At 65.4% G+C, this 48,818-nt stretch carries 40 protein-coding genes (1 of these 40 only partly in view); 29 read left to right on the top strand and 11 right to left on the bottom strand.

Annotated elements, in window-relative coordinates; translation table 11 throughout:
• Nucleotides 1-84: 84 nt before the first annotated feature.
• Nucleotides 85-495, bottom strand: coding sequence for a PA2817 family protein (locus tag PA6_RS14080; protein ID WP_021701602.1), 411 nt, complete (start codon nt 493-495; stop codon nt 85-87).
• A 138-nt stretch (nt 496-633) separates the two neighbouring features.
• On the opposite strand from PA6_RS14080, the gene PA6_RS14075 reads away from it, so the two are divergent.
• The 5 genes from PA6_RS14075 to PA6_RS14055 all read left to right on the top strand — a co-directional run bounded on the left by PA6_RS14075 (nt 634) and on the right by PA6_RS14055 (nt 7,313).
• A complete protein-coding gene (locus PA6_RS14075; protein ID WP_021701601.1) occupies nt 634-1,308 on the top strand; it encodes a transglutaminase-like domain-containing protein in 675 nt (224 codons plus the stop codon).
• A 121-nt stretch (nt 1,309-1,429) separates the two neighbouring features.
• Nucleotides 1,430-2,362, top strand: a complete 933-nt coding sequence (locus PA6_RS14070) for an ABC transporter ATP-binding protein (protein ID WP_021701600.1) — start codon at nt 1,430-1,432, stop codon at nt 2,360-2,362.
• Entirely contained in the window at nt 2,359-3,138 is a 780-nt protein-coding gene (locus PA6_RS14065) for an ABC transporter permease (RefSeq protein WP_021701599.1), read from the top strand. The genes PA6_RS14070 and PA6_RS14065 overlap by 4 nt, the downstream gene beginning before the upstream one ends.
• Nucleotides 3,139-3,219: 81 nt before the next feature.
• A complete protein-coding gene (locus PA6_RS14060) occupies nt 3,220-4,248 on the top strand; it encodes an efflux RND transporter periplasmic adaptor subunit (RefSeq protein ID WP_021701598.1) in 1,029 nt (342 codons plus the stop codon).
• Entirely contained in the window at nt 4,245-7,313 is a 3,069-nt protein-coding gene (locus PA6_RS14055) for an efflux RND transporter permease subunit (protein ID WP_021701597.1), read from the top strand. The genes PA6_RS14060 and PA6_RS14055 overlap by 4 nt, the downstream gene beginning before the upstream one ends.
• Before the next feature lie 105 nt (nt 7,314-7,418).
• Here PA6_RS14055 and PA6_RS23425 read toward each other — a convergent pair whose 3' ends face one another.
• The 4 genes from PA6_RS23425 to PA6_RS14040 form a co-directional block, all read right to left on the bottom strand.
• Entirely contained in the window at nt 7,419-7,832 is a 414-nt protein-coding gene (locus PA6_RS23425) for a hypothetical protein (protein WP_021701596.1), read from the bottom strand.
• Nucleotides 7,833-8,399: 567 nt separating this feature from the next.
• On the bottom strand, nt 8,400-9,101 hold the full coding sequence (locus PA6_RS14050; protein ID WP_043216716.1) for a tRNA (adenine(22)-N(1))-methyltransferase: 702 nt from the start codon (nt 9,099-9,101) through the stop codon (nt 8,400-8,402).
• Between the two features lie 300 nt (nt 9,102-9,401).
• Entirely contained in the window at nt 9,402-10,721 is a 1,320-nt protein-coding gene (locus tag PA6_RS14045; RefSeq protein WP_021701593.1) for a heavy metal sensor histidine kinase, read from the bottom strand.
• A complete protein-coding gene (locus tag PA6_RS14040; RefSeq protein WP_021701592.1) occupies nt 10,721-11,398 on the bottom strand; it encodes a heavy metal response regulator transcription factor in 678 nt (225 codons plus the stop codon). Before PA6_RS14040 ends, PA6_RS14045 begins: the two co-directional genes overlap by 1 nt.
• Before the next feature lie 151 nt (nt 11,399-11,549).
• On the opposite strand from PA6_RS14040, the gene PA6_RS14035 reads away from it, so the two are divergent.
• The 4 genes from PA6_RS14035 (at nt 11,550) to queF (ending at nt 15,510) form a co-directional block, all read left to right on the top strand.
• Nucleotides 11,550-12,080, top strand: coding sequence for a cupredoxin domain-containing protein (locus tag PA6_RS14035; RefSeq protein WP_021701591.1), 531 nt, complete (start codon nt 11,550-11,552; stop codon nt 12,078-12,080).
• Nucleotides 12,077-13,825 carry a copper resistance system multicopper oxidase gene (locus tag PA6_RS14030; RefSeq protein WP_021701590.1) on the top strand — a complete coding sequence of 583 codons (1,749 nt, stop codon included), beginning with the start codon at nt 12,077-12,079 and terminating at the stop codon, nt 13,823-13,825. Before PA6_RS14035 ends, PA6_RS14030 begins: the two co-directional genes overlap by 4 nt.
• Entirely contained in the window at nt 13,812-14,516 is a 705-nt protein-coding gene (locus tag PA6_RS14025) for a copper resistance protein B (RefSeq protein WP_021701589.1), read from the top strand. The genes PA6_RS14030 and PA6_RS14025 overlap by 14 nt, the downstream gene beginning before the upstream one ends.
• A gap of 166 nt (nt 14,517-14,682) precedes the next feature.
• Entirely contained in the window at nt 14,683-15,510 is an 828-nt protein-coding gene (gene queF, locus PA6_RS14020; protein ID WP_021701588.1) for an NADPH-dependent 7-cyano-7-deazaguanine reductase QueF, read from the top strand.
• A 42-nt stretch (nt 15,511-15,552) separates the two neighbouring features.
• Here the strand turns inward: queF and PA6_RS14015 are convergent, their stop codons facing one another.
• From PA6_RS14015 to PA6_RS14005, 3 genes are all read right to left on the bottom strand, one after another.
• Nucleotides 15,553-15,816, bottom strand: coding sequence for a DUF4404 family protein (locus PA6_RS14015; protein ID WP_021701587.1), 264 nt, complete (start codon nt 15,814-15,816; stop codon nt 15,553-15,555).
• Between the two features lie 120 nt (nt 15,817-15,936).
• Nucleotides 15,937-16,587, bottom strand: coding sequence for a phosphonoacetaldehyde hydrolase (locus PA6_RS14010; protein ID WP_021701586.1), 651 nt, complete (start codon nt 16,585-16,587; stop codon nt 15,937-15,939).
• A 56-nt stretch (nt 16,588-16,643) separates the two neighbouring features.
• Nucleotides 16,644-17,051: an acyl-CoA thioesterase gene (locus PA6_RS14005; RefSeq protein ID WP_021701585.1), complete on the bottom strand. Its 408-nt coding sequence runs from the start codon at nt 17,049-17,051 to the stop codon at nt 16,644-16,646.
• A gap of 116 nt (nt 17,052-17,167) precedes the next feature.
• Here PA6_RS14005 and PA6_RS14000 point away from each other — a divergent pair, with 116 nt between their 5' ends.
• Nucleotides 17,168-17,869 (top strand): MlaA family lipoprotein, encoded by a 702-nt coding sequence (locus PA6_RS14000; protein ID WP_021701584.1) that lies wholly within the window; start codon nt 17,168-17,170, stop codon nt 17,867-17,869.
• Between the two features lie 49 nt (nt 17,870-17,918).
• On the opposite strand, the gene PA6_RS13995 is transcribed toward PA6_RS14000, so the two are convergent.
• The gene (locus PA6_RS13995; protein ID WP_021701583.1) at nt 17,919-18,218 is read right to left on the bottom strand and encodes a PilZ domain-containing protein; all 300 of its coding nucleotides are present in this window, start codon (nt 18,216-18,218) and stop codon (nt 17,919-17,921) included.
• 214 nt (nt 18,219-18,432) lie between these two features.
• Between PA6_RS13995 and rssB the strand changes: the two genes are divergently transcribed.
• On the top strand, nt 18,433-19,617 hold the full coding sequence (gene rssB, locus PA6_RS13990) for a two-component system response regulator RssB (RefSeq protein WP_021701582.1): 1,185 nt from the start codon (nt 18,433-18,435) through the stop codon (nt 19,615-19,617).
• Entirely contained in the window at nt 19,614-20,108 is a 495-nt protein-coding gene (rssC, locus tag PA6_RS13985) for an anti-sigma factor antagonist RssC (RefSeq protein WP_021701581.1), read from the top strand. The genes rssB and rssC overlap by 4 nt, the downstream gene beginning before the upstream one ends.
• Before the next feature lie 67 nt (nt 20,109-20,175).
• On the opposite strand, the gene tal is transcribed toward rssC, so the two are convergent.
• Together tal and dusA are read right to left on the bottom strand one after the other, a co-directional pair.
• Entirely contained in the window at nt 20,176-21,099 is a 924-nt protein-coding gene (tal, locus tag PA6_RS13980; protein ID WP_021701580.1) for a transaldolase, read from the bottom strand.
• A gap of 124 nt (nt 21,100-21,223) precedes the next feature.
• Nucleotides 21,224-22,219 (bottom strand): tRNA dihydrouridine(20/20a) synthase DusA, encoded by a 996-nt coding sequence (gene dusA / locus PA6_RS13975; protein ID WP_081693987.1) that lies wholly within the window; start codon nt 22,217-22,219, stop codon nt 21,224-21,226.
• Between the two features lie 183 nt (nt 22,220-22,402).
• Between dusA and PA6_RS13970 the strand changes: the two genes are divergently transcribed.
• The 17 genes from PA6_RS13970 to PA6_RS13890 form a co-directional block, all read left to right on the top strand.
• A complete protein-coding gene (locus tag PA6_RS13970; RefSeq protein ID WP_370453119.1) occupies nt 22,403-23,137 on the top strand; it encodes an efflux RND transporter periplasmic adaptor subunit in 735 nt (244 codons plus the stop codon).
• Nucleotides 23,134-24,453: an efflux RND transporter periplasmic adaptor subunit gene (locus PA6_RS13965; RefSeq protein ID WP_021701577.1), complete on the top strand. Its 1,320-nt coding sequence runs from the start codon at nt 23,134-23,136 to the stop codon at nt 24,451-24,453. The genes PA6_RS13970 and PA6_RS13965 overlap by 4 nt, the downstream gene beginning before the upstream one ends.
• Nucleotides 24,450-26,546: an efflux RND transporter periplasmic adaptor subunit gene (locus tag PA6_RS13960; protein ID WP_172491636.1), complete on the top strand. Its 2,097-nt coding sequence runs from the start codon at nt 24,450-24,452 to the stop codon at nt 26,544-26,546. The genes PA6_RS13965 and PA6_RS13960 overlap by 4 nt, the downstream gene beginning before the upstream one ends.
• Nucleotides 26,547-27,478: 932 nt before the next feature.
• A complete protein-coding gene (locus PA6_RS13955) occupies nt 27,479-28,363 on the top strand; it encodes a sulfotransferase family protein (protein ID WP_021701575.1) in 885 nt (294 codons plus the stop codon).
• A 24-nt stretch (nt 28,364-28,387) separates the two neighbouring features.
• Nucleotides 28,388-36,610 (top strand): Ig-like domain-containing protein, encoded by an 8,223-nt coding sequence (locus tag PA6_RS13950; protein WP_021701574.1) that lies wholly within the window; start codon nt 28,388-28,390, stop codon nt 36,608-36,610.
• Between the two features lie 49 nt (nt 36,611-36,659).
• The gene (locus PA6_RS13945; RefSeq protein ID WP_043216712.1) at nt 36,660-38,150 is read left to right on the top strand and encodes a TolC family protein; all 1,491 of its coding nucleotides are present in this window, start codon (nt 36,660-36,662) and stop codon (nt 38,148-38,150) included.
• Nucleotides 38,151-38,352: 202 nt separating this feature from the next.
• Entirely contained in the window at nt 38,353-39,198 is an 846-nt protein-coding gene (locus tag PA6_RS13940; protein WP_021701572.1) for an IclR family transcriptional regulator domain-containing protein, read from the top strand.
• Between the two features lie 189 nt (nt 39,199-39,387).
• The gene (locus tag PA6_RS13935; RefSeq protein ID WP_021701571.1) at nt 39,388-40,344 is read left to right on the top strand and encodes an AraC family transcriptional regulator; all 957 of its coding nucleotides are present in this window, start codon (nt 39,388-39,390) and stop codon (nt 40,342-40,344) included.
• A 236-nt stretch (nt 40,345-40,580) separates the two neighbouring features.
• Nucleotides 40,581-41,942 carry a benzoate 1,2-dioxygenase large subunit gene (benA, locus tag PA6_RS13930; RefSeq protein WP_021701570.1) on the top strand — a complete coding sequence of 454 codons (1,362 nt, stop codon included), beginning with the start codon at nt 40,581-40,583 and terminating at the stop codon, nt 41,940-41,942.
• A complete protein-coding gene (gene benB, locus PA6_RS13925; RefSeq protein ID WP_021701569.1) occupies nt 41,943-42,431 on the top strand; it encodes a benzoate 1,2-dioxygenase small subunit in 489 nt (162 codons plus the stop codon).
• 82 nt (nt 42,432-42,513) lie between these two features.
• Complete coding sequence (gene benC / locus PA6_RS13920) at nt 42,514-43,524, top strand: benzoate 1,2-dioxygenase electron transfer component BenC (protein WP_021701568.1); 1,011 nt, start codon at nt 42,514-42,516, stop codon at nt 43,522-43,524.
• A gap of 18 nt (nt 43,525-43,542) precedes the next feature.
• Nucleotides 43,543-44,313, top strand: coding sequence for a 1,6-dihydroxycyclohexa-2,4-diene-1-carboxylate dehydrogenase (locus PA6_RS13915; protein WP_043216725.1), 771 nt, complete (start codon nt 43,543-43,545; stop codon nt 44,311-44,313).
• Between the two features lie 64 nt (nt 44,314-44,377).
• On the top strand, nt 44,378-45,718 hold the full coding sequence (locus tag PA6_RS13910; protein ID WP_021701566.1) for an MFS transporter: 1,341 nt from the start codon (nt 44,378-44,380) through the stop codon (nt 45,716-45,718).
• Between the two features lie 29 nt (nt 45,719-45,747).
• Entirely contained in the window at nt 45,748-46,869 is a 1,122-nt protein-coding gene (locus tag PA6_RS13905; protein ID WP_021701565.1) for a muconate cycloisomerase family protein, read from the top strand.
• Nucleotides 46,870-46,886: 17 nt separating this feature from the next.
• A complete protein-coding gene (gene catC, locus PA6_RS13900) occupies nt 46,887-47,177 on the top strand; it encodes a muconolactone Delta-isomerase (protein WP_021701564.1) in 291 nt (96 codons plus the stop codon).
• 30 nt (nt 47,178-47,207) lie between these two features.
• Nucleotides 47,208-48,149 (top strand): catechol 1,2-dioxygenase, encoded by a 942-nt coding sequence (catA, locus tag PA6_RS13895; RefSeq protein ID WP_021701563.1) that lies wholly within the window; start codon nt 47,208-47,210, stop codon nt 48,147-48,149.
• A gap of 240 nt (nt 48,150-48,389) precedes the next feature.
• A protein-coding gene (locus tag PA6_RS13890; RefSeq protein ID WP_021701562.1) for a benzoate/H(+) symporter BenE family transporter crosses the window boundary here: on the top strand, nt 48,390-48,818 show its 5' portion. 777 nt of this gene lie beyond the right edge of the window; only the first 429 of its 1,206 coding nucleotides appear in the window; its start codon is at nt 48,390-48,392; the stop codon falls past the right edge of the window.

The following is a 48,818-nucleotide window of genomic DNA, read 5'->3' as shown; positions in this document are numbered from 1 at the left end:
ACGAAACGCCACCCACTCGGGTGGCGTTTTCGTTTGTGGCCGCAAGGCCATGAAAAAGCCCCGCATCAGCGGGGCTTTTTCGTTTCAGTGCTGGGCGCTGTCGTCGGGCAGGGCCAGCAGCTGTTTTTCCCGGTTCCAGTCGAACGGCTCGTCGTTTTCCTCGGCCTCGAAGCGGCGCTCGTCGAGGCGCTGGTAGAGGGCGATTTCTTCATCCGGCATGAAGTGCAGGCAGTCGCCGCCGAAGAACCACAGCAGGTCGCGCGGCACCAGATGGGCGATCTGCGGGTAGCGATGGAACACCTGGCTGATGATGTCCTGGCCCAGGTACTGGCTGCTCTCCGGATCGCTGGGCAGCTGCGCGACCAGCTCGTCGAAGCGTTCGAGGAACAGCGCGTGGCTGTCGTCCTCCACCTGTTCGGCTTCGCCCAGGGCGACCAGGATGCCGCGCAGGTGGGCGAGCAGGGCGAGGTGATGGTCGAGGTAGTGGGTAGCCATGGTGCGAGTCCTGAAAACATGAACGGACGCGGATTATAGAGAGGCACACCGCGCGGCGACAGGGCCGCCATGCTTGGCCGGATTGCCGCTTTCGGCACGGGGTGGCGCCGTTAGACTGGGGCAAACAGGGAGACATGCATGCACGCCAGCCTCAGCCCCGCCCGCTTCATCGACAGCGATCACCCGCTGGTCATCGACTTCGCCGAGCGCTGGCGCGGTGCCAGCCGCGACCCGCGCGAACAGGCGGTCAATCTGTATCGGGCGGTGCGCGACGAGATCCGCTACAACCCCTACGTATTCAGCGCCGACCACGACACGCTCAAAGCCAGCCACGCGCTGGCGGCGGGGGAGTCCTACTGCGTGCCCAAGGCCCTGCTGCTGGCGGCCTGTGCGCGGCACTGCGGGATTCCCGCGCGCATCGGTCTGGCCGACGTGCGCAATCACCTGTCCACCCCGCGCCTGATCGAGATGCTGCGCAGCGAAGTGTTCGCCATGCATGGCTACACCGAGCTGTTCCTTGAGGGGCGCTGGGTCAAGGCCACGCCCGCCTTCAACCTGGCACTGTGCCGGATGTTCAAGGTGGCGCCGCTGGAGTTCGACGGGCGCGCGGACAGCGTATTCCATCCCTTCAACGCCAAAGGCGAGCGCTACATGGAGTACCTGGTCGACCACGGCCAGTTCGACGATCTGCCGGTGGAGCTGTTCTTCGCTCACCTGCGCCAGTGCTACCCGCACCTGTTCGAGGTGGATTCGGCCTTCCTGCGCGGCGACCTGCAGGCCGAAGTCGCCGCCATGAAGCGCGTCGATAGCTGACATCAGTTCGGCGGGCTTCTTTTCGCGGCGCCGAGCGGGCAGGCTAGTCTGTAACCAGAGGTTGCAAATAGCCGCGCGCGACCTTATCTAAGCCATCCCCTTGCCGAAGTAAGCGCACAACATGACCTCTGCACTGTCCATCCGGCAGCTGACCAAGACCTACGCTAATGGCTTCCAGGCCCTCAGGGGCATCGACCTGGAGGTGGAAGAGGGCGACTTCTTCGCCTTGCTGGGCCCCAACGGCGCCGGCAAGTCCACCACCATCGGCATCCTCTCCACCCTGGTGAACAAGAGCGGCGGCACGGTCGAGGTGTTCGGCCACGACCTCGATCGCGACCCCTCCGGCCTCAAGCGCTGCCTGGGCGTGGTGCCGCAGGAGTTCAACTTCAACCAGTTCGAGAAGTGCTTCGACATCCTCACCACCCAGGCCGGCTACTACGGCATCCCGCTCAAGCTGGCCAGGGAGCGCGCCGAGCAGTACCTGACCCAGCTCGGCCTGTGGGACAAGCGCAACAACGCCTCGCGCGAGCTGTCCGGCGGCATGAAGCGCCGCCTGATGATCGCCCGCGCGCTGATCCACCAGCCGCGCCTGCTGATCCTCGACGAGCCCACCGCCGGCGTGGACATCGAACTGCGCCGCTCGATGTGGAGCTTCCTCACCGAGCTAAACCAGCAGGGCATCACCATCATCCTCACCACCCACTACCTGGAGGAGGCCGAGCAGCTCTGCCGTAACATCGGCATCATCGACCACGGCCGCATCGTCGAGCGCTCCAGCATGAAGGACCTGCTGAAGACGCTGCACGTGGAAACCTTCCTCCTCGACCTCAAGGAAGCGACCCTGGTCATGCCGCAGCTGAGTGGCTACCCGGCGCAGCTGGTCGACGACCACACCCTGGAAGTGCAGGTGGAGAAGAGCCAGGGCATCAACGATCTGTTCCGCCAGCTGGCGGCGCAGAAGGTCGAGGTGCTCAGCCTGCGCAACAAGAGCAACCGCCTGGAGGAGCTGTTCGTCTCCCTGGTCGAGAAGAACCTGGAAAAGGTGGCCAAATGAGCCCGGAACTCGCCTCCAACTGGGTCGCCCTGCAGACCATCGTGCGCCGCGAAGTGCGGCGCTTCATGCGCATCTGGGCGCAGACCCTGCTGCCGCCGGCCATCACCATGGCCCTGTACTTCGTGATCTTCGGCCGCCTGATCGGCAGCCAGGTCGGCGGCGTGGGGCAGTACTCCTACATGGAGTTCATCGTGCCCGGCCTGATCATGATGTCGGTGATCACCAACTCCTACAGCAACGTGGTGTCGAGCTTCTTCTCCAGCAAGTTCCAGCGCAACGTCGAGGAGCTGCTGGTGTCGCCGGTATCGCCGCACACCATCCTCATCGGCTACACCATCGGCGGTGCGCTGCGCGGCCTGGCGGTGGCCTTCATCGTCACCCTGCTGTCGCTGTTCTTCACCCAGCTGCAGGTGCATCACCTGGGCGTGACGGTGCTGGTGATCCTGCTCACCGCCATCACCTTCTCCTTGGGCGGTTTCATCAACGCGGTGTATGCGCGCAACTTCGACGATATCTCGATCATCCCGACCTTCGTACTGACGCCGCTGACCTACCTGGGCGGGGTGTTCTACTCGATCAGCCTGCTGCCCGAGTTCTGGCAGACGGTGTCGTTGGCCAACCCGATCCTGCACATGGTCAACGCCTTCCGCTACGGCATCCTCGGCGTGTCCGACATCAATATCGGCATTGCCATCGGCATGATGCTGCTGGCCAGCACGGTGCTCTACGTCGTCTGCATTCGCCTGCTGAAGAGCGGCCGCGGCATGCGCCAGTAAGCATCGCGTAACATTTTCGGCGGTCGGCAAGCCCGGTCGGCATCGTTAGACTCGACCGCTTGGACAACAAGAGGTCGCTCGATGACTATCCGCCGCCGTCACGCCCTGTTCATCGCTTCCCTGCTCGCCATCGCCGCGCCTGCGGCCCTGGCCGAGCGACCTCCACTGGTGGAAGTGGTGCAGCCCGAGCGAGCGCTGGTGCGCGACGAGCTGGTGACCTTCGGCTCGCTGCGTTCGGACGAGTCGACCATGATCCGTCCGGAAGTCGACGGCCGCGTCGCCAGCCTGCAGTTCCGTGAGGGCCAGGCGGTCAAGGCCGGTGATCTGCTGGTCAGCCTGGATGACGCCATCGCCCGCGCCGAGCTGGCCCAGGCTCGCGCCAACCTGGACCTGGCCGAGAAGAGCTTCGAGCGCACGCAGATGCTGTTCAAGCGCGGCGCCAGTAATGCGCAGACCCTCGACGAGGCGCAGTCGCAGCTGCAGGCGGCGCGCGCCAGCCTGGCCCTGGCCCAGGCGCGCTTGGACAAGACGCAGATCCGCGCGCCCTACGACGGCGTGCTCGGCCTGCGCCTGGTCAGCGCTGGCGACTACCTCAGCGCCGGCGACAATATCGTCAACCTGGAAGTGCTCGACCCGCTCAAGGTGGACTTCCGCATCCCGCAGAAGGCGGTCAGCCAGGTGCGCCTGGGCCAGGCCATCGAGTTGAGCCTGGACGCCTATCCCGGCGAGCGTTTCCGTGGCGAGATCATCGCCCTCAACCCGCGCCTGGACGAAGTCGGCCGCAGCCAGGCGCTGCGCGCGCAGGTGGCCAATGCCGACCAGCGCCTCAAGCCCGGGCAGTTCGTCAAGGTCTCGGTGATCCTCGCCGAGCGCCCGCAGGCCCTGCTGATTCCGGAAGAGGCGGTGATGCCGCTGGGTCAGTTGCTGTTCGTCAACCTGGTGGTGGACGGCAAGGTCGAGCGCCGGCAGATCCGCCTGGGCCAGCGCCAGCGCGGCAAGGCCGAGGTGGTCGAGGGTCTGGACGGCAGCGAGACGCTGATCAGTGCCGGCTGGCAGAAGGTCGCGCCGGGCCGCGAGGTGCGCAGCGAACCGCGGGGTGAGTTGCAATGACCCTGTCCGACATCTGCATCCGCCGGCCGGTGTTCGCCACCGTGCTGTCGCTGATCATCGTGCTGCTCGGCCTGCTGGCCTACCAGCGCCTGGCGGTGCGCGAATACCCCAACATCGACGTGCCGATCGTCACGGTCAACGTCATGTACCCCGGCGCCAGCCCGGAGATCATGGAGTCGCAGGTCGCCCAGCCGGTCGAGGACGTGCTCTCCGGCATCGAGGGCCTGGACTTCGTCAGCTCCATCAGCCGCTCGGAGAACACCCAGATCACCGCGCAGTTCCGCCTCGGCACCGACTCCGACGAGGCGGCCAACGACGTGCGCGACCGCCTGGGCCGGGTGCGCAGCCTGCTGCCGGACGAGATCAACGAACCGATGGTGCAGAAGGTCGAGGCCGACGCCCAGCCGGTGATCTGGCTGGCCTTCTACAGCGAGCGTTTCTCCGCCATGGAGATCACCGACGTGATCGAGCGGGTGGTGCAGGATCGTCTGCAGACCATTCCCGGCGTGTCCGAGGTGCTGATCCGCGGGGCGCGCACCTATGCCATGCGCATCTGGCTGGATCCGGAGAAGCTGGCCGCGCATGACCTGACGGTGCAGGACGTGGAGGACGCCCTGCGCCGGCAGAACGTGGAGATTCCCGCCGGGCGCATCGAGTCGGTGCAGCGCGAGTTTTCCGTGCTGGCGGAGACCGACCTGCGGACCCCCGAGCAATTCAACCAGTTGATCCTCGACGACTCGCGCGGCTACCTGCTGCGCCTGGCCGACGTCGGCTACGCCGAGATCGGCGCCGCCGACGAACGCACCCTGGCGCGCTTCAATGGCCGCTCGGCGGTGGCCGTGGGGATGATCAAGCAGGCCACGGCCAACCCGCTGGACATCTCCGATGGCCTGGAGCAGGCGCTGCCGAGCATCCGCAAGCTACTGCCCGAGGGCATGGAGATGCAGGTGTCGAACGACAACTCGCAGTTCATTCGCGAGTCGATCGACAACGTCTACACCACCATCTGGGAAGCGGTGCTGCTGGTCATCCTGATCATCTTCCTGTTCCTCCGCTCGCTGCGCGCCACCCTGATCCCGCTGGTAACCATCCCGGTGTCGCTGATTGGCGCCTGCGCGCTGATGGCGCTGATGGGCTTCTCCATCAACACCCTGACCCTGCTGGCCATGGTGCTGGCTATCGGCCTGGTGGTGGACGACGCCATCGTGGTGCTGGAGAACATCCACCGGCACATCGAGCAGGGCATGCGCCCCCTGCAGGCGGCCTTTGTCGGCAGCCGCGAGATTGCTTTCCCGGTGATCGCCATGACCCTGACCCTGGCCGCGGTGTACGCGCCGATCGGCTTCATGCAGGGCACGACGGGAAAACTCTTTACCGAATTCGCCTGGACCCTGGCCGGTGCCGTGCTGGTGTCCGGCTTCGTCGCCCTGACCCTGTCGCCGGTGATGTGCGCCTACCTGCTCAAGGCGCATTCGCCGCAGCAGCACCACAGTCGCCTGTACAACCTCATCGAGCGCGGTCTGGAGGGGCTGAATCAGGGCTATGGGCGCCTGCTGCAGCGGGTGCTGCGCGCCTGGTGGCTGATGCTGGTGGTGCTGGCAGCGATGCTCGCCCTGTGCGCCTGGCTGTTCCTCGGCCTGCGCAGCGAGCTGGCGCCAACCGAGGACACCGGCACCATAGTCGGCTCGATCAACGGCCCGGACGGCGCCACCCTCGGCTACACCAGCCGCTACGCCAAACAGCTGGAGGAGGCCTACGCCTCCATCCCCGAGGCCAACCGCTACATGGTCATAGTCGGTTTCCCCACGGTGGCCCAGGGCCTGTCGTTCATGAAGCTGGAGGACTGGGACGAGCGTGAGCGCAGCCAGTTCGAGATCCGCGACGAGCTGCTGCCCAAGCTGCAGGACATCCCCGGCGTGCGCGCCTTCCCGATCAACCGGCCGCCGCTGGGGCAGAGCGCGCGTAACCAGCCGGTCAACTTCGTCATCCGCTCCTCGCTGGAATACGCCGAGCTGCAGCCCTACGTCGAGCAGTTGCTGGCCGAGGTGCGCGACTACCCGGGCCTGGAAAGCCTGGACAGCGACCTTAAGCTCAACACGCCGCAGCTCAAGGTCACGGTCAACCGCGAGCAGGCGGTGGCGGTGGGCACTGACGTGGCCACCATCGGTCGCAGCCTGGAGAGCCTGTTCGGCAGCCGCCAGGTGACCCGCTTCAAGCAGAACGGCGAGCAGTACGACGTGCTGGTGCAGTTGCAGGACGTCGACCGCAGCAACCCGGACGACCTCAACCGCGTCTACGTGCGCGGTCGCGACGGCAGCATGGTGCAGCTGTCCAACCTGATCGAGGTGCGCGAGACGGTGGCGCCGCGCGAGCTCAATCACTTCAACCAGCTGCGCGCGGTAACGGTCACCGCCAACGTCGGCTCCGGCTACACCCTGGGCCAAGCGCTCGATCACCTGGAGGAGCGGGCGCGGGCGATCTTCCCGCCTGACACCCAGTTCGACTACACCGGTACCTCGCGTGACTTCAAGGAGTCCGAGAGCGGGATGGCGCTTATCTTCGTGCTGGCCCTGGTGTTCATCTTCCTAGTGCTGGCGGCGCAGTTCGAGAGCTTCCTCGACCCGCTGATCATCCTGTTCAGCGTGCCGCTGTCGATGGCCGGCGCGCTGCTGGCGCTGACCCTGTTCGGCGGCACCCTGAACATCTACTCGCAGGTCGGCCTGGTGACCCTGATCGGGCTGATCACCAAGCACGGCATCCTTATCGTCGAGTTCGCCAACCACCTGCTGCGCGAAGGCCGCGATTTGGGCGAGGCGGTACTGGAGGCGGCGCTGCAGCGCCTGCGGCCGATCCTGATGACCACCGGCGCGATGGTCCTCGGCGCGGTACCCCTGGCTATCGCCAGCGGCGCCGGCGCCGAGAGCCGCCAGCAGATCGGCATGGTCATCGTCGGCGGCCTGCTGGTGGGCACCTTCTTCACCCTGTTCGTGGTGCCGACGCTGTACATGCTGCTGCGCCGCTGGCGGCCGATCAAGGTGGAGCGGGGCGAGGTTGGGTTGGCTTAGGTTGTTTGCAGGCTGGGGGTGGTTGCTAATGGCCAGGAGGGGCTGTTTGGCTTGTAAATAGATCTGTGCCTCATTGCCTAACTACCCCGCTCTTTACCATATTAGTCAGCCAGCTCTGTTAAGGGGCGGAAGTTCCCCGTAAGTGGCGAAGTATTCCTCTAACGCCTGGCTTTCTGTGGCTCGGGGCGAATCTGAGCTAATCAATGAAATCACAAGCTGCTCATAGGGGAATGCTTCAGAAATTGCTTTGTGTTTTTTTATTCGTACACCACATTCATGCCCTCGGGATAGGTGCTGTGGCGAGAGACTTTTCTTGAGATCTATGACTCGATCAATGAAGGATGCAGCCATTCCAATGTAGAGCACACCTTCTGAGTCTGTGCCCAGAAGTCGCTGCACCGGAATGGTTTCATCTGAGTCCACTGCTTGAAGGCACGCTACCTTGTATACGCCACCGGATGTTCCAAAGGATGACTCGATACGTTCCCAGAAGTCTGATGATGCAATTCGTGCTTTCATTGGGTCTCCTACTAATGCTGCATCAGTGACAAAAAATAAGACTAAATGGCGCTTCGGTTTTCGCTTCCATCCAGCCAAGTGACACAGTTTTTAGATTGCCAAATACCGTCTCGCAAATATGGCCGTATCGACAGTAGTCATCAAGAGACCAATCCCCTCCATGGATGAATACTCCGCACAATGTTGAGTAAGCATTGTTTTGGATACGCCATGCTTGTTGCGGTGCCTCATTTTCGAGTCTGACATCTAGGTCCGCTCTCAGCCAATCCGTGAATCCACTTGCAGAATGGCATGGACAGTTGCCAGTCAGAATTGAGTTGCAAATCTCATTGGCCTGCTTACTTGATACTCTGGATTTCCAGATGATTACCTTCGCTTCTGAGTCGAAAGTCGTCACATACATAGATAGTGTGTAGTTGAAATTATTAACTTTCATTAAAAATAACCCATTAACCCACATCATTGTCTCCAGTTTGTAGTCAGCCGCGTAACAGGTTTCAGGTCGCCCTAAGCGCCCGGTGACGGCAATTGAAGTGCACTGGATTTGTGGTTGCTGCTCTGTTTAATTCAGGCTTGAACGAGCAGTTCGACGATCCACCCGACCTGTTGGGTGAGCTCTTGCACCTTGTCTTCAGGTACGGCCTGCCGAGCCTGGGCGAAGTGGGTCAGGGTTCGTCGCTTCAGATGCAATAGGCGCTGCCATTTGGCCAGAAAGGCTGGGCTGCGCTTCTGTAATTGCAGTGGGCCGAAGTACAGCTCCTGGGTGCTATAGCGCACCGGCCCGGTGCGTTCGGCGACGATGATTTCGTAGTTGAAGCGGTTTTCCCGCAGTACTTCCTCGTGGAGGATGCGGTAGCCATTGTCCATCAGCCATTGGCGCAGGGGTTGCTCGCCGCCGTTGGGCTGCAGGATCAGGCGCTCGTAGCCGGTAAGGCGTGCCTTGTCGCGGTCGAGGATGTCGCGGATCGTCTCGCCGCCCATGCCGCAGAGGCTGATGGCGCTGATTCGGTCTTCCGGCTCGATCGCCGCCAGGCCATTGGCCAGACGCACGGCGATTCGCTGGCTCAGGCCATTTTCACGCACGGTTCGTTGCGCCGCGTGAAAGGGCGTCAACGCCACCTCGCCGGCCACCGCCGCCGCGATGACGCCGCGCGTCATCAAGGCTACGAGCAGATAGCCGTGATCCGAGCCGATATCGGCCAGCCGCGCGCCTGCCGGGATATGCGCCGCCACGCGCTCCAGGCGCTCGGACAATCTTTGTTCGTTCAACTGCTGCCTCTGCTCACCACGATCATCCGGCACGTCGGGCCGGAACGGCGGGCGATTCTGTCGGGCAACAGTGGGCCTGGCAAATTTCTGCGACCAATGCCCTGGCTCGGCGTGCAGGGGCGATGCACGTACATCCCTGCTCATGGGGGGGTGTATCGATTTAGCCGAGTGGAGATACAGCGGCGGACTGCTTTTGCCTCCTCTGCCTTTCACGGGAGAGGGCGAGCTGACCAATACCCTCTCCCCCAGCCCCTCTCCCACAAGTGGGAGAGGGGAGTTTCCGCGATCCGAAGTAGGCTCTTAGGCGGGAAACTCCAGGATAAAGCGCGTCCAGCCCTCGGCCGACTCGCAGCGAATCGCGCCACCGTGGGCCTGGACGATGGAGCGGGCGATGGCTAGGCCCAGCCCGGCGTGTTCGGCGCCGCCCTCGCGGCGTGCCGGGTCGGCGCGGTAGAAGCGGTCGAACAGGCGCTCGCGAAGATCCAAGGGGATCTCGGGGCCCTGGTTGGCCACCTCGATGCGCACCTTGGCACCCTGTTGCGCGCTGCTCAGGTGCAGCTCGCCGCCGCGCGGGGTGAAGCGCAGGGCGTTGTCGATCAGGTTGCTCAGGGCGCGGTGCAGCAGGGCGCGGTCGGCGCTCAGCGCGGCCTGGCCGTCAACGTGTAGGTGCACCCCGGCTTCCTCGGCCAGCGGGGTGAAGTATTCGGCCAGCGCCGTCAGTTCCCGCTCCAGGGCGAGCGTCTCGCGGCGGGTCTGCAGCAGGCCGTTGTCGGCCTTGGCCAGCAGCAGCATGTCGCCGACCATCTGCGCCAGGTGCTGCAGCTCCTCCAGGTTGGAGTGCAGGGCTTCCTGGTAGTCCTCCAGAGCGCGCGGCTGGCTGAGGATGACCTGGGTCTGGGTCAGCAGGTTGGACAGCGGCGTGCGCAGCTCGTGGGCGATGTCGGCGGAGAAGGCCGAGAGGCGGGCGAAGGCGTCTTCCAGGCGAGCCAGCATGGCGTTGAACGACGCGGCCAGCTCGCCCAGTTCGGCCGGCAGGGCGTCCGCCGGCAGGCGCGCGGTCAGCGAGCTGGCGGAGACCTGCTGGGTCACCCGGGTCATCTGGCGTAGCGGGCGCAGGCCGCGGCGCGCGACCCAGGCACCGAGCAGGGCGGTGGCCAGGGCCGAGAGGCCGACGCACAGCCAGATCAGCCGCTGCATCTGTTCGAGGAAGTGCTGGTGGTGGGTGATGTCCAGCAGCAGGGTCAGGCGCAGGTCGCCCTGCTTCGTGCTCATCACCCGGTAGGCGGTGTCCTGGTGATTCCAGTGCTGCGTGTGCGGCAGGCTGTCCGGCAGCGCGCGGCTGCTGAACCAGACCTGGCCGTCCGGCCCCTCGATGCGCAGCGCCAGTTCAGGGTGGCGCTGCAGTTCCTGTTCCAGCGCCGGGCGCCGCGCAACCAGCGCCGTGGTGCTGGTCACGCCCTGCAGCAGCTCGGTGAATACCGCCAGCTTGCCCTGCAGCTGCTGCTGGTCGAGTTCGATGAAGTGCATTTCGCTGGCGCGGCTGAACAGCGCGCCGGCCAGCAGCGCCACGGCGGCGGTGCAGGCGGCGAACAGCAGGGCGAGGCGGTTGGCCAGTGACATCAGGCGCGCGCCTCCAGCACATAGCCCATGCCGCGCACGGTGTGGATTAGCGGCTGGGCGAAGCCGTCGTCGACCTTGGCGCGCAGGCGGCGGATGGCTACCTCGATGACGTTGGTGTCGCTGTCGAAGTTCATGTCCCACACCTGCGAGGCGATCAGCGACTTGGGCAGTACCTCGCCCTGGCGGCGCAGCAGCAGTTCCAGCAGGGCGAACTCCTTGGCGGTCAGCTCGATGCGCTGGCCGCCGCGCTCGGCACGGCGGCGCAGCAGGTCGAGGCTCAGGTCGGCCAGCTGCAGGGTGTTGTCCTGCGGTGCGCCATTGCTGCGCCGCAACAGCGTGCGCACCCGCGCCAGAAGCTCGGTGAAGGCAAAGGGCTTGACCAGGTAGTCGTCGGCGCCGGCCTCCAGGCCGCGTACGCGGTCTTCCACCGCGTCGCGGGCGGTGAGAAACAGCACCGGCACGTCCAGCCCGGCCGCGCGCACGCTGCGCAGGATCTGCCAGCCGTCGCGGCCGGGCAGCATCACGTCGAGGATCAGCAGGTCATGCTCGCCGGACAGCGCCAGCTGCTCGCCGCTGACGCCGTCGCCGGCCAGCTCCACGGCGAAGCCAGCCTCGGCCAGGCCCTGGCGCAGGTACTGGCCGGTCTTGGGTTCGTCTTCGACGATCAGCAGCTTCATCGGGGCATTCGCAAGGCAGGGGCGTTGCCGGCTTTATACGCCAGGCGCCGGGCTGAATGAACCCAGCTGACAAAGTTGTAATCTTCGCGTCAGCTTGACGCCAGTTGCTGCGGCCTAGAGTGGGGCATCTTCCATCCCCGGAGCCTTACTCATGTCCGCACGTTTTGTTCTGCCGCTGCTCTGCGCCCTCAGCCTGCCGGCGCTGGCCGACCAGAGCCATCACACTTTCGGCAAGCCGGCCAAGGCTGCCGATGCCGATCGTACCGTCGAGATCACCCTGGGCGACATGTACTACGAACCGGCTTCGGTGCAGGTCAAGGCCGGCGAGACCGTGCGTTTCGTGCTGAAGAACGAGGGCGCGCTGCTGCACGAGTTCAGCCTGGGCGACGCCGCCATGCATGCCGAGCACCAGAAGCACATGTTGATGATGCAGCAGATGGGCATGCTGACGCCGACCGCCATGCAGCACGACATGAGCAAGATGGACCATAGCCAGCACGACATGAGCGGCATGCAGTACGGCAAGATGACTCACGACGACCCCAACACGGTGATGCTCGAACCGGGGCAGAGCGCCGAGCTGACCTGGACCTTCGCCCAGGCTACCGGCCTGGAGTTCGCCTGCAACATCCCCGGCCATTACCAGGCCGGCATGGTCGGTAACGTCGAGGTGCAGCCGTGAAACGCCTGCTACTTGCCGCCGGACTGCTGGGCCTGAGCCTGGTTGCCCAAGCTGGTCGTTATGAACTGGTGATCGACGAGGGCCTGGTGCGCTTCTCCGACGGCGTGCGGCCGGCGCTGACCGTCAACGGGCAGAGTCCGGCGCCGGAGCTGCGCTTCCAGGAAGGCGAAGAAGTGGAGATCGCCGTCACCAATAAGCTGGATCGCATGACCGCGCTGCACTGGCACGGCATCATCCTGCCCTACACCCAGGATGGCGTGCCGGGCATCAGCTTCCCCGGCATCCAGCCCGGCGAGACCTTCACCTACCGCTTCACCCTCAACCAGTCCGGCACCTACTGGTACCACGCCCATGCAGACTTCCAGGAGCAGGAGGGCATCTACGGCCCGCTGATCATCGAGCCGAAAAAACGCGAGCCGTACCGCTACGACCGCGAATACACCGTGCTGCTGTTCGACTGGCAGGACGAGAGGCCGGAACGCACCCTGGCCAACCTGAAGAAGCAGGCCGACTACTACAACGACCAGCAGCCGACCCTTGGCGATCTGTTCCGTGACGCCAAACGCGATGGCTGGGGCGCGGCGCTTAAGGACCGCTGGGACTGGGGCAATATGCGCATGGCCAAGACCGACATCGCCGATGTCAGCGGCTTCCGATTCCTGGTCAACGGCCGCGATACCGAGCAGAACTGGACTGCGCTGTTCAAGCCGGGCGAGCGGGTACGCCTGCGCATCATCAACGGCTCGGGCATGAGCTACTTCGATCTGCGCATCCCCGGCCTGGCCATGACCGTGGTGCAGGCCGACGGCAACGATGTGCAGCCGGTGGTGGTGGATCAGCTGCGCATTGCCGTGGCCGAGACCTATGACGTGATCGTCCAGCCGCGCGAGGACAAGGCCTATACCCTGTTCGCCGAGTCGATGGACCGGCGTGGCTATGCCCGCGCCACCCTGGCGCCGCGCCCCGGCATGCAGGGCGAGGTGCCGGCGCTACGCGAGCCGCGCCTGCTGACCATGGCCGATATGGGCATGGCCCATGCCGGGATGGATCATGGCGGTATGGCTGGTATGGATCATTCAGCCATGCAGGGCATGGATCATTCGAATATGGCGGGTATGGATCACTCGGCGATGGCCGGGATGGATCACGCGCAGATGGCCGGGATGGACCATGGCGCGATGAACCACGCGGCCATGGCCCAGGCGAACAATCCGGACTACGCCGCCGGCAGTGGTATCGCCCCCGAGCCGGTGGAGGGTGGACGGGTGCTGGTCTACGGCGACCTCAAGGCCATGCGTCCGGCCGCTGGTTACCGCGCGCCGGACCGCACCATCGAGCTGCAGCTGACCGGCAACATGGAGCGCTACTTCTGGTCGTTCAACGGCGTGAAGTACTCCGAGGCCGAGCCGATCCGCCTCAAGTTCGGCGAGCGGGTGCGCTTCCGCTTCGTCAACCAGACCATGATGAACCACCCCATGCACCTGCACGGCATGTGGATGCAGCTGGACAAGGGCAACGGCCAGTTCAACCCGCTCAAGCACGTGGTCAACGTGGTGCCGGGGCAGACCCTGGAAGTCGACGTGCCGGTCGATGCCATGGGTGAGTGGGCCTTCCACTGTCACCTGATCTACCACATGGGCAGCGGCATGTTCCGCAAGATCGTGGTGGAGGCGGCCGATGGCAGTACCCAGCCGTTCTATAGCGAGCAACCAGCGGCCAAGGAGAGCAAACATGCGCACCATTAATCTGCTGTCGGCGCTGCTGCTGGCCACCCCGGCGCTGGCCATGGAGCAACATATGGACGCCATGCCGGTGGCCAAGCTGGCCGTGGATCACCTGGAGCAGCGCTTCGACGGCGATGAGCAGGCGCTGGCCTGGGAGCTGGAGGCGACCTACGGCAACGACCTGCACAAGGCGGTGCTGAAAAGCAGCGGCGAGCGCGCTGATGGCGGCCCCACCGAGTCCAGCGAGACCCAGCTGCTGTACCGGCGCATGGCCAGCGAATTCTTCGATTGGCAGGCCGGCCTGCGTCATGACGACCAGCCGGGCCCTTCGCGCGCCTATGCGGTGCTCGGCCTCAAGGGGTTGGCGCCGCAGTGGATCGAGCTGGACGCCAACTTGTTCGTCAGCGAACGCGGCGACCCCTCGATGCGCGTCGAAGCCGAGTACGAGCTGCTGCTGACCCAGCGCTGGGTGCTGGAACCCAAGCTGGAGTACGACCTGGCGCTGGCCGACGACCGTGATCTGGGCGTCGGCGCCGGTGGCAGCACCCTGGAGGCGGGCCTGCGCCTGAACTACCGGGTCAGCCCGCAGTTCTCGCCCTATGTCGGCTACGTCTGGGAGAAGAGCTACGGCCGCACCGGCGACTGGCTGCGCGAAGAAGGCGAGCACGACGAGGAGGGCGCCTGGGTAGTGGGGTTGAAGTTCTGGCTGTGAATCACCCCCACTCTCCTGTGGGAGAGGGAGTAAGCCCGCCTGTAGCCCGGATGCAATCCGGGAAGCAGGCTACTCCGTCACCGGATTGCATCCGGGCTACGGGGGACGAGAGGAGGGCGGGCATGGAGTACAATGCCCGCCGTTTTTCGTTTCTCAGGCCACCGCCATGCAGCATCCCGCCGAACACTCGCCGCTGGGCAAATCCAGCGAGTACGTTTCCCAGTACGCCCCCGAACTGCTGTTCCCCATTTCCCGCACCACCAAGTGGGCCGAACTGGGGCTGGAGGCCGGCAAGCTGCCGTACCAGGGCGTGGACTACTGGAACTGCTACGAGCTGTCCTGGCTGACGCCCTCCGGCAAGCCGGTGGTGGCCATCGGCGAGTTCGCCATCCCGGCCGACTCACCGAACATCATCGAGTCCAAGTCGTTCAAGCTCTACCTCAACTCGCTGAACCAGAGCGCCTACGCCGACGCGGCGGAGGTCGAGCGGCTGCTGGCGCGCGACCTGTCGGCCTGCGCCGGTGCGCCGGTGCGCGTGCGTGTGCGCAGCCTCGACGAGGTGGCCGCCGAGGGCGTGGCGAATTTGCCGGGGCGTTGCATCGACGACCTGGAGATCGCGGTCAGCGACTACGCCCATCCGCGGCCGGAGCTGCTGCGCTGCGCCGATCAGGTAGTGGAAGAGGTGCTCTACAGCCACCTGCTGAAATCCAACTGCCCGGTCACCGGCCAGCCTGACTGGGGCACGCTGGTCGTCGACTACCGCGGCCCGCGCCTGGAGGCGGCGAGCCTGCTGGCTTACGTGGTGAGCTTCCGCCAGCACCAGGATTTCCACGAGCAGTGCGTGGAGCGGGTGTTCCTCGACCTGCAGCGCCTGCTGCAGCCCGAGCGGCTGACGGTTTACGCACGCTATGTGCGCCGTGGCGGGCTGGACATCAACCCCTACCGCAGCACCGAGGCGATCACGCCGGACAACCGCCGCCTGGTGCGCCAGTAACGAAAAAGCCCGCGAATGCGGGCTTTTTGTTGGGCGGTCGGGCTAGATGCCCATGTTGGCCAGGCTCTGCAGGATATTGCGCAGGGTGCCGGTGAGGGTCGGGTGCTGGCTCTCGAAGCGCTCGACTGCCAGGTTGACGCCGTCGACCAGGGTGGCGTCTGGATCGCTGGCCAGCTCCTTGGCCAGTTTCAGGTCGATCTCCTGCATCAGCTCAAGCAGCGCGGCGCGGTCATCCGCGTCCAGCGGGGTATCGGCGGCGAGCTCTTCGCGCAGTTGCTGGAAATGTTGCTGCAGGCGTGCGGACATGGTCGTCTCCTTCTGGGCTACTGCAGAGTTGACCCGAACATCGTGTGCGGGTTCGCTCCCTCTGCCTGAAGGTTAATCCATGGCACCTGCGCCTGCCTGATCCAGGACAAGTTTTGGATGTCAGGGTTTTTCGCCCTTGCTGCGGCGTATGGCCAGGTCATCCAGGCAGGCGGGTAGCTCACCGGGGTGGTCGATCACCGAGTGTGCGCCGAGGCGGTACAGCTCCAGGGTGGCCTGGGCGCGCAGTTTCTCGCGCTCGGCGGCGGACAGCGCCTGCCAGTCGCCCAGCGCCAGGCCGCACAGCGGGCCGCAGGCGGCCAGGCCGACGCACCAGAGCCCGGCGTTAAGCCCGGCCTGCAGAAGGCGTGGCTCGCTGGCGATCAGCACGCAGCCGTCCAGGCGCTCCACTTCGAGTTCGCCGAGGGCCTGCCAGATGGCATCCGGCGCCGGCCAGCGGCGCGCAGTCTGCTGGCGACAACCGCGAACGCCGCGTGGCAGGGCGCTGGCCAGGATCTGAGTGACGGACTCTGGCAGTTCGTCCAGCCAGGCGTGGGGCAGATGGCGGGTATGCAGCTGCTGCAGCAGCTCGACTATCCCGGGCAGGGTCTCGGCGCGTTCGGCGGCGCTGGCTTGCAGCGCCGGCAGCAGGCGCGGGTGCTGGGGATCGCTCAGGCCGCTGTGTTGCAGGGCGATCGGCAGGGTGCGGGCGCCATGGTCGACCAGGCAGCCGGTGAGGCCGAAGAGCAGGGCAGTGAACGGGGACTCTGGCATGCGACTCGTTTCCCGAAGCGGTCGGGGCAGGCTAACGAGCGCGTATGACGATCCGGTTACGCGCCCATGACCTGGCGCAGGTCCTCTGGCACCGGCACCGAGGTGCCGCTGGCATGGTCGATCCAGACCAGCTTGCAGTGGCCCTCGCCGTAGCAGTTGTGCGGATCTTCCAGGGTGCGCAGGCGGTGCTCCACCACCAGGCTGCTGCGCCCGACCGCGCCGGCGTAGAGCTCGATCACCACGGTGGCCGGGTGCACCACCGGCTTCAGGTAGGTGTGCAACGTCTGCAGGACCACCGATCCCTGAGGTGCATGATCGATGTGGATGCCGACGCGGGTGAACCAGTCCACCCGTGCCTCCTGGACGTATTCCAGGTACACGGTGTTGTTGACGTGGCCGTAGTTGTCCATGTCGCCCCAGCGCACGGGAATATGGGCGGTGTGGAGTAGGCGTTTATCCGGCATGCTGGAGTCCGCTATGCTGCTGCCTTATCAGGCCGCGATGTTTATACTGCGCGGCCTGGAAAGATTTCCGGCTGGCCACGCGCCGCCACACTACTGATGCGATGGGGAGACTGCAAATGCGAGTGATCGAAGCGAGCTGGCTCGATCGTCTGGGCCGCCTGTGCGCTTGCGCCGTGCTGGCCGTACTGCCGCTGGCGGCGAATGCCGCCGATGAAGACCCCTGGGAAGGTTTCAATCGCCCGGTGTTCAGCTTCAACGACACCCTCGACACCTATGCGCTGAAGCCCGTGGCCAAGGGTTATCAGGCGGTTACCCCGCAGTTCTTCGAAGATGGCGTACATAACGTATTTCGCAATATCGGCGACGTCACCAACCTGGCCAACAACCTGTTGCAGGGCAAGGTGCACGACGCCGGCGTCGACGGCGGCCGCCTGATCTTCAACACCACCTTCGGTCTGCTCGGCTTCTTCGACGTGGCCAGCGAGATGGGCCTGCAGCGCAACGACGAAGACTTCGGCCAGACCCTGGGTGCCTGGGGCCTGGGCAGTGGTCCGTATCTGGTGGTGCCGTTCCTCGGCCCGAGCAGCCTGCGCGACGCGCCGGCCAAGATCCCGGACAGCTTCCTCGGCCCTTACCCCTACATCGACCATGTGCCGACGCGCAACGTCACCCGCGCGGTGAATGTGGTCGATACCCGCGCCAGCCTGCTGTCGGCGGAGAAGATGGTCTCCGGTGACAAGTACATCTTCGTCCGCAACGCTTACCTGCAGAACCGCGAGTTCCGGGTGAAGGACGGCGAGGTGGTGGACGACTTCTGATTCGTCCAGCGCAAACAGCAGAAAGGCGGCCTAGGCCGCCTTTCTCGTTTCAACTCATCGACAGTATCGCCAGGCCGATCGCTGTGCGGCCATCTTCGAGTGGGGTAACGCGCACCACTTCGGCGTGGGCGTCGAGGCCCTTGAGTTCGCTGTGTTCGGACGGAATGTGCACTTTCACCTGGTCACCCATGGCGACCTGGCAGTTGGCCTCCACCTGCATACCGGTGCTGGACAGGTCGAGGCACAGGGCCTGGATTTCCTTGCCGGCGTGATGCAGGGTGACCGGGGTTTCGAGTTGCATGCGGATGAAGTCACGCTTCTCGCTGTAGGCACGATCATTCTGGCTCATGGACCCTATCCTCTTGTTTTAAGGGCGCTCCCCGAGGGTCTTATAACCCCCGCCGATTTGAGGTGTAAAGGCGCTGGGCGACAATCGGCAGGCGGCTTGAATCACCTGGAAGATGGGAGTACCGTCTGCGCCGTGAATCGTCCGAGTACAGCTGTTTTTCTGTGTGCGGATGGCAAATTCAATCATTTTCCGGCGTCGTTTGCCTGGATGGCCCATGCACAAACCCAGCGCCAAGCTGCTGCTTATCGATGATGACGAGGTGGTGCGAGCGAGTCTCGCCGCCTATCTAGAGGACAGTAGTTTCCAGGTGCTGCAGGCCGGAAACGGGCTGCAGGGGCTGGAAGTGTTCGAACGCGAACAGCCCGACCTGATCATCTGCGACCTGCGCATGCCGCAGATCGACGGCCTCGAACTGATCCGCCGGATTAGTCAGATCAACAGCGAGATGCCGGTCATCGTGGTGTCCGGTGCCGGGGTCATGAGCGACGCGGTGGAAGCCCTGCGTCTGGGCGCTGCCGACTACCTGATCAAACCCCTCGAAGACCTGGCCGTGCTGGAGCACTCGGTGCATCGCGCGCTGGATCGGTCGCGCCTGCGCCTGGAGAACCAGCGCTACCGCGAGAAGCTGGAGGCGGCCAACCGCGAGTTGCAGGCCAGCCTGCACCTGCTGCAGGAAGATCAGAACGCCGGGCGTCAGGTGCAGATGAACATGCTGCCGACCACGCCCTGGGAGGCGGACGGCCTGCATTTCGCCCATCAGATCATTCCGTCGCTGTACCTGTCCGGCGATTTCGCCGACTACTTCCGTGTCGACGAGCACCGGGTCGCCTTCTACCTGGCCGACGTTTCCGGCCATGGCGCTTCTTCGGCCTTCGTCACCGTGCTGCTCAAGTTCATGACCACGCGTCTGCTCTACGAGTGGCGGCGTAATGGCGTGTTGCCCGAGTTCAAGCCGTCCGATGTGCTCGGCCATATCAACCGTGGCCTGATCAACTGCAAGCTGGGCAAGCATGTGACCATGCTGGGCGGGGTGATCGACCTGCAGAGTGGTCAGCTGACCTACAGCATCGGCGGGCATCTGCCGCTGCCGGTGCTGTTCAGCGAGGGCGAGGCCCGCTATCTAGAAGGTCGTGGTCTGCCGGTGGGGTTGTTCGAAGAGGCCAGTTACAACGACCTGGTGATGCAGCTGCCGCCATCCTTCAGCCTGAGCATGATGTCCGACGGCATTCTGGACCTTTTGCCCGGCGACACGCTCAAAGAGAAGGAAGCCGCGCTGCCCAGACTGGTCAGCGAGGCCGGAGGCACGCTGGATGGCCTGCGCCAGGTGTTCGGGCTGGCCAATCTGCGCGATATGCCGGATGATATTGCCTTGCTGGTGTTGAGCAGGAACCTTGCATGAATCCTGGGAATAGCCCCGGTAGGATCCAGTTCGCCGAGCAGGACGGTACCTTCGTTCTGAAGTTCATTGGCGAAGTCCGCCTGACCCTGTGTTCGGCGCTGGATTCAACAATCGAAAAAATCTTCTCGGCGCTGAATTTCTCGGCGATCGTGATCGATCTGACGGAAACCCGCAGTATCGATAGCACCACTCTCGGGCTGCTGGCCAAGCTGTCCATTCTGTCGCGGCAGAAGATCGGCCTGTTGCCCACCGTGGTCACCACCCACGAGGACATCACCCGTCTGTTGCAGTCGATGGGCTTCGATCAGGTGTTCAACATCGTCGATCGCCCGATTCCCTGCCCGGAGTGCCTGAGTGACCTGCCGTCGCAGGATCAGTCGGAAGAGGTGGTCAAGGCCAAGGTACTGGAAGCGCACCGCATCCTGATGGGGCTCAACGAGTCCAACCGCGAGGCCTTTCACGACCTGGTGAACGCGCTCGAGCGCAGCTGACCGAGCCAACGCGCATTAAAAAAGGGCGATATCCCCGCGGATATCGCCCTTTTTGTTTGCGCCGGGACTAGCGGCGAGCGGCCAGCAGCGCCTCCAGTTTTTCCTGGTCGCGGGCGAACAGGCGGATGCCTTCGGCCAGCTTCTCGGTGGCCATGGCGTCTTCGTTCATGGCCCAGCGGAAGGCGCTCTCGTCCAGTGCCTGGCGTGCTTCGCCAGTGCCGGGGGTGAGGATGCGCGGCAACTGGCCCTGGTCGTCGGCCAGCTGCTGCAGCAGCTCTGGGCTGATGGTCAGGCGGTCGCAGCCGGCCAGCTGCTCGATCTGCCCCAGGTTGCGGAAGCTTGCGCCCATCACCACGGTGCCGTAGCCGTTGGCCTTGTAGTACTGGTAGATGCGCGACACGGACTTCACGCCCGGGTCCTCGGCGCCGACGAAGTCGCGGCCCTCGGCCTTCTTGTACCAGTCGTAGATACGTCCGACGAAGGGCGAGATAAGGAATACCCCGGCCTCGGCACAGGCCACGGCCTGGGCGAAGGAGAACAGCAGGGTCAGGTTGGTCTGGATGCCGGCCTTTTCCAGTTGCTCGGCGGCGCGGATGCCCTCCCAGGTCGAGGCGATCTTGATCAGCACGCGCTCGCGGCCGATACCGGCCTGGTCGTAGAGGCCGACAAGGCGCTCGGCGCGGCGCAGGGTGGCCTGGGTGTCGAAGGACAGGCGGGCGTCCACCTCGGTGGAGATGCGCCCCGGAATCACCTTGAGGATTTCCTGGCCGACGGCCACGCCGAAGCGGTCGCAGGCCAGGCCCGGGTCGCCAGCGCAGCCGGCCACGGCCTGGTCGAGCAGCTCGGCATAGCGTGGCAGGGCGGCGGCCTTGAGCAGCAGCGAGGGGTTGGTGGTGGCATCCACCGGCTTGAGTCGGCTGATGGCGTCGAGGTCGCCGGTGTCGGCGACCACGGTGGTGTACTGCTTGAGTTGTTCCAGCTTGGAGGTCATGACGAGGCCCTGTCGTTGCATGACCCCGACCTTACCCGAGCCACGCGGGGCGCTTCAACGTCTGGCTCGGGCTTTTCCGCTGCTGGGGGAGAGAAGCGCTGCCACGCGCGCTGGAATGACCGTTTCAGTGGCCGGCGAGCAGTTCGATGGCTTGGTCGAGCAGGGCCAGGGGGTCGGAGGTCTTGTGCACGTCCACCGAGAGCAACTGGCGGAAGCGCCGCGCTCCCGGAAAGCCCTGGGCCAGGCCCAGCACATGGCGGGTGATGTGGTGCATGGCGCCGCCCTCGGCGAGGTGTCGCTCGATATAGGGGCGCATGCGCGTCAGTGCCTCGGCGCGGCTGATCACCGGGCGGTCCAGGCCGAATAGCTGCTGGTCGACCTGCGCCAGCAGATAGGGATTGTGGTAGGCCTCGCGGCCAAGCATCACGCCGTCGAAGGTCTGCAGGTGCTGCTGGCACTCTTCGAGCGTCTTGATGCCGCCGTTGAGGATGATCTCCAGGTCCGGGAAGTCCTGCTTGAGCTGCGCGGCGACCTCGTAGCGCAACGGCGGGATCTCGCGGTTCTCCTTGGGCGACAGTCCTTCGAGAATGGCGATGCGCGCGTGCACGGTGAAGCTGGTGCAGCCAGCCTCGCGCACGGTGCCGACGAATTCGCACAGCTCGGCGTAGCTGTCGCGGCCGTTGATGCCGATGCGGTGCTTGACCGTGACCGGGATGTCCACCGCATCGCGCATGGCCCTGACGCAATCGGCCACCAGCTGCGGATGGCCCATCAGGCAGGCGCCGATCATGTTGTTCTGCACCCGGTCGCTGGGGCAGCCGACGTTTAGGTTGACCTCGTCATAGCCATGCGCCTGCGCCAGGCGCGCGCATGCAGCCAGATCCGCCGGGTTGCTGCCGCCCAGCTGCAAGGCCAGCGGGTGTTCGCAATCGTGGTAGCGCAGGAAGCGCTGGGTATCGCCATGCAGCAGGGCGCCGGTGGTGACCATCTCTGTGTAGAGCAGGGCGCGGCTGGACAACTGGCGCAGGAAGAAGCGGCAATGGCGGTCGGTCCAATCCATCATCGGGGCGACGGAGAAACGTCTTGCTACAGCTCGTTGATTTATAGTGAAAGCGCTCATCAGGGTGCCGTTTTGGCTTCTACAAGTGCCTTTAGTAGCACACGAAGCATGGAGTTTTGGGCATTATATAGTTGTCCTACCTTCGCTGTTGAAGGTGGTTTTGCTTCGCACTGTGGCTCTGGTAAACAAGGATGTACGATGCGGCTTTACGTTTTCGGCTTGGTACTTGGTTCAATCGCTACGATGCACAGTCAAGGGCTCTATGCTCAAGAGGCTCTGCTTGACCCTCTCGTTGTGTCGGAAAATCATTCAGAAACACGCCAGATCCGAGGTGTTTTGAAGGCCCGTGATCAGGCGGTTTTGTCCAGTGAACTTGCCGGGCGCATCGTTGACATGCCGTTTGCTGAAGCTCAGCGCTTCGCCAAGGGTGATGTTTTGGTTCGTTTCGACTGCAGTGCCTATCAGGCACAGCTCAACGCCGCGAACGCTGCAAGTCGTGCTGCCCGCGAGGAGCTGAAGAACAAGCAGCAACTGGCCGCGCTCAACTCCGTCGGCCGCTTCGAGGTGGCCCTGGCAGAGGCGCGCCAGGCGCAATCCCAGGCCGAGGCCCAGGTCTACCAGGTGCAGGTGCAGCGCTGCCAGGTGAAGGCCCCCTACGACGGCCAGGTGGTCAACCGCCGCGTGCAGCCCCATGAGAGCGTGCCCGGCGGCGCGCCGCTGCTGGAGGTGGTGGACAACCGCACCCTGGAGATCCACCTGCTGGTGCCCTCGCGCTGGATCGGTGCCCTCAAGCCGGGCCAGCCCTTCGAGTTCATCCCCGACGAGACTGGCACGCCGCTCAAGGCAGAGGTCAAGCGCCTGGGCGCGCGCATCGACGAAGGCAGCCAGACGCTGCTGCTGATCGGTGGACTGCCCGAGGGTGCACAGGGCCTGGTGGCCGGCATGAGCGGTAGTGCGCGCTTCCCGGAGGCGCGATGAACGCACCGGTGCCCGGTTTTGCTGAGCGTGTCTTCGCGGTCTTCCTCAGCCTACAGGCCCAGGCCCGACAGGCCGCTACGACAGAGCAACTGGCCTTCGCCATGGTCAACGACGGCCAGGGTCTGTTCGGCTACCGCCATGCGGCACTGTTGATTGCCGGCAAGGTCCGTGCCCTAACCGGCATCAGCGTGGTAGAGCCTAATGCCCCCTTCGTCGCCTTCGTCGAACGGGCGGCGGGGCCGCGCCTAGCCATTGGCCTGCTGGGCGAGCCCTGCATGGTCGACCCGGCCGCGCTGGACGAGAGCAGCCGCGACGACTGGCAGTCGCTGTCCGCGCCCCACGCCTTCTGGCTGCCGCTGAAGGACCGCCAGGGCGCCGTGTTCGGCGGCCTGTGGATCGCCCGCGACACCCCCTGGAGCGAGGCCGAGCAGGCTCTGTTGGTACAACTGGGCGGCACCTATGGTCACGCCTGGCTGGCCCTGCAGCCGCGCAAGCCCTGGCGCCTGCGCTGGCCGAAGAAGAAGCTCCTGGCGCTGGCCGCCGCGCTGGCCCTGGTGCTGCTGGTGCCGGTGCGCCAGTCGGTGCTGGCACCCGCCGAAGTGGTGCCCCAGGGCGGCCGTGTGGTGGCCGCGCCGCTGGACGGGGTAATCGCCCAATTCCTCGTCAAGCCCAACCAGAGCGTCGCCGCCGGTGACCTGCTGGTACTCTTCGACGCCACCACCCTCAAGGCCCAGGCCGATGTCGCCGAACGCGCCCTGGGGGTGGCCGAGGCGGAGCTGAAAGCCAACAGCCAGCGCGCCTTCGCCGATGCCGAGTCCAGCGCGCGCATCGACCTGCTGGCTGCCCGCGTGGAGCAGAAGCGCGCCGAGCGCGACTACGCCAGGCAGTTGCTGGCCCGCAGCGAAGTCCGTGCCGAGCGCGCCGGTATCGCCGTGTTCGCCGATGCCGAGCGCCTCACCGGCAAGCCGGTGCAGACCGGCGAGCGACTGATGCAGATCGCCGACCCGGCCCAGGCCGAACTGCGCATCGAGCTGCCGGTGGGCGATGCCATCGCCCTGGAGCCCGGCGCTGAGGTGGCGCTGTTCCTCGACAGCGACCCGCTCAACCGGCACGACGCGCGCCTGGAGCGTGCCGCCTACGAGGCCCAGGCCACCGCCGCCGGGCAACTTGCCTACCGCCTCGACGCGGCCTTCGCCGACGCCCCGCCGCGCATCGGTCTGCGCGGCACCGCCAAGCTGTTCGGCGCCCGTGCGCCGCTGGCCTATTATCTGCTGCGCCGGCCCCTGGCGGCGCTGCGCCAGAATCTGGGGTTGTGATGCTGCCGGCCCTGCGTTCCGACTTGCAGCTGTCCGCCGCTGCGCCAACCCGCCAGGGCGCCCCGCAATGGACCCTGGCCGACCCGCTGCGCGGCCGCTATTTCAAGCTCGGTGCGGCGGCCGTGCGCTTGCTGCGCCACTGGTCTCTGGGTGATCCCCGCGCGGTGCTGGCAGCAGCCAACGCCGAGCCGGGCGCGCCACTCGGGGCCGGTGAGTTGGAGCAGATGCTGCGCTTCCTGCGCGGGCACGACCTGATCGCCGCCCTCGACCCGGAGCAGCGCGCCAGCTACAGCCTCAAGCGCGCCAGCACGCGGCGCAGCCTGTGGCAGCAGGTGCTACACCAGTACCTATTCTTCCGCATCCCGCTGTGGCGGCCGGACCGCTTCCTCAATCGTGCCTGGCCGGTGCTGGAACGCAACGGGCCCTGGCTGCTGCGGTGTGGGCTGCCGGTGATCCTGTTGTTCGGGTTGTTCCTGGTGGCGAGGGACTGGGAGCGCTACCTGGCCACCTTCCCGCACCTGTTCAGTCTGGGTGGCGCCCTGGCCTTCGGCATCGCGCTGACCTTTGCCAAGCTCTGCCACGAGTTTGGCCACGCCTTCATGGCCAAACGCGCCGGCTGCCGAGTGCAGAGCATGGGGCTGGCCTTCATGGTGCTGCTGCCGATGTTCTACACCGACGTCAGTGACGCCTGGCGGGTGCAGGACCGCCGCTCGCGGCTGCTGATCGGCGCCGGTGGGGTGCTGGCCGAGCTGGTGCTGGCGGTGCTGGCGCTGCTGGCCTGGTCGTTGCTGCCGGACGGGCCATTGCGCACCGCGGCCTTCATGCTCTCCAGCGCCACCTGGATCACCACCTTGGCGATCAACCTCAACCCCTTCATGCGCTTCGACGGCTACTTCCTGCTCAGCGACCTGTGGGAAGTGGAGAACCTACAGAACCGCGCCTTCGCCCTATGCCGCTGGCGACTGCGCGAGGCGCTGTTCGGCTACGCCGAGCCGGCCCCCGAGCCCTGGCCCGAGGCTATGCGCCGGCGTCTACTGGTGTGGGGCTACGGGGCCTGGATCTGGCGTGCGGCGCTGTTCTTTGGTATCGCGCTGACGGTGTATCACCTGTTCTTCAAGGTGCTGGGCATCTTCCTGATGCTGGTGGAGCTGGTGTGGTTCATCGGCCTGCCGATCTGGAAGGAGTTCGGCGAGTGGTGGCAACGCCGCGACCAGGCCGACCCACGCAAGGTGCTGCTCACCGGCTCGGCCCTGGGGCTGGTGCTGCTGGCGTTGCTGGTGCCCTGGCGTAACGCCGTAGAGGTGCCGGCCATGTTGGAGGCCGCGCGCACCGGCACTCTGCACGCACCGATAGGTGCACGGGTCAAGGCGGTGCGGGTGAAGGACGGCGACACGGTGGAGCAGGGCGCTCTGCTGGTGGAGCTGGAGTCCCCTGACCTGGACGCGCGCCAGGGCATCGTCCGCCGCGAGATCGACATCCTCCAGTTGCAATTGCGACGCCAGTCCGGGCGCAGCGAGACCGCCGCCGACACAGGGGTGATCGAGCAGCAGTTGGCCGAGGCCGTGGCCGAATACCGCGGCCTGGCCGCCAAGCGCGAGCGCCTTCAATTGCGCGCGTCCCTGGCAGGCGTGGTGCGCGACCTGCCGCCGGACCTGATAGTGGGCCGCTGGCTGCACAGCGGTGAGCCCCTGGCTCGGGTGATCGCCCCCGGGTTGCGCCTGCGTGGCTACCTGGCCGAGGAGAACCTCTGGCGGGTCGCGCCGGGCACCGAAGGCCGCTTCATCGCCGACGACCCGGCGCGGCCGGCCCTGCCGGTGCGCCTGGACGAGGTGGACACCACCGGCGTCGCCTTCCTGGAATTGGAGAGCTTGGCCTCCGACCACCACGGCCAGGTGGCCGTGCGACGCAATGCCCAGCAACGCGCCGAGCCGGTCCATGCCCAGTACGGCGTGCGCCTCAGCCTGCTGAATGACCAGCCAGCCGCCGACCAGCCTGTGCGCGGGGTTGTGGTGCTGGAGGGTAGGCGACAGTCAGTGCTGGGTTCAGCTTTGCGTCGTCTTGCTGCATTGGCTGTGAGAGAAAGCGGCTTTTAGGTCAGGATGTAGAGCAAGAGCGCTTCTATGTAGTGTTACACCAGACGTACCTTAATGCTTCGATCTGTTACCTGTGCTCGAAATGTCGCTGTGACTAGAGGTGCCTTTTGGTAGCCCTGTAGGTTTGGTGCCGAGTAAAGACGCGAACATATGGTCGCTTTACTCGCTGCTAGCGCAGATCTTTACCGCCGACGATGAAGCAAACTAAATGTCGCTAGTTGAGCTTTGTATGGCAAGTGGCCACGCTGACTCCAATGTGTTGGTTCGCCAGTTGTGAATGTCTCGTCACATTCATTTCAGCGGCTGGTGCGTGACGATTATCGGTGGTGTCTTGTTGAGAGTCTCGTATATGCTCCGGAGCTGTAACATCTGTTATAGATTTTGCTCTCGGGGCCAGCATGGATGCATGCCGTATGTCTTTCCAGACCTTGAGTCTTCACTTGGTAGCATCAACGGGGAGTGCTTTTAAACCGAAGCTCTTTTGCGCCCGTCAGGCCTGCGAGCTTTTATCTGGTCGGCGGTTCGAAAACCGTGTCGGATATTACCGGGTGAGTTCTCTCTATGCTGAACAGTTCGCCATTGAGGAGGTCGGTCGGACCAACTTCGAACAGGCAGATTTGCGAGGTTGCTTGACGGTTGGCCAGCTCTACTTACCCATGATGCGTTGTTCTCCTGCAATGGTAGTGATTTGCTTGAGCAGGGTGAGGGCGCTGATTCATTTGGGAAAATCCCTCCGTATCAAGGCGTTAGCGCAGTTTTTTCGCAATCAGTCAGCGTTTATTCGATCTGATCCTCGGGGCAAGTTGCATCATCATGTTGGACGATAGCTTCCCCTCACAAACATAAGATATGTGTGCCATCGGTACCTTGCGTTACCGGTGTCCTTCATATCGGATCACTGACCCACCAATAGGCAAACGTACACGCAGACCATGATCCATCCATCCCCCGCCTATCACTTCATCTCGGGGCTGCCACGCTCGGGGTCCACGCTGCTGGCGGCACTGTTGCGGCAGAACCCGCGCTTCCATGCCGGCATGACCAGCCCGATCGGGGCTCTGTTCTCCGGGATGCTGAACCAGTTCAGTGCCGGCAGCGAGTTCGGCCCGGTGATCCAGCAGGCGCAGCGTCGGCGCCTGTTGCAAGGGCTGTTCGACAGCTACTACGCCGACCAGGCCGACAAGCAGGTGGTCTTCGACACCAACCGCCTGTGGACCTCCAAGCTGCCGGCCATCCAGGACCTGTTCCCCCGTGCCAAGGTCATCGCCTGCGTGCGCAACGTGGCCTGGGTGATGGACAGCATCGAGCGCCTGTACCGCGCCAACCCCTACGAGAACACCAAGCTGTTCAACGATGACGCCGAGCGCAACAACGTCTACAGCCGGGTCGAGACCCTGGCCCAGCGCAACCGCCTGGTGGGGTTCGCCTGGGCGGCGCTGAAGGAGGCGTATTACAGCGAGCAGGCCGATTCGCTGTTGATCGTCGACTACGACCTGCTGGCCCGGGCACCGGAGAAGATCCTGCGCCTGGTCTACGAGTTCCTCGGGGAGCCGTGGTTCGAGCATGACTTCGAACACATCGAGTACGACGCGCCCGAGTTCGACGAGGCCCTGGGCCTGAAGGGGCTGCACAAGGTCCGACCGAAGGTGTCCATCGAACAGCGCCAGAGCATCCTGCCGCCGGACCTGTTCGAGCAGTACGCCAGCCTGAGTTTCTGGGAAGACGGGCGCAACAGCCGCGCCAATGTCATCCGCAATACAGGGGGACGCGCCGTCGCGGACGCCTCCCCGCTCCAACAACCCGCTGCGATTCAGTGAAATCAGTGCCCAGAGGTATTTGCCATGTGGTGGACTAAATCGAACAAGAACGGCAAGCCGGAAGCCCGTGAGCTGCCGTCGGCAAACCTGGCCACTGGTGCATACCCGCCTGCCCTGGCGATGGCGCTGGAACAGCGGATGATGTTCGACGGCGCGGTCGCGGCCACGACCCAGGAGGTCGCCGCCACGGCCGAGAGCCATGCGGCTCCCACTGACGCCGCGCAGCCTCATGACACCACGCCAGCCACCGCCGCCGCGCCCACCTCCAGCGAGCACGGGAGCACGGTGGTGTTCGTGGATTCGCGGGTCTCGGATGCCGTCAAGCTGCTGCAGGGTGTGAGCCCGGATGCCAAGATCGTCTACCTCGATGCGACCAAGGACGGCGTCAAGCAGATGGCCGACTACCTCAGCCAGCACGGCGGGCAGGACTCGATCCAGATCATTGCCCATGGCAACGAGGGCGACCTGTGGCTGGGCACCAGCTACCTCAACCAGAACACCCTGGCGAACTACAGCCAGTCCCTGGCCCAGGTGGGCTCGGGCATCAAGGCCGGCGGTGACATCCTCATCTACGCCTGCAACACCGCAGGCGGTGAAACGGGGCGTACGTTCGTCGAGTCCCTGGCGTCCCTCACCGGGCGTGACGTGGCGGCCTCCGATGACCGCACCGGCAGCCGGGGCGACTGGACCCTGGAGATCACCACCGGAACCATCGAGGCCACCTCGGCGCTGAGCAGTGCCAGTACCGCCGCCTATGGCCACGACCTGGCAACCATCACCGTCACCAGCAACGCCGACACAGGGGCCGGCACCCTCAGGAACGCCATCGCTTCGGCCCTGGGGGGAGACACCATCACCTTCCAGTCGAGCATGACGGTCGGTCTCGCCAGTGGGCAGTTGCTCCTCAACAAGAACCTGATCATCGACGGTGACCTGGACAACAACGGCACCGCCGACGTGACCATCGACGCCAACCACACCAGCCGGGTGTTCAACATGACCGCCGGCAACGTGACCCTGGACGGCCTGGTGATCACCAAGGGGCTGGTGTCCGGCGATGGGGGTTCCTACAACGGCCTGATAGGCGGAGACGCCCTGGGTGGTGGCATCAGCGTGACCGGTGGGGTCTTGACCCTGAGGAACTCGGCGATCACCGCCAACAAGGCCGCCGGCGGCGGCGGCAACGGTGGCGGATCGAACCAGGGGCTCGGTGTCTATGGCTATGGCGGTGGCGGTGGCGGTGGCTTTGCCGGCGTAGGCGGGGGCCATGGCGGTGCCTACAGGCAGTCCGGCGGTGGTACCAATATAACGGGCAGCGCCGGGAGTGGTGGCACCGGCGGGATTGGTGGCTACAACAGCTATGCCGCCCAGGCGGGCAAGGGGGGCAGCAGCGTCGGCGGGGCCGGTGGTACAGGTGTTCCTGGCCTGGCGACGGGTGGCAACGGCGGTCGCGCCGGGAGTGCCGCCACGGGGTATATCGGGGGGGGCGGCGCTGGTGTAGGGGCCTCCGGCGGACCCGGTGGCGGCAGGGGCGGCAATGCCGTGGGGGGCATGTACATTGGTACGGGCGCCACGGTCTACATGTCCTCCACCAGCATCACCAACAACCTGGGGGCCGGTGGTGGTGGCGGCGGCAGCAGCTATACCAATCCGGCGGCCAATGGCGGTGTGGGCGTGGGGGGGATTTGGAACCGCGGCACCCTGCGCTACGAGAGCAGCACGGTGACCAGCTCCAACAACTATGGGGGTGGCGGCAACGGTGGTGGTAACCAGAACGGGCAGCCTGCTGGCAGCCCCGGTTCGGGCGGCAACTCCGGCAATGAGACCTTCGTTACCAACGGTGGTACCACGGACCCCGCGTGGACCTCCAACGCCGCGCCCACTATCGGCAACCTCAACGGTGACAGCGTCGCCTGGGGCAACGTGGGCAATACCGTGCGCCTCGACGTGGGCAGCAACGCCAGCCTGGCCGATGCCGAGCGGGGGGCACTGAACGGCGGCAACGGCGATTGGTCCGGTGCCAGCCTGGTGATCCAGCGCGCCGGCACGGCGGTGAGCAGCGACGTGCTGGGTTTTGACACCGCCGGCGCGCTGTTCACCGTCAGCGGCAGCAACCTGCAAGCGAACGGGCTGACCTTCGCCACCTTCACCAACACCGGCGGCGTGCTGACCATCACCTTCACCAGCAGTGGCACCACCGCCACCACGGCACTGGTCAACGACGTGGCGCAGCGAATCACCTACCGCAACGACACGCCGGCCGGCGATGCCAACGTCGCGGTCACCCTCAATGACGGTGCCGGGGCAAGTGCCACTGCCAATGTCACCGTGGCCAGCGATACCATCTACGTCACCAACGCCACCGACACCGCGACCATCGACCCCAGCAACGGCGTGAGCTTCAGCGAGGCCGTGGCCATCGCCGCGAACGACAGCACCGGCAGCCAGACCATCATCTTCGCCAGCAGCCTGGCCGGGCAGACGCTGAACCTCAACACCGTGTCGATCAACGAAAGCCTGACCTTCGACATTGACCAGGCCAGCGGCCTGGTGCTCACCGGCGGCACCATCACCCTGGGCGGTGGCACCACGCAGACCTTCACCCATGGCGCCGGCGATACGGCGGCCATCAACAGTATCGTTGCCGGCAGCGGTGCGCTGACCAAGGCCGGGGCCGGCAACCTGACCCTCGCCGGCGCCGGCAACACCTACTCCGGCGCCACCACCATCAGTGCGGGCACCCTGACGGTCAGCGGCGGGGATGCGCTTGCCACCGCGACCAACGTTTCCGTCGCCGCAGGCGCCACCCTGGCCTTGGCGGGCAACGAAGCCTTCGGCAACCTCTCCGGCGCCGGCTCGGTGACCCTGGGCAGCTTCAACCTAACCAGCACCCAGACGGCGGACACCACCTTCTCCGGCGCCATCAGCGGCACCGGTGGGGTCACCTTCACCCAGAGCGGTTCCGCCACCTACTCGACCACGCTTTCCGGCACCAACACCTACACCGGTGCCACCCTGCTGGCCAACTACGGCTGGCTGAAGCTCAGTGGCGACGCCTCCATGGCCGACAACAACGTCGTGCGGGTCAACGGCAACAGCGTCCTGACGCTGCTCTCGAACCAGACCATCGGCAGCCTGGCGAGCAACAACGTCAGCGCCAGCATCCAGCTGGGCAGCTACACCCTCACCGCCGGGGGGGACAACACCTCCACCACCGTCGCCGGGGTGATCTCCGGCACCGGCTCGCTGGTCAAGCAGGGCAGCGGCATCCTGAACCTGTCCGGCAGCAACACCTATGGCGGCACCACCACCGTCGCCGCGGGCGCCCTGTCGATCGCCGGTGACGGCAACCTGGGCAGCGGCGCGGTCAACCTGGCGGATGGCACCGTGCTCAATGTCTCGGGCGCCAGCACCATCGACAATGCCATCACCCTCACCGGCAACAGCACCCTCGACAACGGCAACGCCGTGACCCTCAGCGGCGCCATCAGCGGTGCCTACGACCTGACGAAGACCGGCAGCGGCACCCTGACCCTGTCCGGCAGCAACAGCTACGGCGCCACCTACGTGAATGCCGGCACCCTGAGTGTGAGCAGCGACGGCAACCTGGGCTCGGGCGCGGTCAACCTTGCCGCCGGCACTACCCTGGCCCTCACCGGTGCCACCACCGTCGACAACGCCATCGTTCTCGGCGGCGACGCCGCGGTCAGCGCAGCAGCCAACGTCACCCTGTCCGGGGTGATCAGCGGTGCGTTCACCCTGACCAAGGCCGGGGCTTCGACCCTGACCCTCTCCGGCACCAACACCTATGGCGCCACCACCGTCAGTGCCGGCACCCTCAGCGGCGCCAGCGACAGCAACCTAGGCAGCGGCACCGTTACCCTGGCCGGTGGCTCGACCCTGGCAGTGACCGGCGCCACCACCATCGACAACGCCATTGCCCTGGGCGGCAACGCCACGGTCAACACCGGTGCCGACACCACGCTCTCCGGCGTCATCAGTGGCAGCAACAACCTGACCAAATCCGGCGCCAGCACCCTGACCCTGACCGGCAGCAACACCTTCACCGGCAGCACCACCGTCAACGCCGGCACCCTGAGCATCGCCAGCGACGCCAACCTCGGCGCCGGTGCGCTCAACCTGGCCAACGGCACCACGCTGCAGATCACCGGCAGCACCACCATCGACAACGCCCTGGCGCTGACCGGCCTGGTCACCGTCAACGCAGGGGCCGCGGCCACTCTCTCCGGCACCATCGGCGGCACCGGCAGCCTGACCAAGACCGGCGCCAGCAACCTGACCCTCTCCGGCAGCAACACCAACAGCGGGACCACCACTGTGGCGGCGGGCACCCTGGTGGTCGACGGCAGCACCAACAGCGCCGCCACCGTGGCCAGCGGCGCGACCTTGGCCGGCAGCGGTACCCTGGGCGGCGATGTCACCGTGCAGAGCGGCGGCACCCTCTCCCCGGGCGGCACGGGCGTTGCCACCCTGACCGTCAACGGCAACCTGACCCTGAACTCGGGCAGCACCCTGGCCCTGGACATCAACGGCGCCACCGCCGGCACCGGTTACGACCGGGTGGTGGTCAACGGCAACGTCGACGTCTCCGGCGCCACCCTGGCTGTCACCCACGGCTACGCGGCCGGCAGCGGCGACAGCTACACCGTGATCGTCAACGACGCCGCCGATGCCGTGGTCGGCACCTTCAGTGGTGTTACCGAGGGCACCAAGATCAACGCGGCCGGCAATGGCGCCGAGCTGACCACCAGCTATGTCGGTGGCAGCGGCAACGACCTGACCCTCACCGCGCCCATCGCCCCGACCGTCACCAGCGTCTCGTCCAGCACCGCCAACGGCACCTACAAGATCGGCGACGTCATCACCGTCACCGTGCAGTTCGACGGCGCGGTGAACGTGACCGGCACCCCGACCCTGACCCTGGAGACCGGCGCCACCGATCGGGTGCTCAACTACGTGTCTGGCTCGGGCACCGACACCCTGAGCTTCAGCTACACCGTGCAGGCCGGCGACAGCTCCGCCGACCTCGACTACACCTCCACCTCGGCCCTGAGCCTGAATGGCGGCACCATCAAGGACGGCGCCAACCAGAACGCCATCCTCACCCTGGCAGCCCCCGGCGCCGCCGGTTCCCTGGGCGCCAACAAGGCCCTGGTGGTGGACGGCGTGCGCCCGACCGCCACCAGCATCAACCTCAGCGACACGGCCCTGCGCATCGGCGAGACCGCCACCGTCACCATCACCTTCGCAGAGCGGGTGGTCGGGCTGGATGTCGCCGACTTCAGCGTGGCCAACGGTACCCTCAGCGGCCTGAGCAGCAGCGATGGCGGCCTGACTTGGACCGCCACCTTCACCCCGGACGCCAATGTCAGCGACGCCACCAACATCATCACCTTGAACAACACCGGGGTGATGGACCTGGCGGGCAACGTCGGCAGCGGCACCACCGACTCCAACAACTACGCCATCGATACCCAGCGCCCGACGGCCACCGTCGTGGTCACCGACACTGCGCTGAAGGCCGGCCAGACCACCACGGTCACCATCATCTTCAACGAGGCGGTGAGCGGGCTGACCACGGCTGACTTCAGCGTGGCCAACGGCACCCTGAGCGGCCTCAGCTCCAGTGACGGCGGCATCACCTGGACGGCGACCCTGACGCCCAGCAGCAACCTCACCGACACCACTAACCTGATCACCCTGGACAACACCGGCTACACCGATGTCGCCGGCAATGCCGGCAGCGGCACCACCGACTCCAACAACTACGCCATCGACACCCAGCGCCCGACGGCCACCATCGTGGTCACCGACACCGCGCTGAAGGCCGGGCAGGGCACCACCGCCACCATCACCTTCAGCGAGGTGGTGAGCGGGCTGACCACGGCTGACTTCAGCGTGGCCAACGGCAGCCTGAGCGGGCTCAGCAGCAACGACGGCGGCATCACCTGGACGGCGACCCTGACGCCGAGCAATAACGTCACCGACCCGACCAACCTGATCACCCTGGACAACACCGGCTACACCGATGCCGCCGGCAACACCGGCAGCGGCACCACCAATTCCAACAACTACGCCATCGACAGTGTGCGTCCGACGGCCACGATCACGGTGGCTGACATGGCTTTGTCCATCGGTGAGACCACCACGGTGACCATCAGCTTCAACCGTGCCGTGACAGACCTGGACATTGCTGACTTCAGCGTGGCCAACGGCAGCCTGAGCGGGCTCAGTACCAGCGATGGCGGCCTGACCTGGACGGCGACCTTCATGCCGAGTGCCAATGTCAGCGATGCCACCAACGTCATCACCCTGGACAACTCGGGTTACATCGACGCTGCCGGCAACACCGGAGCCGGCACCACCGATTCGGTCAACTACGCCGTCGACACCCAGCGCCCGACGGCCTCCATCGTGGTCACCGACACCGCCCTGAAGGCCGGCCAGACCACCACCGTCACCATCACCTTCAGCGAGGCGGTGACCGGGCTGACCACGGCGGACTTTAGCGTGGCCAATGGCAGCCTGAGCAACCTGACCACGTCGGACAACATCACCTGGACGGCGACCCTGACGCCCAGCACCAACGTCACCGACACCACCAACCTGGTCACCCTGGACAACACCGGCGTTCAGGACACGGCTGGCAACGCCGGCGTCGGCACCACCGACTCCAACAACTACGCCATCGATACCCAGCGCCCGACCGCCACCATCGTGGTCACCGACACGGCACTGAAGGCCGGGCAGGGCACCACCGTCACCATCACCTTCAGCGAGGCGGTGACCGGGCTGACCACGGCTGACTTCAGCGTGGCCAACGGCAGCCTGAGCGGGCTCAGCAGCAACGACGGCGGCATCACTTGGACGGCGACCCTGACGCCGAGCAATAACGTCACCGACCCGACCAACCTGATCACCCTGGACAACACCGGCTACACCGATGCCGCCGGCAACACCGGCACCGGCACCACCGACTCCAACAACTACGCCATCGACAGCCGTGCTCCGACCGTTACCTCTGTCGGCGTGCCGGCCAACGGCACCTATGTGGCCGGCAACACCCTCGACTTCACGGTGATCTTCGACGAAGCCGTGACCGTCGACACCAGCGGTGGTACCCCGCGACTGGCCATCACCCTGGATACCGGCGGCACCGTCTACGCCAACTATGTCAGCGGCTCGGGCGGCACCGCCCTGGTGTTCCGCCTCACCGTCGCCAATGGTCAGCAGGACAGCAACGGCATCGCCGTGGGTGCCAGCCTCGATGCCAACGGCGCGACCTTGCGTGACGGGGCCGGCAACGCCGCCCAGACCGTGCTCAACAACGTGGGCTCCACCGCTGGCGTGCTGGTGGATACTGCCGTACCGCAGGTCACCAATATCGCTCTCGATGGCACCTCGCCGACCCGTGACACCACCCTCAGCTTCACCGTGACCTTCAGCGAGGATGTCAGCGGCGTCGACCTGGCCGACTTCGCCCTGGCCACCAGCGGCAACGCCAGCGGCACCCTGCTTTCGCTTGTGCAGGTGGATGCGCGCACCTACCGCGTCACCGTCAGCGGCGTCACTGGCCAGGGCACCCTGGGGCTGTCCCTGGCGGCTGCCGGCAGCGGCATCACCGACAATGCCGGCAACGCCATGTCGAACAACTTCGCCACCGTGGGCTACGTGCTCGGCGGGGTCGAGGGCGATCCCGAGTTCCGCGCCAACCCGACGCCCAGTGTGCCGACCACGCCGACCGCACCGATCCAGCCCAACGTGCCCGGTCTGCCGCCGTCCAGCACCACCTCGCCGTTGCTGCCGCCGCCGCTGTTCGAGCAGCCGACCCTGGGCAGCGGGGTGCCGACCGTGGGCAACATCTTCATCAACCCGAACGCCCTGGCGCCCAGCTACATCGCTCAGGTCTTCGCCAGCAGCGACAGCAGCGCCAGTGACGGCGGCGGGCGTGGTTTCCTCGGCTTCGGCGGGGGGGATGGTGGCGTGTTCGGCACCAGCAGCTTCTCCAGCATGTTCGGCAAGGATGTGCCTCAGCAGGACATGCAACTGAAGGTATTCGACGGCAAGCAGTGGCGCGGTGGCGACACCGGCAAGAGTGGGCGGGGCCTGACTGGCGCCCCCACCCTCGGCCAGCAACTGCACGCCATGAAAGAAGCCGACCTGCGCCCCGTGCGCGAGTTGGCCCAGGCCCTCGGGCAGGTGGCGGGGGCCACCGCCCGTGGCTGACATGACAAGAAAGGGAATCACCGTGCCGTACCAGGGGGCGGCCGCCAGCATGAACCAGACCTACAAGCTCTTCACCGCCAGCCTACTGGCCTTGGCCATCAGCGGGTGCGCCGTGACCACCCAGCCCATCGACCGCAGCGAGAGCGAGGCCCGCGCACGGGCGGACCTCTCCAGCATGTTCAAGGACCAGGAGCCCCTGAGCGGGCCCCTGACCCTGAACGAGGCCATGGCCCGCGCCATCAAGTACAACCTCGAGGCGCGCCTGAAGGTGATGGAACATGCCCTGGCCGAGCGTCAGCTGGACCTGGCCACCTTCGACATGCTGCCGCGCATGGCGCTGTCCGCCGGCTATGCCGGCCGCAACAACGTCAGCGCCTCCAGCAGCCGCAGCATCGAGACCGGTTCCCAATCCCTGGAGCCGTCCACCTCCCAGGACCGCGACCGCAACGTCGCCGACCTCACCTTGGTGTGGAACGTGCTCGACTTCGGCGTCAGCTACGTCAGCGCCAAGCAGCAGGCCGACCAGCGCCTGATCGTCGAGGAGCGCCGCCGCAAGGTCATCCACACCATCACCCAGGACGTACGCTCCGCCTACTGGCGCGCCGTGGCTGCCGAACGCCTGCTCAAGCAGATCGACAGCCTCATGGCCCGTGTCGACAAGGCCCGCAACGACAGCCACAACCTGAGTGCTCAGCGTATCGGCGACCCGGTACAGGCGCTCAGCTACCAGCGTGCCCTGATTGAGGCTACCCGCCAGTTGGAAGAGCAGCGGCGAGCCTTGTCGCTGGCTAAAACCGAGCTGGCTGCACTGATCAACTTGCCGTTGAACACTGATTTCCAGCTGGCCGCCAGCAGCGACTACAGCGTACCGGAACTGAAGGTGGATTTCGCTCAGCTGGAACAGCAAGCTCTCTCCAGTCGGCCGGAACTGCGTGAGCAAGATTACCAGGCGCGTATCAGCGCTGCGGAAACTCGCAAAGCCATGTTGCGCCTGCTGCCGGGCCTGGAGTTCTCCGCTGGTGGCCACTCTGACAGCAACAGCTTTCTGGTTAACCAGAGTTGGGCCGACTATGGCGTAAAAGTGACATGGAACCTGTTCAACGCGCTCTCTGCTCCAGCAGCCATCGACGTAGCCAAGGCCGGTGAAGACGTTACCATTGCACGACGTCAGGCCATGTCCATGGCTGTCCTCGCGCAGCTCTATGTAGCCAATGCCAACTATGCCGAAGCCCGCCGGCAATACCAGACCAGCCAGCAACTGGCCGATCTGGACGGGCAGATCGCTCAACAGTTGCGCAACCGCTATAGCACCCAGAGCATCGGCGAGCTGGAGCTTATCCAGGGCGAGCTGAACACACTGCAAGCTCAACTGAGGCGCGACTTGGCCTACGCCGATCTGCGTAATGCATACAACCAGGTATTTGTCAGTGCTGGCGTGGATTTGCTTCCAACCAGTATTCCGGATACCCGGCTGTCTACCCTTGCGAAGGCGTTGCAGGAAGGGGAGTCACGGATATCCGCGGGGCAGCTGAAGCCCTGAGTCTGAAAGGGCGCCCTGGGAATGCCGGCCTCCGCCGGCTTTCTCTACAGTGGTTTGCGCCGCGTGGCGCTGCTCTGATGGCTAGGTTGATTCCGATTGCCGTATCGGGGGCTTGGTGCGTCTTACGTCTCTCTTGTATGCAGTTCGGTGATTGCGGCTTACTAGCCGAAACGATGCCATCACCGCTTTGCCTGGAGGTCCCTTGAGCGAAGATCGCCCGCCGCTGGCGCCGCCGCCCTATGTGTCGCCGGCCAGGCGCATCGCGGAGTACGCCGGCGACCCCAACTTCATGACTTCGTTGGCGCGCGGGCTGGCTGTCATCAGCGCCTTCCAGGAGCGCAAGCGGCACCTGACCATCGCGCAGATCAGCCACCGCACCGAGATTCCCCGCGCCGCGGTGCGGCGTTGCCTGTACACCCTGCTGCAGCTGGGCTACGCCACCACCGATGGCAACACCTACTCGCTGCTGCCCAAGGTCCTCACACTCGGTCACGCCTACCTTTCTTCGACGCCGCTAGCCGTGGCGGCGCAACCCTTTCTCGACCGGCTCAGCGAGCAGTTGCACCAGGCCTGCAACCTGGCCTCCCTGGAGGGTGAGCAGGTGCTCTACATCGCTCGCTCGGCGATTCCCCAGCGGCTGATCTCGGTGGACCTCAGCGTCGGCAGCCGCTTGCCGGCGTACTGCACCTCCATGGGCAGGATTCTCCTGGCGGCGCTGGACGACGATCAGCTGCAGGACTACCTGGCCAATGCCGAGCTGATCGCCAAGACCAGCCGTACCCTGCATACCCGCGAAGCCCTCTGGGAGTGCCTGCAGGGCGTGCGCAGCCAGGGCTGGTGCATCGTCGATCAGGAACTGGAGCAGGGCCTGCGGTCACTGGCGGTACCGGTGTGCGACTCGGCCGGCCGTGTGCTGGCGGCGATGAATGTCAGCACCCATGCCAGCCGCGTTTCGCTGGCCGAGCTCGAACGGCGCTACCTGCCGTTGATGCTCGAAGCCAGCCGTGACCTCAGCAGCCAATTGTTCGGGGCTGAGCGGGCGTGCTGAAAGCGGGCGATTATCGCCCGCTGCGGTAGGCGCATGCGTCCGGATTACCTAATCTGCGCGGTGACTGGCCTTAACGCCCGACCGCTTATCGGCCCATGTGCGGCAAAGGGCGATTAACCTGTATCAATGCTCTAGCGAGACGGGTTGCACCTCGTCCCGACAATAACAATGACAAGAGTGCCTTGAGTGATGGAGTTTCGTCTGCTGAACGAGAAGAGTCGGCTGTTTGCCGGAGCCGACCCCTACGCGGTGTCCGACTATGTGAACCAGCATGTTGGTTCGCACTGCATTCGCCTGCCGCAAACCGGCCACCCGGCGGCAAACCTGAGCCACCGCAGTTTCGGCAGTGTCGATCTGTGCCGCATCAGCTATGGCGGCAGCGTGCAGGTCACTTCTCCGGCCCTGGAAACCATCTACCACCTGCAGATACTGCTGGAAGGCCACTGCCTGTGGCGTGGCCGCGGCGAGGAACATTACTTCAGCCCTGGCGAGCTGTTGCTGATCAACCCGGATGATCCGGTCGACCTGACCTACTCGGACAACTGCGAGAAGTTCATCGTCAAGCTGCCGGCCAAGCTGATCGAGAGAGCCTGTAGCGAGAACAGCTGGCATTCCCCGTCTGGCGGCATTCGTTTCGCCAATCGTCACCTGTTGCAGCAGCTGGATGGCTTCGTCGGCCTGCTCGGCCTGGTCTGCGAGGAGGCGGAAAGCGAGCAGTCGCTGCCGCTGGTGCGCGATCACTACACGCGCATCATCGCCAGCAAGCTGCTGGGTCTGCTCAGCAGCAATGTCAGCCGCCAGGAGCTGCCCGAGAGCAACCCTTCGTTCGAGCGCCTGGTGCAGTTCATCGACGACAATCTCAAGCAGGACATCAGTCTCGAACAGCTGGCCAAGCTGGCCCACATCAGCCCGCGTGCGCTCTATTCGCTGTTCGACCGCCACCTGGGCACCACGCCCAAGCACTACATCCGTCAGCGCAAGCTGGAGAAGGTGCATGCCTGCCTGAGCAACCCGGCGACCAAGGTGCGCAATGTCACCGAGGTGGCGCTGGACTATGGCTTCCTGCACCTGGGGCGCTTCTCCGAAAGCTACAAGAGCACCTTCGGCGAACTGCCTTCCGACACCCTGCGCCGCCGCGAACTCTGATCAGGGCGCGCCCTGCGCACCGCTGCTTCGCGGCTGTGCGGGGCGCCGTCGTCTTGCTTGCATCTACCCGTTCCGGGCCCTCCTGCAATAGCTGCAGGCCGCGTATCCATTGGCGTCTACGACCTTGGTCGGTTTCTGCAGGAAACGGATAAAGGTCCTGCAATAACTGGATATTGTCAGGCGAATCCAGGCCATAGCCTTCATACCGTTGACACAATAACAACGGAGCCATGGCGATGAACCTGGGACTCGACTACCTGAACGGCCTGCTGCAAGAAGACAAGGAAAAGGGCATTTTCCGCTGCAAGCGCGAGATGTTCACCGACCCGCGCCTGTTCGACCTGGAGATGCAGCACATCTTCGAAGGCAACTGGCTGTACCTGGCCCACGAAAGCCAGATCCCGCAGAACAACGACTACTACACCACCCACATGGGGCGCCAGCCGATCTTCATCGCGCGCAACAAGGAGGGTGAGCTCAACGCCTTCATCAACGCCTGCAGCCACCGCGGCGCCATGCTCTGCCGCTTCAAGAGCGGCAACAAGGCCACCTACACCTGCCCGTTCCATGGCTGGACCTTCAACAACAGCGGCAAGCTGCTCAAGGTCAAGGACCCCAAGGAAGCCGGCTACCCGGACAGCTTCGACTGTGACGGCTCCCACGACCTGAAGAAAGTCGCCCGCTTCGAGTCCTACCGCGGCTTCCTGTTCGGCAGCCTGCGCGAGGACGTGGCGCCGCTTGAGGAGTTCCTCGGCGAGTCACGCAAGATCATCGACATGATCTGCGACCAGTCCAGCGAGGGCCTGGAAGTGCTGCGTGGCTCCAGCACCTATGTCTATGAAGGCAACTGGAAGCTGCAGGCCGAGAACGGCGCCGACGGCTACCACGTCACCGCCGTGCACTGGAACTACGCGGCCACCCAGCAGCAGCGCAAGCTCAAAGAAGCCGGCGACGACATCCGCGCCATGAGCGCCGGCGGCTGGGGCAAGAAGGGCGGCGGTTTCTACTCCTTCGAGAACGGCCACCTGCTGCTCTGGACGCGCTGGGACAACCCCGAGGACCGTCCGCTGTTCGCCGACCGCGAGCGCCTGGCCGCCGAGTTCGGCGAGGCCCGCGCCGACTGGATGATCGGCCATTCGCGCAACCTCTGCCTGTACCCCAACCTGTACCTGATGGACCAGTTCGGCTCGCAGCTGCGCGTGGCCCGGCCGCTGTCGGTCGACAAGACCGAAGTGACCATCTACTGCATCGCACCCAAGGGCGAGAGTGCCGAGGCCCGCGCCCGCCGTATCCGCCAGTACGAAGACTTCTTCAACGTCTCCGGCATGGCCACCCCCGATGATCTGGAAGAGTTCCGCGCCTGCCAGCAGGGCTTCGCCGGCCGTGCCATGGAATGGAACGACATGTCGCGCGGGGCCAAGCACTGGGTCGACGGCGCCGACGAGTCGGCCAAGGAAATCGACCTGCACCCGCTGATGAGCGGCGTGCGCACTGAGGACGAAGGCCTGTTCGTGCTGCAGCACCACTACTGGCAGCAGCAGATGATCGCCGCTCTGAAAAAACAGCAAGAGCAACTGATCCACGTGGAGGGCGCGTAAATGAGTCTGACCTATGACGCCGTGCGCGATTTCCTCTACCGCGAGGCACGCTACCTGGACGACAAGCAGTGGGACGAGTGGCTGGAGCTGTATGCACCGGACGCCGAGTTCTGGATGCCGGCCTGGGATGACAAGGACGAGCTGGTGGAAAACCCGCAGACCGAGATCTCGCTGATCTGGTACGGCAACCGTAGCGGCCTGGAGGACCGGGTGTTCCGCATCCGCACCGAGCGCTCCAGTGCGACCATCCCGGACACCCGCACCTCGCACAACATCAACAACATCGAGATCGTCGAGCAGGGCGATGGGCTGACCAAGGTGCGCTTCAACTGGCACACCCTGAGCTTTCGCTACAAGACCGTCGACCACTTCTACGGCACCAGTTTCTACACCCTCGATACCCGCGGCGAGAACCCGCTGATCAAGGCCAAGAAGGTGGTCCTGAAGAACGACTACGTGCGGCAGGTCATCGACGTTTACCACATCTGAATCCGCGGCAGCGTTGCCGGCGGGAGCGCTGCGCTCCCGTCTCGGGCCGCTGCACGCCGAAAAACGCATTGCGAGGTGCGCCATGAGCCACAAGATCGCCCTTAATTTCGAAGATGGGGTTACCCGCTTCATCGACGCCAAGGTCGGCGAAACCGTCGCCGATGCCGCCTATCGCCAGGGCATCAACATTCCCCTGGATTGCCGCGACGGTGCCTGCGGCGCCTGCAAGTGCTTCGCCGAAGCCGGCCAGTACGACCTCGGCGAGGAGTATATCGAGGACGCCCTGAGCCAGGCCGAGGCCGAGCAGGGCTATGTGCTGACCTGCCAGATGCGCGCCGAGAGCGACTGCGTGATCCGCGTGCCGGCCTCCTCGCAAGTGTGCAAGACCCAGCAGGCCAGCTTCGAGGCGGCCATCAGCGCGGTGCGCAAGCTCTCCGACAGCACCATCGCCCTGTCGATCAAGGGGGAGGCCCTGAGCCAGCTGGCCTTCCTGCCGGGGCAGTACGTCAACCTCAAGGTTCCGGGCAGCGAGCAGACCCGCGCCTACTCCTTCAGCAGCCTGCCCAAGGACGGCGAAGTCAGCTTCCTGATCCGCAATGTGCCGGGTGGGCTGATGAGCAGCTTCCTCACCGGCCTGGCCAAGGCCGGCGACAGCATGACCCTGGCCGGCCCGCTGGGCAGCTTCTACCTGCGCGAGATCAAGCGGCCGTTGCTGCTGCTGGCCGGCGGCACAGGCCTGGCACCGTTCACCGCGATGCTGGAGAAGATCGCCGAGCAGGGCAGCAGCCATCCGTTGCACCTGATCTACGGCGTGACCAACGACTTCGACCTGGTGGAAATGGACAAGCTCGAGGCCCTGGCCGCGCGCATTCCCAACTTCACCTACAGCGCCTGCGTGGCCAACCCGGAAAGCAGCTACCCGCATAAGGGCTACGTCACCCAGCACATCGAACCCAGGCACCTCAACGACGGCGAAGTGGACATCTATCTATGCGGCCCGCCGCCGATGGTCGAGGCCGTCAGCCAGTTCATCCGCGAGCAGGGCATCGCCCCGGCCAATTTCTACTACGAGAAGTTCGCCGCGTCGGCGTGAGCGAGTGAGGTGGGCATGATGAAGAAACGTTTCCAAGACAAGGTCGCCGTGGTCACCGGTGCCGCCCAGGGCATCGGCCGCCGCGTCGCGGAGCGGCTGCTGGAGGAGGGCGCGCAACTGGTGGCGGTGGACCGCTCCGAGCTGGTCCACGAGCTTGCCGAGCAACTGGGCGGCAACGTGCTGACCCTGACCGCCGACCTGGAGCAGGCCGGCGACTGCCAGGGCGTGATGCGCTCTGCCGTCGAGCGCTTCGGCCGCCTCGACATCCTGATCAATAACGTCGGCGGCACCATCTGGGCCAAGCCGTTCGAGCACTACGAAACCGCGCAGATCGAGGCCGAGGTGCGTCGCTCGCTGTTCCCCACCCTGTGGTGTTGCCACGCCGCGCTGCCGCAGATGCTGGCGCAGGGCGCTGGCGCCATCGTCAACGTCTCCTCCATCGCCACCCGCGGGGTCAACCGCGTGCCCTACGGCGCGGCCAAGGGCGGCGTCAACGCGCTGACCGCCTGCCTGGCGTTCGAGACCGCCGAGCGCGGCATCCGGGTCAACGCCACCGCCCCCGGTGGCACCGAGGCGCCGCCGCGGCGCATCCCGCGCAACGCCGCCGAACCGAGCGCCGAGGAGAAGGGCTGGTACCAGCAGATCGTCGACCAGACCGTGCAGAGCAGCCTGATGAAGCGCTACGGAACCATCGACGAACAGGTCGGCGCGATCCTCTTCCTGGCCTCTGACGAAGCCTCCTACATCACTGGCGTGACCCTGCCGGTGGGCGGCGGCGATCTGGGCTAGTGCCCGGTCGCGCTTTCCAGCCCAACAGTCGTTCACAACAAAAACAACAGAGAGAACCGATGCCATGCGACAGATAGACGTTCACCAGGTTATCGACAACGCGCGCTTCAGCCGCTTTCACTGGATGGTCATGGCGCTCTGCGCGCTGCTGCTGATCTTCGACGGCTACGACCTGTTCATCTTCGGTGTGGTGCTGCCGGCGATCATGCAGGAGTGGAATCTGACCCCGCTGCAGGCCGGTGCCCTGGGCAGCTATGCACTGTTCGGAATGATGTTCGGCGCCCTGAGTTTCGGCACCCTGGCCGACAAGATCGGGCGCAAGAAGGGCATCGCCATCTGCTTCGTGCTGTTCTCCAGCGCCACCATCCTCAACGGCTTCGCCAGCAGCCCGACCGAGTTCGGCATCTTCCGCTTCATCGCAGGCCTGGGCTGCGGCGGGCTGATGCCCAACGCCGTGGCGCTGATGAACGAATACGCGCCCAAGCGCCTGCGCAGCACCCTGGTGGCGGTGATGTTCAGCGGCTACTCGCTGGGCGGCATGCTCGCCGCCGGCGTGGGCATCTACATGCTGCCGCGCTTCGGCTGGGAGTCGATGTTCTTCGCCGCCGCCGTGCCGCTGCTGCTGTTGCCGCTGATCCTGTGGAAGCTGCCGGAGTCGGTTGGCTTCCTGGTGCGCCAGGGCCGTCACGAGCCGGCCCGCGCGGTACTGGCGAAGGTTGAGCCCGGTCTGCTGATCGATGCGGCCGACCAGTTGCACATGAGCGACAGCCAAGGCCAGGGCGTGGCCGTGTTCGAGCTGTTCCGCGACGGCCGCGCGCTACGCACCCTGTGTCTGTGGCTGGCGTTCTTCTGCTGCCTGCTGATGGTCTACGCGCTGAGTTCCTGGCTGCCCAAGCTGATGGCCAGCGCCGGCTACAGCCTGGGTTCGAGCCTGTCGTTCCTGCTGGCGCTGAATTTCGGCGGCATGGCCGGGGCTATCGTCGGCGGCTGGCTGGGCGATCGCTTCAACCTGGGCAAGGTCATGGTCGGTTTCTTCATTGCCGCCGCCGTGTCGATCAGCCTCCTCGGCTTCAACAGTCCGACGCCGCTGCTGTACGGCCTGATCTTCATCGCCGGCGCCACCACCATCGGCACGCAGATCCTGCTGTACGCCGGCGCCGCGCAGTTCTATGGCCTGTCGATCCGCTCCACCGGCCTCGGTTGGGCCTCCGGCATCGGCCGCAACGGCGCCATCGTCGGCCCGTTGCTCGGTGGTGCGCTGATGGCCATCAACCTGCCGCTGCAACTGAACTTCATCGCCTTCGCCGTGCCAGGTGCCATCGCTGCCCTGGCCATGGCGGTGTTCACCCTCAGCGGCCAGCGGCGCCAGGCGGCGTCCGCGGTGCTGACGGCGGCCAAGGCCTGAGCCTTTAACCCTCTGACTGGAAGCCTGAAATGAGCCACGTCCTGATCGAAAGCGTGTCGGCGGTGATCGTCGATCTGCCGACCATCCGCCCGCACAAGCTGGCGATGCACACCATGCAGCAGCAGACCCTAGTGGTGATTCGCGTGCGTTGCAGCGACGGCCTCGAAGGCATCGGCGAGTCGACCACCATCGGTGGCCTGGCCTATGGCAACGAGAGCCCGGAGAGCATCAAGCAGAACATCGACAGCCACCTCGGCCCGCTGCTGGTCGGTCAGGACGCGGCCAACATCAATGCCTGCATGCTGCGCCTGGACAAGGCGGCCAAGGGCAACACCTTCGCCAAGTCCGGCCTGGAAAGCGCGCTGCTCGACGCTCAGGGCAAGCGCCTGGGCCTGGCGGTCAGCGAGCTGCTCGGCGGCCGCGTGCGCGACAGCCTGGAAGTGGCCTGGACCCTGGCTTCCGGCGACACCGCCAAGGACATCGCCGAGGCCGAGCAGATGCTCGATCTGCGCCGCCACCGCATCTTCAAACTGAAGATCGGCGCCAACCCGGTGAGCCAGGATCTCAAGCACGTCATCGCCATCAAGCAGGCCCTGGGCGAGCGTGCCAGCGTGCGCGTCGACGTCAACCAGTACTGGGACGAGTCCCAGGCCATCCGCGCCTGCCAGGTACTGGGCGACAACGGTATCGACCTTATCGAGCAGCCAATCTCGCGCATCAACCGCGCCGGCCAGGTGCGCCTGAACCAGCGCAGCCCGGCGCCGATCATGGCCGACGAATCCATCGAGAGCGTCGAGGACGCCTTTAGCCTGGCGGCTGATGGGGCGGCCAGCATCTTTGCCCTGAAGATCGCCAAGAACGGTGGCCCGCGCGCCGTGCTGCGCACCGCGCAGATCGCCGAAGCGGCCGGCATCGCCCTGTATGGCGGGACCATGCTCGAAGGCGCCATCGGCACCCTGGCTTCGGCCCATGCCTTCGTCACCCTGCGCCAGCTGACCTGGGGTACCGAGCTGTTCGGCCCGCTGCTGCTGACCGAAGAAATCGTCACCGAGGCGCCGGTCTACCGCGACTTCGCCCTGCAGGTGCCGCGCACCCCCGGCCTCGGCCTGACCCTGGACGAAGAGCGCCTGGCGTTCTTCGCCCGCGAGTGACCTGAGAGGAAGTTCCCATGCTGTTCCACGTGAAGATGACCGTCCGCCTGCCGGCCGACATGGACCCGGCGCGCGCCGCCCAGCTCAAGGCCGACGAGAAGGCGCTGGCCCAGGGCCTGATGCGCGAAGGCAAGTGGCGCCACCTGTGGCGCATCGCCGGGCACTACGCCAACTACAGCGTGTTCGACGTGGAAAGCGTCGAGGCCCTGCACGACACCCTGCTGCAGCTGCCGCTGTTCCCCTACATGGATATCGAAATCGACGGCCTGTGCCGCCATCCCTCGTCGATTCATAGCGACGACCGCTAAGCCCCGACAACAACAAGCGAGGAAATCATCATGACCGTCAAAGTCAGCCACACCGCCGAAGTCCAGAAACTGTTCAAGGAGGCCAGCGGCCTCAACAACGATCAGGGCAGCCCGCGCCTCAAGCAGCTCACCCTGCGCATCATCAGTGACATCGCCAGGATCGTCGAAGACCTGGAGGTCAGCGACGACGAATTTTGGAAGGCGGTGGATTATCTCAACCGCCTGGGCGGGCGCAACGAAGCCGGCCTGCTGGTGGCCGGTCTGGGCCTTGAGCACTTCCTCGACCTGCTGCAGGATGCCAAGGACGCTCAGGTCGGCCTCACCGGCGGCACCCCGCGCACCATCGAAGGCCCGCTGTACGTCGCCGGCGCCCCGGTCTGCGAAGGCGAAGCGCGGATGGACGATGGCACTGAGCTGGACAAGGCCACCGTGATGTTCCTCGAAGGCGTGGTGCGCGACACCGACGGCCAGCCGGTCGCCGGCGCGGTGGTCGACCTGTGGCATGCCAACACCCAGGGCAACTACTCCTACTTCGACAAGAGCCAGAGCGCCTACAACCTGCGCCGCCGCATCGTCACCGATGCCGAGGGCCGCTACCGCGCCCGCAGCATCGTGCCATGTGGCTACGGCTGCGCCCCGGACGGCCCGACCCAGGAATGCCTGGACCTGCTCGGCCGTCATGGCCAGCGCCCGGCGCATATCCACTTCTTCATCTCCGCGCCGGGCCACCGTCACCTGACCACCCAGATCAACCTGGCCGGCGAGAAGTACCTGTGGGACGACTTCGCCTACGCCACCCGCGACGGCCTGGTCGGCGATATCCAGTTCGTCGAGGACGCCGCTGCCGCGCGCGACCGTGGCCTTGAGGGCAACCGCTTCGCCACCCTGGAATTCAACTTCCAGCTGCAGAAGGCCCCGGCGCCCAAGGCCGAGCAGCGCAGCGCCCGTCCGCGCGCATTGCAGGGCGCTTAAGCGCAAGACGCTTTGCTCCCCTCGCCCATTCATGGGAGAGGGGGCGGGGGAGAGGGGAACAAGCAGTACCGAGTTGCCTGTCCAACCCTCTCCCCAGCCCTCTCCCGTAAACGGGAGAGGGGGCTAAAGCGCCCGTGCGCTGATATGAGCCGTACCGTCACCTCTCCCTTTGAGCGGGGGGCTCATCACAAACAACAAGAGCGCTTCCCAAGAAGTGCCAGCCTGACCTTGCGAGGGACCATGAAAGCCCTGCTCAACGATTTCAGCCTGCCGGCCCTGGTGGCCGGGCTGCTCGCCACCACCATCTCCTACGCCGGCCCGCTGGTGCTGATTTTCCACGCCGCGGAAAGCGCCGGCCTGTCGCAGGCGCTGCTGTCGTCCTGGGTCTGGGCCATCTCCATCGGCAGTGGCGTGCTGGGCCTCTTGCTCAGCCTGCGCTACCGCACGCCGGTGGTGATCGCCTGGTCGATCCCGGGCAGCGCGCTGCTGGTCGGCGCCTTGCCCGAGCTGGGCCTGAACCAGGCTATCGGCGCCTACCTGGTGGCCAACCTGATCCTGCTGCTGATCGCCCTGAGCGGCAGCTTCGACCGGCTGATCGCCCGGCTGCCCGGCTCCATCGCCGCCGGCCTGCAGGCCGGCATCCTGTTCGCCTTCGGCATCGAGGTGTTC

This window comes from Aquipseudomonas alcaligenes NBRC 14159 (assembly GCF_000467105.1).
GTDB classification, from domain to species: Bacteria; Pseudomonadota; Gammaproteobacteria; order Pseudomonadales; family Pseudomonadaceae; genus Aquipseudomonas; species Aquipseudomonas alcaligenes.
The sequence above is the reverse complement of the archived record's forward strand: the minus strand, read 5'-3'. Positions and strand labels throughout refer to the sequence as shown.

Coding starts and splice junctions, on each gene's coding strand:
- PA6_RS14080 (WP_021701602.1), bottom strand. CDS start 495: ATGGCTACCCACTACCTCGACCATCACCTCGCCCTGCTCGCCCACCTG.
- PA6_RS14075 (WP_021701601.1), top strand. CDS start 634: ATGCACGCCAGCCTCAGCCCCGCCCGCTTCATCGACAGCGATCACCCG.
- PA6_RS14070 (WP_021701600.1), top strand. CDS start 1,430: ATGACCTCTGCACTGTCCATCCGGCAGCTGACCAAGACCTACGCTAAT.
- PA6_RS14065 (WP_021701599.1), top strand. CDS start 2,359: ATGAGCCCGGAACTCGCCTCCAACTGGGTCGCCCTGCAGACCATCGTG.
- PA6_RS14060 (WP_021701598.1), top strand. CDS start 3,220: ATGACTATCCGCCGCCGTCACGCCCTGTTCATCGCTTCCCTGCTCGCC.
- PA6_RS14055 (WP_021701597.1), top strand. CDS start 4,245: ATGACCCTGTCCGACATCTGCATCCGCCGGCCGGTGTTCGCCACCGTG.
- PA6_RS23425 (WP_021701596.1), bottom strand. CDS start 7,832: ATGAAAGCACGAATTGCATCATCAGACTTCTGGGAACGTATCGAGTCA.
- PA6_RS14045 (WP_021701593.1), bottom strand. CDS start 10,721: ATGTCACTGGCCAACCGCCTCGCCCTGCTGTTCGCCGCCTGCACCGCC.
- PA6_RS14040 (WP_021701592.1), bottom strand. CDS start 11,398: ATGAAGCTGCTGATCGTCGAAGACGAACCCAAGACCGGCCAGTACCTG.
- PA6_RS14035 (WP_021701591.1), top strand. CDS start 11,550: ATGTCCGCACGTTTTGTTCTGCCGCTGCTCTGCGCCCTCAGCCTGCCG.
- PA6_RS14025 (WP_021701589.1), top strand. CDS start 13,812: ATGCGCACCATTAATCTGCTGTCGGCGCTGCTGCTGGCCACCCCGGCG.
- queF (WP_021701588.1), top strand. CDS start 14,683: ATGCAGCATCCCGCCGAACACTCGCCGCTGGGCAAATCCAGCGAGTAC.
- PA6_RS14015 (WP_021701587.1), bottom strand. CDS start 15,816: ATGTCCGCACGCCTGCAGCAACATTTCCAGCAACTGCGCGAAGAGCTC.
- PA6_RS14010 (WP_021701586.1), bottom strand. CDS start 16,587: ATGCCAGAGTCCCCGTTCACTGCCCTGCTCTTCGGCCTCACCGGCTGC.
- PA6_RS14005 (WP_021701585.1), bottom strand. CDS start 17,051: ATGCCGGATAAACGCCTACTCCACACCGCCCATATTCCCGTGCGCTGG.
- PA6_RS14000 (WP_021701584.1), top strand. CDS start 17,168: ATGCGAGTGATCGAAGCGAGCTGGCTCGATCGTCTGGGCCGCCTGTGC.
- PA6_RS13995 (WP_021701583.1), bottom strand. CDS start 18,218: ATGAGCCAGAATGATCGTGCCTACAGCGAGAAGCGTGACTTCATCCGC.
- rssB (WP_021701582.1), top strand. CDS start 18,433: ATGCACAAACCCAGCGCCAAGCTGCTGCTTATCGATGATGACGAGGTG.
- rssC (WP_021701581.1), top strand. CDS start 19,614: ATGAATCCTGGGAATAGCCCCGGTAGGATCCAGTTCGCCGAGCAGGAC.
- tal (WP_021701580.1), bottom strand. CDS start 21,099: ATGACCTCCAAGCTGGAACAACTCAAGCAGTACACCACCGTGGTCGCC.
- dusA (WP_081693987.1), bottom strand. CDS start 22,219: ATGAGCGCTTTCACTATAAATCAACGAGCTGTAGCAAGACGTTTCTCC.
- PA6_RS13970 (WP_370453119.1), top strand. CDS start 22,403: ATGCACAGTCAAGGGCTCTATGCTCAAGAGGCTCTGCTTGACCCTCTC.
- PA6_RS13965 (WP_021701577.1), top strand. CDS start 23,134: ATGAACGCACCGGTGCCCGGTTTTGCTGAGCGTGTCTTCGCGGTCTTC.
- PA6_RS13955 (WP_021701575.1), top strand. CDS start 27,479: ATGATCCATCCATCCCCCGCCTATCACTTCATCTCGGGGCTGCCACGC.
- PA6_RS13950 (WP_021701574.1), top strand. CDS start 28,388: ATGTGGTGGACTAAATCGAACAAGAACGGCAAGCCGGAAGCCCGTGAG.
- PA6_RS13945 (WP_043216712.1), top strand. CDS start 36,660: ATGAACCAGACCTACAAGCTCTTCACCGCCAGCCTACTGGCCTTGGCC.
- PA6_RS13935 (WP_021701571.1), top strand. CDS start 39,388: ATGGAGTTTCGTCTGCTGAACGAGAAGAGTCGGCTGTTTGCCGGAGCC.
- benA (WP_021701570.1), top strand. CDS start 40,581: ATGAACCTGGGACTCGACTACCTGAACGGCCTGCTGCAAGAAGACAAG.
- benB (WP_021701569.1), top strand. CDS start 41,943: ATGAGTCTGACCTATGACGCCGTGCGCGATTTCCTCTACCGCGAGGCA.
- benC (WP_021701568.1), top strand. CDS start 42,514: ATGAGCCACAAGATCGCCCTTAATTTCGAAGATGGGGTTACCCGCTTC.
- PA6_RS13915 (WP_043216725.1), top strand. CDS start 43,543: ATGAAGAAACGTTTCCAAGACAAGGTCGCCGTGGTCACCGGTGCCGCC.
- PA6_RS13910 (WP_021701566.1), top strand. CDS start 44,378: ATGCGACAGATAGACGTTCACCAGGTTATCGACAACGCGCGCTTCAGC.
- PA6_RS13905 (WP_021701565.1), top strand. CDS start 45,748: ATGAGCCACGTCCTGATCGAAAGCGTGTCGGCGGTGATCGTCGATCTG.
- catC (WP_021701564.1), top strand. CDS start 46,887: ATGCTGTTCCACGTGAAGATGACCGTCCGCCTGCCGGCCGACATGGAC.
- catA (WP_021701563.1), top strand. CDS start 47,208: ATGACCGTCAAAGTCAGCCACACCGCCGAAGTCCAGAAACTGTTCAAG.